Origin of the sequence: Salinisphaera sp. RV14 (assembly GCF_052044135.1) — a bacterium.
Classification (GTDB): Bacteria; Pseudomonadota; Gammaproteobacteria; order Nevskiales; family Salinisphaeraceae; genus Salinisphaera.
The window spans coordinates 1-57,671 of sequence record NZ_JBQDYF010000020.1; the positions used below are offsets into that span (position 1 = coordinate 1).

The 57,671-nt window shown below is 63.8% G+C and carries 38 protein-coding genes and 2 pseudogenes (1 of these 40 running past the window's edge); 24 read left to right on the forward strand and 16 right to left on the reverse strand.

Annotated features, from left to right (window positions below; all coding sequences use genetic code 11):
- On the forward strand, positions 1-1,935 hold a 1,935-nt coding region (locus ACS8Y6_RS15440), incomplete at its 5' end, for a heavy metal translocating P-type ATPase (protein ID WP_440855962.1).
- Between the two features lie 3 nt (positions 1,936-1,938).
- Complete coding sequence (locus ACS8Y6_RS15445) at positions 1,939-2,118, forward strand: DUF1289 domain-containing protein (RefSeq protein WP_440851585.1); 180 nt, start codon at positions 1,939-1,941, stop codon at positions 2,116-2,118.
- 217 nt (positions 2,119-2,335) lie between these two features.
- Here ACS8Y6_RS15445 and ACS8Y6_RS15450 read toward each other — a convergent pair whose 3' ends face one another.
- The 5 genes from ACS8Y6_RS15450 to ACS8Y6_RS15470 all read right to left on the reverse strand — a co-directional run bounded on the left by ACS8Y6_RS15450 (position 2,336) and on the right by ACS8Y6_RS15470 (position 6,376).
- A complete protein-coding gene (locus ACS8Y6_RS15450; RefSeq protein WP_440851584.1) occupies positions 2,336-2,755 on the reverse strand; it encodes a MerR family transcriptional regulator in 420 nt (139 codons plus the stop codon).
- A 222-nt stretch (positions 2,756-2,977) separates the two neighbouring features.
- On the reverse strand, positions 2,978-3,517 hold the full coding sequence (locus ACS8Y6_RS15455) for an iron transporter (protein WP_440851583.1): 540 nt from the start codon (positions 3,515-3,517) through the stop codon (positions 2,978-2,980).
- Positions 3,518-3,586: 69 nt separating this feature from the next.
- Positions 3,587-5,068, reverse strand: coding sequence for a 4Fe-4S binding protein (locus ACS8Y6_RS15460; protein ID WP_440851582.1), 1,482 nt, complete (start codon positions 5,066-5,068; stop codon positions 3,587-3,589).
- Between the two features lie 26 nt (positions 5,069-5,094).
- Positions 5,095-5,925, reverse strand: coding sequence for an FTR1 family iron permease (locus ACS8Y6_RS15465; RefSeq protein WP_440851581.1), 831 nt, complete (start codon positions 5,923-5,925; stop codon positions 5,095-5,097).
- Positions 5,926-5,944: 19 nt separating this feature from the next.
- Positions 5,945-6,376 (reverse strand): cupredoxin domain-containing protein, encoded by a 432-nt coding sequence (locus ACS8Y6_RS15470; protein WP_440855963.1) that lies wholly within the window; start codon positions 6,374-6,376, stop codon positions 5,945-5,947.
- A gap of 138 nt (positions 6,377-6,514) precedes the next feature.
- Here ACS8Y6_RS15470 and ACS8Y6_RS15475 point away from each other — a divergent pair.
- From ACS8Y6_RS15475 to ACS8Y6_RS15500, 6 genes and pseudogenes are all read left to right on the forward strand, one after another.
- Positions 6,515-7,641 (forward strand): IS3 family transposase gene (locus tag ACS8Y6_RS15475; RefSeq protein ID WP_415752846.1). Its coding sequence is split into 2 segments (ribosomal slippage): positions 6,515-6,764 and positions 6,764-7,641, totalling 1,128 coding nucleotides; the frame shifts between segments, so codons are not numbered across the junction.
- Between the two features lie 115 nt (positions 7,642-7,756).
- A protein-coding gene (locus ACS8Y6_RS15480) for an IS3 family transposase (RefSeq protein ID WP_440850662.1) occupies positions 7,757-8,913 on the forward strand; the annotation gives its coding sequence in 2 pieces (ribosomal slippage) (positions 7,757-8,045 and positions 8,045-8,913; 1,158 coding nt in all).
- Between the two features lie 295 nt (positions 8,914-9,208).
- Positions 9,209-10,225 (forward strand): hypothetical protein, encoded by a 1,017-nt coding sequence (locus ACS8Y6_RS15485; protein WP_440850622.1) that lies wholly within the window; start codon positions 9,209-9,211, stop codon positions 10,223-10,225.
- Positions 10,226-10,534: 309 nt separating this feature from the next.
- A pseudogene (locus ACS8Y6_RS15490) lies at positions 10,535-11,397 on the forward strand (IS3 family transposase); the annotation flags it as partial.
- 294 nt (positions 11,398-11,691) lie between these two features.
- A complete protein-coding gene (locus ACS8Y6_RS15495) occupies positions 11,692-12,771 on the forward strand; it encodes an IS110 family transposase (protein WP_440850623.1) in 1,080 nt (359 codons plus the stop codon).
- Between the two features lie 16 nt (positions 12,772-12,787).
- A pseudogene (locus ACS8Y6_RS15500) lies at positions 12,788-13,081 on the forward strand (IS3 family transposase); the annotation flags it as partial.
- Between the two features lie 57 nt (positions 13,082-13,138).
- Here ACS8Y6_RS15500 and ACS8Y6_RS15505 read toward each other — a convergent pair.
- Positions 13,139-13,573 carry a hypothetical protein gene (locus tag ACS8Y6_RS15505; protein WP_440850624.1) on the reverse strand — a complete coding sequence of 145 codons (435 nt, stop codon included), beginning with the start codon at positions 13,571-13,573 and terminating at the stop codon, positions 13,139-13,141.
- An 86-nt stretch (positions 13,574-13,659) separates the two neighbouring features.
- On the opposite strand from ACS8Y6_RS15505, the gene ACS8Y6_RS15510 reads away from it, so the two are divergent.
- The 5 genes from ACS8Y6_RS15510 (at position 13,660) to ACS8Y6_RS15530 (ending at position 27,432) form a co-directional block, all read left to right on the forward strand.
- Positions 13,660-22,476 carry a GH36-type glycosyl hydrolase domain-containing protein gene (locus ACS8Y6_RS15510; RefSeq protein ID WP_440855968.1) on the forward strand — a complete coding sequence of 2,939 codons (8,817 nt, stop codon included), beginning with the start codon at positions 13,660-13,662 and terminating at the stop codon, positions 22,474-22,476.
- Between the two features lie 67 nt (positions 22,477-22,543).
- On the forward strand, positions 22,544-23,779 hold the full coding sequence (locus tag ACS8Y6_RS15515; protein ID WP_440850625.1) for a transaldolase family protein: 1,236 nt from the start codon (positions 22,544-22,546) through the stop codon (positions 23,777-23,779).
- Positions 23,780-24,007: 228 nt separating this feature from the next.
- Positions 24,008-25,129: a histone deacetylase family protein gene (locus ACS8Y6_RS15520; RefSeq protein ID WP_440850626.1), complete on the forward strand. Its 1,122-nt coding sequence runs from the start codon at positions 24,008-24,010 to the stop codon at positions 25,127-25,129.
- Positions 25,130-25,255: 126 nt separating this feature from the next.
- The gene (locus tag ACS8Y6_RS15525) at positions 25,256-26,149 is read left to right on the forward strand and encodes a slipin family protein (RefSeq protein ID WP_440850627.1); all 894 of its coding nucleotides are present in this window, start codon (positions 25,256-25,258) and stop codon (positions 26,147-26,149) included.
- A gap of 86 nt (positions 26,150-26,235) precedes the next feature.
- Positions 26,236-27,432 carry an acetate/propionate family kinase gene (locus ACS8Y6_RS15530; protein ID WP_440850628.1) on the forward strand — a complete coding sequence of 399 codons (1,197 nt, stop codon included), beginning with the start codon at positions 26,236-26,238 and terminating at the stop codon, positions 27,430-27,432.
- Positions 27,433-27,531: 99 nt separating this feature from the next.
- Here ACS8Y6_RS15530 and ACS8Y6_RS15535 read toward each other — a convergent pair whose 3' ends face one another.
- From ACS8Y6_RS15535 to ACS8Y6_RS15580, 10 genes are all read right to left on the reverse strand, one after another.
- On the reverse strand, positions 27,532-28,596 hold the full coding sequence (locus ACS8Y6_RS15535) for a fatty acid desaturase (protein WP_440850629.1): 1,065 nt from the start codon (positions 28,594-28,596) through the stop codon (positions 27,532-27,534).
- A 632-nt stretch (positions 28,597-29,228) separates the two neighbouring features.
- Positions 29,229-30,752: a mercuric reductase gene (locus tag ACS8Y6_RS15540; protein WP_440850630.1), complete on the reverse strand. Its 1,524-nt coding sequence runs from the start codon at positions 30,750-30,752 to the stop codon at positions 29,229-29,231.
- A complete protein-coding gene (locus ACS8Y6_RS15545) occupies positions 30,749-32,032 on the reverse strand; it encodes a glucoamylase family protein (protein ID WP_440850664.1) in 1,284 nt (427 codons plus the stop codon). The genes ACS8Y6_RS15540 and ACS8Y6_RS15545 overlap by 4 nt, the downstream gene beginning before the upstream one ends.
- Before the next feature lie 65 nt (positions 32,033-32,097).
- Positions 32,098-33,750, reverse strand: coding sequence for a phosphoglucomutase (alpha-D-glucose-1,6-bisphosphate-dependent) (pgm, locus tag ACS8Y6_RS15550; protein WP_440850631.1), 1,653 nt, complete (start codon positions 33,748-33,750; stop codon positions 32,098-32,100).
- A gap of 10 nt (positions 33,751-33,760) precedes the next feature.
- Positions 33,761-35,449, reverse strand: a complete 1,689-nt coding sequence (gene pgi, locus ACS8Y6_RS15555; RefSeq protein ID WP_440850632.1) for a glucose-6-phosphate isomerase — start codon at positions 35,447-35,449, stop codon at positions 33,761-33,763.
- On the reverse strand, positions 35,446-36,540 hold the full coding sequence (gene tal, locus ACS8Y6_RS15560; protein WP_440850633.1) for a transaldolase: 1,095 nt from the start codon (positions 36,538-36,540) through the stop codon (positions 35,446-35,448). The genes pgi and tal overlap by 4 nt, the downstream gene beginning before the upstream one ends.
- A 16-nt stretch (positions 36,541-36,556) precedes the next feature.
- Positions 36,557-37,255, reverse strand: coding sequence for an HAD family hydrolase (locus ACS8Y6_RS15565; RefSeq protein WP_440850634.1), 699 nt, complete (start codon positions 37,253-37,255; stop codon positions 36,557-36,559).
- Positions 37,252-38,679, reverse strand: coding sequence for a glucose-6-phosphate dehydrogenase (zwf, locus tag ACS8Y6_RS15570; RefSeq protein WP_440850635.1), 1,428 nt, complete (start codon positions 38,677-38,679; stop codon positions 37,252-37,254). Before zwf ends, ACS8Y6_RS15565 begins: the two co-directional genes overlap by 4 nt.
- Positions 38,676-39,704: a phosphogluconate dehydrogenase (NAD(+)-dependent, decarboxylating) gene (gene gnd / locus ACS8Y6_RS15575; RefSeq protein ID WP_440850636.1), complete on the reverse strand. Its 1,029-nt coding sequence runs from the start codon at positions 39,702-39,704 to the stop codon at positions 38,676-38,678. Before gnd ends, zwf begins: the two co-directional genes overlap by 4 nt.
- The gene (locus ACS8Y6_RS15580; RefSeq protein WP_440855964.1) at positions 39,689-43,834 is read right to left on the reverse strand and encodes a GH36-type glycosyl hydrolase domain-containing protein; all 4,146 of its coding nucleotides are present in this window, start codon (positions 43,832-43,834) and stop codon (positions 39,689-39,691) included. The genes gnd and ACS8Y6_RS15580 overlap by 16 nt, the downstream gene beginning before the upstream one ends.
- A 106-nt stretch (positions 43,835-43,940) precedes the next feature.
- On the opposite strand from ACS8Y6_RS15580, the gene tkt reads away from it, so the two are divergent.
- The 11 genes from tkt to atpD all read left to right on the forward strand — a co-directional run.
- Entirely contained in the window at positions 43,941-46,079 is a 2,139-nt protein-coding gene (gene tkt, locus ACS8Y6_RS15585; RefSeq protein ID WP_440850638.1) for a transketolase, read from the forward strand.
- 250 nt (positions 46,080-46,329) lie between these two features.
- On the forward strand, positions 46,330-46,677 hold the full coding sequence (locus ACS8Y6_RS15590; protein WP_440850639.1) for an SHOCT domain-containing protein: 348 nt from the start codon (positions 46,330-46,332) through the stop codon (positions 46,675-46,677).
- A 4-nt stretch (positions 46,678-46,681) separates the two neighbouring features.
- The gene (locus ACS8Y6_RS15595; RefSeq protein WP_440850667.1) at positions 46,682-46,936 is read left to right on the forward strand and encodes a hypothetical protein; all 255 of its coding nucleotides are present in this window, start codon (positions 46,682-46,684) and stop codon (positions 46,934-46,936) included.
- Between the two features lie 13 nt (positions 46,937-46,949).
- Complete coding sequence (locus ACS8Y6_RS15600; RefSeq protein WP_440850665.1) at positions 46,950-47,087, forward strand: NfeD family protein; 138 nt, start codon at positions 46,950-46,952, stop codon at positions 47,085-47,087.
- A gap of 19 nt (positions 47,088-47,106) precedes the next feature.
- Entirely contained in the window at positions 47,107-49,386 is a 2,280-nt protein-coding gene (locus tag ACS8Y6_RS15605) for a copper-transporting P-type ATPase (RefSeq protein ID WP_440850640.1), read from the forward strand.
- A 296-nt stretch (positions 49,387-49,682) separates the two neighbouring features.
- Positions 49,683-52,058, forward strand: a complete 2,376-nt coding sequence (locus ACS8Y6_RS15610; RefSeq protein WP_440850641.1) for a phosphoketolase family protein — start codon at positions 49,683-49,685, stop codon at positions 52,056-52,058.
- Positions 52,055-55,279 carry a plasma-membrane proton-efflux P-type ATPase gene (locus ACS8Y6_RS15615; protein ID WP_440855965.1) on the forward strand — a complete coding sequence of 1,075 codons (3,225 nt, stop codon included), beginning with the start codon at positions 52,055-52,057 and terminating at the stop codon, positions 55,277-55,279. Before ACS8Y6_RS15610 ends, ACS8Y6_RS15615 begins: the two co-directional genes overlap by 4 nt.
- A gap of 81 nt (positions 55,280-55,360) precedes the next feature.
- Complete coding sequence (locus ACS8Y6_RS15620) at positions 55,361-56,215, forward strand: MIP/aquaporin family protein (RefSeq protein WP_440850643.1); 855 nt, start codon at positions 55,361-55,363, stop codon at positions 56,213-56,215.
- 69 nt (positions 56,216-56,284) lie between these two features.
- Positions 56,285-56,449, forward strand: a complete 165-nt coding sequence (locus tag ACS8Y6_RS15625; RefSeq protein ID WP_440855969.1) for an AcvB/VirJ family lysyl-phosphatidylglycerol hydrolase — start codon at positions 56,285-56,287, stop codon at positions 56,447-56,449.
- Complete coding sequence (locus ACS8Y6_RS15630) at positions 56,427-56,816, forward strand: AcvB/VirJ family lysyl-phosphatidylglycerol hydrolase (RefSeq protein ID WP_440855966.1); 390 nt, start codon at positions 56,427-56,429, stop codon at positions 56,814-56,816. The genes ACS8Y6_RS15625 and ACS8Y6_RS15630 overlap by 23 nt, the downstream gene beginning before the upstream one ends.
- An 86-nt stretch (positions 56,817-56,902) precedes the next feature.
- On the forward strand, positions 56,903-57,671 hold the 5' portion of the coding sequence (gene atpD / locus ACS8Y6_RS15635; protein ID WP_440850646.1) for a F0F1 ATP synthase subunit beta. The gene runs 683 nt beyond the window's last position; only the first 769 of its 1,452 coding nucleotides appear in the window; its start codon is at positions 56,903-56,905; the stop codon falls past the right edge of the window.

The following is a 57,671-nucleotide window of genomic DNA, read 5'->3' on the forward strand; positions in this document are numbered from 1 at the left end:
GGGCATGGGCATGGGCATGGGCATGGGCATGGGCATGGGCATGGGCATGGGCATGGGCATGATCACGACCATCCGTTCGAGTGGCCTGAGGCATTGCGCATCGGCCTGGTGGCGCTGGCGTCGGTACTCGTGTGGTTTCGCGTCTGGGAGCCGGTTTCAGCGATTAGCCTCATCGGCGTCGTCGGCCTGCTGATCGGCGGCTGGCCGATTCTCAAGGAGGCGTTCGAGAACGTCATCGCGCGGCGTATGACCATGGAGCTGTCGATGACGATCGCGATCGCGGCGGCGGCTGCGATTGGCGAATTCTTTACTGCCTTGGTCATCACCTTGTTCGTGCTGGTCGCCGAAGTGCTGGAAGGCTTGACCGTCGGCCGCGGCCGCAAGGCGATCCGCGATCTGCTCGAGTTTCTGCCCGACGAAGTGTCGATTCGCCGGGCCGGTGCGATTCGATCCGTCGCGGCGCAGGAATTGGCGGTGGGTGACGTGGTCCTGGTCGCGCCCGGTGGTCGGCTGCCCGTCGATGGCGTGGTGCTTTCGGGGCATTCGTTCGTCGACGAATCCCGTATCACCGGCGAATCCATGCCGGTGGAAAAGACCGCGGGCGCGCCGGTCTTCGCCGGCTCCATCAACCAGTCCGGCGCGCTGGAGATCGCCGCCGAGCGGATCGGCCGGGATACGAGTTACGGCAAGATCATCGAGGCGGTCGAACGGGCCGAGCAATCCCGGGCGCCGGTCCAGCGCTTGGCAGATCGTCTGGCCGGCTACCTGGTGTATTTCGCGCTCGGTGCGGCTGTCCTGACCTTCCTGATCACGCGCGATATCTATTCCACGATCTCGGTGATCATCGTCGCCGGCGCTTGCGGTATTGCCGCCGGCACGCCGCTGGCCATCCTCGGCGCGATCGGCCGGTCAGCGCGATTAGGCGCGATTGTCAAAGGCGGTGTACATCTGGAAACCCTGGGCCAGGTCGATACGGTCGTGCTCGACAAGACCGGTACGCTGACCTTCGGCCGACCCGAAGTGCAGCACGTCGTACCGGTCCCCGGCATCACCCGCGAAGAGCTTCTCGATGCCGCCGCGGCCGCCGAGTTGCGCTCCGAGCATCCGCTCGGCAAAGCCATCGTCGCGCACGCCCAACGCCAGAACCGCCCGGCGGTCGAACCGACGCGCTTTGATTACACCCCCGGGCGTGGCATCTCGACCCAGGTCGGCGAGGCCACGGTCCTGGTCGGCAACCGCGCCTGGATGGTGGATCATGGGATCGACGTGCCGAGCACGTTTGAACAGGACAGCGAGGCCGGCTCGGAAGCCCTGGTTGCCCGCGACGGCCACTTCTTGGGCGCCATAGAGATCGCGGATACTGTGCGGCCCGAAGCCCAACGTGCGGTCGAAGCCTTGCACCGAATGGGTATCCGGGTGGTGCTGCTGACCGGAGACGCTCGTCGGGTGGCGGATGCCGTGGGCAAGGCGCTCGGCATTCAAGATATCGAGGCGCAATTGCTGCCCGAGGACAAGCTGGCGCGTATTCAGGCACTGGTCGGCGGCAAGCACAAGATCGCCATGGTCGGCGACGGGGTCAATGATGCTCCGGCCCTGGCCCAGGCCGATGTCGGCATCGCCATGGGATCAGGCACCGACGTGGCGCAGGAAAGTGCTGACGTGGTGCTGTTGGGCAACGATCTCGAACGCTTCGTCAAGACGCTCGCTGTGGCCCGGCGCACGCGCGGCATCATCTGGCAGAACTTTGTGGGCACCATCGGGGTGGACGCGCTCGGCATTGCGCTGGCGGCCTTTGGGTTCCTCGACCCGTTGCTCGCGGCGGCGATCCATGTCGTCTCGGAGCTGATCTTCATCCTCAACTCGGCTCGACTCCTGCCAGCACCGGAGAAAACCAAGACGGCAGCCGCGCCCGAATCTAAATCTGCGGCGGTATGAAGCGTGGCCGTCGATTCACCGTGCATCGACATCTGCAAGCTCGACCGCAAGACCGACCTGTGTGTCGGGTGTCTGCGCACGGCAACCGAAATTCGTCAGTGGCGCAAGCTCAGCAACTCCAGGCGCCGGCGCATCCTTGCAGAACGCTGTCGACGTGAGGCGAAGTTGGCTTGGCGCCGCTGACGACCAAGGTTCCAATCATGGGTAGATGGGCACCATCGACTGGTCGTGGACAGATAGATACCCAGATCACCATGCGTACAATATCGCGGGCAGCGCCCGTTCCGTCGTTCTGCTGCTGGCGCGGACACTTAGCGCACGATTTTCGTGCCATGAGTTGCCCCCGATAACAGCTCGGCGGCCGCCGCCAGCACGAATAGCGCGAACGTGATCAGCGGATTCAAACCGCACCTCCGTCGTGACTTTCGGATTCCGACAGCGCGGAGAGAATGCCGCAATCCTGCATCTGCTGATGACCGCCACAGGCTGCTTGCAGGCGTCGCAGCCGGGCTTCGAGCTCACACAGCTGCCGGATACGGTTTGCCACCGATTCAAGCTGATTCGCGAGCAGCGTATCCACAGCTTCACAAGGCTGCTGCGGGTGGTCTGCTAGGCGGAGCAAGTCGACGACCGACGCAATGGAGAACCCCAGTTCGCGCGCACGATTAACGAATGACAGGCGCTCGATATCGGTCGACTGGTAGTAGCGATAGCCGTTGTCGCCACGTTGCGCGGGCGGCAACAATCCCACTCGCTCGTAATACCGGATCGTGGAAGCCGGACATCCGGCTTGCCGCGCTGCGTCCGCTATCGTGAACATTGCTTTTCCTTCGGTTGACCTTCAACTGACTTTAACGTTGATGCTGGCGTGGTCAACTGATATTGAAGAAAGCCATGGCGGGTTGTTGCAGTGAAAATGGAGTTACTGTCAAATCTGGTGTACGCGAAAGAAGCTAGGCGGCTTTCCTGATGAGTCCTGGTTCGGCCACGCCACGGCCGGCGTGGCCACAAGCGACTTGCTCGGGCATTCGTATCCGCAGCGTCAATAGCCGCCTTTCTTGCCGACTCCGGTGTAGGTGAAGCTCCAGGCGTGCTCGAACGGTGACCACCACGGCGGTACGCCGGTGTCTTTCGTGGTGTGACGCAGAAAACCCTGATACGGCGGCGGCTCGATTTTGAAGCGTGCGGTGTATCGGCCGGGCCCGTCGAGTTTGACGTTGGCGCCGTAGTGCGGTCCGTCGCTGGCAGTCATCGTCATCAGTGTGCCGAACGTCGACCAATCGGAGCCTTTCTTGACGATCTCGTAGCTGACCGTCAGCGCCGGAATCCAGGCGCCCGGGGAAAAGCCGTACGGGTTCGATTTGTCGGCGTGAACATCCAGTTCCACATGGACATCGGCATTGTCATTGACACCCGGCATAGCCGGCGCCATCTCGACTGCTTGCAGATAGACCGGGTGAATGATCAGGCCGTTCTGCTGCAACGGTTTGCCCAGCGAATGCTCGGAGCTCGCCCACGCCGGGACAGCGATCGTGGCGGCTGCGAGCCCGGCCATGACCGAGCCCAGGATTGGATGTTTCATCGTTGATCTCTCGTTTTAACCCGGGTGAATACGAATCGCTCATGAGCGGCTGCGAAAAAAAACACGCCCTCAGAAGGTGAGGCCGAACAATGCGGGGCTCCAGGCCAGGCCGATCAGGCCGATCCCGGCCGCCGTCGGCAACCCGGCCGCGAGGCAGCGCAGGCCGGACAGTCCTTGCCGGGCCAGAAGCCGGCGGCCGAGCGCCAGGCTCCAGACCACGCTGAGCGCGAACAGAGTGATCTTGATTGATTCGACGGCAGCGCTCGAAATGCCGGCTTCGGCCAGCGCGGCGAACAGCTTGCCGCCGAGGCCGATGACCAGAGAAATCATGGCCACGGGCATGTAGGCATAAGCGAGTTCGACAAACCGCGCACGCCCGTTCAGATCGCCGCCGAGGCGTCCCGCCAGCCAGCTCGCTATGGCAGTGGTTATCGTCAGGGAGACCGTCAACACGGCGGCGCAAGTGAGCATGAAGCCGCAGATCATGAAGAAATCGAGCCAGACGAAGGTTTCATGCGCCGCCGGATGAACTACCATCAGCCAGCTGGGCCCGGAGTTCCCGATCCAGTACCAGCCGTGGTTGATCGCCCAGGTTCCGATGATGTTGCGCAGTGCCCCGTACTGGGGCAGTACGATCCACAAAAAGCCGCCCAGCGCGAGGCCCGTGGCCAGAAAAAGGAACCAGATCTCGGCGGCGTTGGGATTGTGATCGCGGATCTGCGCGACCTCGCGGCCGGGCTTGCGAAAAGCCAGCCGCAGCCCGCCGCGGGCCTCGGGATGGACACAACGAAAACACTCGATGCAGTGCCGCGACTCGCGCTTGCGGTTGATATCGATATTGGTCGGGCAAATGCCTTTTTCGGTATAAGTGTCGCCGCCGGGCTTGGGTTGTTTGGGTAGGAACTGGACTGCACCGATGCGCGAGAATACGCCGAGCATCAGACCGATCGGGCACATGTGCCGGCACCAGATCCGGGTGCTCCGGCCGGGACCATAGACGAAGCCGAGCACCGCCGCCGCCGCGAACGTCAAACCGAAAACCTCGGCAATGCCGGTGGCATAGTCCCGGGCGCCGACGGTTTGCGCGAGGATGGTGATGATCACGAAACTGACGATCGGGGTACCGCGCCAGCGTATCCAGCGCGGCGTCGGACGTTTCAGCCCAACGCGGTTGGCCCACTCCGAGGCCGCGCCGAGCGGACAGAGCACACCGCACCAGCTGCGCCCGGTGAAGATCACGGACACGAAGACCAGGGGGAACCACAGCCCCCAGATCACGAAGTTCGCGAACGACGAGAAGTTGTTCCAGAAATGCTGACTACGGCTGATCGGCACCGGCAGGAATAGTGGGACCACCGTGAGCACAGCAAACCCGAAGAACATACTCACGTGGATCCAGTCCAGCCAGTGCCGGCGTGGCGCGACCCACTGTTCGATGCGATAGGCCCAGCCGCTGCGCGGCGTCTGTAGGCGGGGCCGGCGCCCCGGTTCCTGCACGCGGACCGCGATCTCGGAAAGTCGCTGGCGGGGCGATTGATCTGTCGTGTTCATCGGCGAAAACCGTTGCGGTCAGACTGTCAGACGGGGGCGCGGTTGCGCTTGGCCGGCGCCGGACGGTTAACCCAGCGCATGCCGCTACCGATGCCCATCAGCGCTGCCAGATAGAACAGGATCTGAATGCCGGAAGGGCGTTCGGTATAGCCGATCAATACATGCAGCAGGTTGCCCATCATGGAATGCTGGTTCAGCAACCACGAGGTGTCCCACAGATTGCTGCCCAGCGTGGGCAACAGGCCGACCTGGCTGAGCAGGCCGGCAGCCTGAGCGGCCAGACCGGCCGCCAGCAGCAGGATCATCCAGCCGGTCACACGGAACAGATGGCCCATCGGAATGCGCAACAATCCGTAGTACAGCAGGCAACCGACGAGTACGCCGAGTGCGAGGCCGCCGGCGCCGCCGATCGCCATCGAGGCCGCCCGCGCGCCGCTGGCCAGAATGCCGTAGCTGAACAGCGCGACCTCCGAGCCTTCGCGCAGCACCGCCATCATCACCACCACGAGCAGCGCGTACAGCGGCTTGCGACCGCTGGCGACATCGTGACCGGCCGCTTTCATGCGCGCCGCCAGTTCCCTGCCATGCTGGCTCATCCAGATGTTGTGCCAGCCCAGCATCGCGACCGCGGTCAGCAGGATCGTCGCGTTAAGCAATTCCTGTCCGCGGCCGGAGAGCGCCGAGGCGATCGTACCGGCGAACGCTGCAACCAGTATCGAACCGAGCACGCCGAGGGCGATGCCTGCCGAGACATAGCGTGAGCGCCCGTCCACGCCTTTGGTGGCAGCCATCACGATAGAGACGACGAGGGCGGCCTCAAGAACTTCACGGAACACGATGATTGCGGTGGCAAGCATGGACAACTCCGGATCGCGGTCATTTGACCGTCAGCGTACCTTTGACCGACGGCGAGAAATCGTTGAAGAAATGATAGGTGCCGGCCTTCAGCGGCCCGATATAGACCGGTAACGTCGTACCGGAGGGGATGACTTTTTCGACCGTGAAATCGCTGCCTTCGAATTCCGCCGGGCGATTGCTCCGATTGGCAACCACCACCTTGACGCGCTTGCCCGCTGCAATCGATAGCGTCGCCGGCTGAAAATGATCCGACTGGATAACGACATCGGGCGGTGTCGGGCTGGCCAACGACGCGGTCGATGTGGCAACCAGAAAGAGTCCGGCCAGTACGGCGGTTAAACAAGGCTTGAGGGGGGGCATGCCCGGTTCCCATGGATATGGCAGAAGCATGTAAACACGAACGAGTCGCAATTGCAATTGATTGCCAGGAGGCAGCCGCCCGCGCTGCACCGGAGACGCTTTGCCGCCGTTATAACGGGCGATGTTCGGTGTCTAATGCGCGCCGGGTGTTTGAACTGGCCCCTGATTTCTGGACAGTGCGATAAGTGGCAAGCTGCTTCGCAAGAGCCATCGGCTCAAGGAGCATTTATGCGACGTAAACGCAGGAATCATTCGGCGGCGTTCAAGGCCAAGGTGGCGCTGGCCGCCGTGCGTGACGAGGGCACGCTGGCCGAGCTGGCGCAGCAGTACGACGTACACCCGAATCAAATCACCCAGTGGAAGCGCCAGCTGATCGAGGGCGCCACCGGCACGTTCGACAAGGGCGCCTCCCAAGCCGATTCGCAGGCCCAGATCACCGAGCTGCACGCCAAGATCGGCGAGCTGAGCATGGAACGCGATTTTTTAGAACGCGGGCTCGCGCGCTTCCCCGGCAAGCGCGGCGGGTCATGATCGCCGCCGATCATGCGCTGCCGATCGTGCGGCAGTGCCAGCTGCTCGATATCGCCCGGTCAACGGTCTACTACCGTGCCGAGGCCGTAAACAATGTCGATGACGAACTGATGAAGCGCATCGATGCCATTCATCTGGAATGGCCGTTCCTCGGCAGCCGCCGCATCGGCGATGCACTGGCGGACGAGGGCCTGATCGTCAATCGCAAGCGCGTCCAGCGTCTGATGCGGATTATGGGGCTGGCGGCCCTGTACCCGAAGCCGCGTACGACCAAGCCGGCGCCCGGGCACCGAATCTACCCGTATCTGCTACGCGATCGGATGATCGACCGGCCGAACCAGGTCTGGTGCGCCGACATCACGTATTTACCGATGGCGCGCGGCTTTTTGTATCTGGTGGCCATTATGGACTGGCATTCCCGCAAGGTCTTGTCGTGGCGTGTGGCCAACACGATGGACGATGACTTCTGTATTGAAGCGCTTGAAGCCGCCATCGCGGCTTATGGCACGCCTGACATATTCAACACGGATCAAGGCAGCCAGTTTACCGGCATCGCGTTCACGGGTGTGCTCAAGCGCGAGGGTATCCAGATCAGCATGGACGGACGCGGGCGCTGGATGGACAACGTGTTCATCGAACGGCTGTGGCGTAGCGTGAAATACGAGGAGGTCTATCTCAAGGCCTACGACAACGCTCGCCAGGCGCGTGCCGGGCTTCGCGTGTACTTCGGTTTCTACAATGCCAAGCGAAAACATCAATCGCTTGAGCGACGGACGCCCGATCAGGTCTACTTCAACGCAGCGCGGCTTCCACAAGCCGCATGAACCAGGCAGCTTGCCACTTAAAAATCGCTGTGGGCTGTCCAGCTCACGGGGTCCACTTCAGTTTGAGCTGGACCCCGGAATTCGGACAGAGCGCTAAGTGATGATCTGCTCCACAATGGCCGGACAGGGCCAAGGAGCATTTATGCGACGCAAACGCCGCAATCACTCATCGGCCTTCAAGGCCAAGGTGGCACTGGCTGCCGTTCAAGGCGATCGGACGCTCGCCGAGCTGGCCCAGCAGTTTGATGTGCATCCGAACCAGATCACGCAGTGGAAGCGCCAGCTGGTCGAAGGCGCGTCCGACACGTTCGATAAGGGCCCGTCGGCCTCGGACAGTCAGGCTCAGATCGACGCCTTGCACGCCAAGATCGGCGAGTTGTCGATGGAGAACGATTTTTTGGAGCGCGGGCTCGCGCGCTTCGACCCGAAGCGCGGCGGGCCATGATCGATCGCGGCCATGATCTCCCCGTCACACGCCAATGCGCGATACTCGGCGTCGCCCGTTCGACCGTCTATGATCGGCGTCGATCGATCTCCGGCGCGGATCACACACTGATGCAGCGCATCGACGCGCTGCATCTTGAGCGGCCTTTTCTGGGCAGCCGACGCATCGCGGATGCACTGGCCGAAGAAGACGGCCTGGCGATCAATCGAAAGCGCATACAGCGCCTGATGCGAACGATGGGCATCACGGCCCTGTATCCGAAGCCGCGCTTGTCACAACCGGCGCCCGGGCACCGCATTTATCCGTATCGCCTGCGCGGACTCGCCATCGACCGGCCGAATCAGGTCTGGACGAGCGACATCACGTACTTGTCGATGGCTCGAGGCTTTTTATATCTCGTCGCCGTCATGGACTGGTACTCGCGCAAGGTCCTGGCCTGGCAGGTCTCGAACACGCTCGACGACAGCTTCTGCGTCGATGCGCTACAGCGCGCCCTGGCGCGCTATGGGCCACCTGAGATTTTCAATACGGATCAAGGCAGCCAGTTCACCGGCACAGCCTTCACCGGCGTCCTCCAAGACCATGAGATCGCCATCAGCATGGATGGTCGCGGGCGCTGGATGGACAACGTCTTTATCGAGCGGCTCTGGCGTAGCGTGAAGTATGAAGAGGTCTATCTGAAGGCCTATGACAGCGGGCGCGACGCGCGGGCCGGTCTGGCCGACTACTTCGCCTTCTACAATGCCGAGCGCCATCACCAGAGTCTTGATCGGGCCACGCCCGATCAGGTGTACTTCAACAGACAGCCGCTACCGCAGGCGGACTAACCCGGCAGGTCATCACTTAGAAATTCCTGCGGGCTGTCCAACGGATGGGGTCCAGTTCAGTAATAACTCGAAGATAGACCCATTTATTCGCTATCGAGCTATCGAGCTATCGAGGACAAGTTCCATTGCCTCGCTTGAGACACGAAGCATAGCAATCCGCAAGGTTAAGAGCCGAGAAGTTTGAGCAGTATAGTTTTACAGAGAAATCTTTCCTATCTTCTCTGTCTGTCCATTTGCCTGATACATTTCTAGCTGGTTTGGCCCGAGTATAGTTACTAAGACTAGGGTGTAATCCATGAATGCAATCGAAAAAAATAAAAAATTTCATTGGGTTAAAAGACTGATTGCATGGCGAAGCTATGTATATACGTTAGCCATATTCGCCGGCTTACTCGTTCTATTTTTTGTAGCTACGTATTCGGCATGCGATTGCGAAAGATCGTCGCCAGGAGGAAACGGGGAGCGGCTACAAGCGATCCTGCTAGGAGGTATCGTCTTGTGGCTCCTTCAAAATATTTTTACATATAGCCTATCTCGATATCATTGCGTCAGGTTATTAAAGGCGGACATTGATGGGCGCTGGCTCGGTGCCCAATTAGCAGCGGAGCACTTGGATCAATGGGTCGAGAAAAATAAAAATAAGACGCGGAACTACGAAACGCTTTTAATTGCGCGCGAAAATCATTTGGTATATCCCAGTCTCCAAGGACCGCTGCGCTTAGCTCTATGGGGAGGTGAAATTCCAGCGGTTCGGTATTTTTACCAATGCATGGAAGAAGTGGAATTACGCGCCGGCATTATAGCGGACCATTACAAGGATCTGGATTTAACTGGTGCCGGATATGAAAATAAAAATAAAAATAGAATATTTAAAGAAATCAAAAGCAATAAGGAGCGTATTACTGGTATCATTGGCGCGTGGTCAAAGGTCTATGACGAATCTGAGAAAAGTGTCGGCTATATCAGGAAGGTTGTTGCGAGATGGGTAACTGATGAGGACTCTGCAAAAAAAGACGGGGTTACACAAAAAAATCTCGCCAGAAAATTAGTCGCTAATCGCTTCCCGGCATACTTTGTTCTGCTCTTTATTCCAGTTTGGTTCACAGTGACTGTCGCTTGGGTCTACTGGCATAATTTGCAATGTTCGAAAACTAGCGGGTTTTTTGTTTGCATTTCGGCGTTTTTTATAATCGTATCCGGTATCGTTATGATTCTATTTATTTATGAATTGAATAAGAAACAAAAGTTTCAGTCGGATGTTCGCAAAGAAATCATCAGTAAAAAAGTGAAGACGCCGGCGGCCCAGCAGTAGATTAGGTTCGTTCGTTGCTGTGTGTTCAGTTTCAAAGGACGGCCCGCAACTCATCGGCGTACTGACTCGCCTGGCTGGCGGGTACGCGCCACTTAAACCGTAGGCACTGAGCCGCCTCCCATGGTGTATTCCACTCGCGGTATCGAAGCGGCGCGCCGTGAAACTAAAAAATGCGATGCACATAACCCTTGCGGGTCCCTATCAGTCAACGTAGTTGTCGCCTCAACGCAAACAGAAGGTGACGGGTTCTCCCCCGTTAATGCGGGCACTTCAAAGAAGGCTCATCATGGGGCCGAACAAGGAGTGTTTATGCCACGCAAGAAGTACAGCGCCGAATTCAAGGCCGAAGCCGTCGAACTGGTGCGATCGTCATCAAGCAGCGCGAGCACGGTCGCCCGCGATCTCGGACTGAGCCCGACGATGCTCAACCGTTGGTGCCGCGAGACCCGGCGCTCGCCGAAGCCGAGCTTTCAGGGCACCGGCACGCCGCGTGATCAGGAGCTGGCCCGCCTTAAACGCGAACTCGCACAGGTCAAGAAGGAACGCGATTTTTTGCGCGACGCGGCAACGTACTTCGCCAAGGAATCGTCGTGAGGTACGCGACGATCCAACGTTGTCGCTCTGATTATCCCGTCCAGCTGATGTGCCGTTGCCTGAAAGTCTCGACCAGTGGCTTTTATGCCTGGGCGAGCCGATCGCCCAGTGCTCGGGCTCGTGCCAACGCCCGGCTGACCGAGAAGATTCACACGCTGCATCGCGACAGCGACGGTGTGTACGGCGCCCCGCGGATCACCGAAACGCTGCAGTTCGAAGGCGAGACTGTCAGTCGCAATCGGGTGGCCCGGCTCATGGCGATCCAGGGACTGCAAGGCATCCCGCAACGGCGGCGTTGTCGGGCCAAGCCTTCCGGCGTTCGTCCGGCTCATGTCCGCAACCACCTCGAGCGCGACTTCGTCGCGCTGGAACCCAACACGAAATGGGTAACCGACATCACCTATATTCGTACCGCCGAAGCCTGGTTATACCTGTGCGTCGTCGTCGACCTCTATAACAAGGCCGTGGTCGGCTGGTCGATGAGCACCCGCCAGACCCGGGATCTCGTACTCAAGGCCGTGTTGATGGCGCTCTGGCAGCGTGAGGCGTACGACGAGCCGGTCGTGTTGCACTCGGATAGTAAGAATACAGCTATCCGATTTCTCCAGATGGCTTGACTCGCACAGCGATCGACCGATTCTGGACAATCGGATGCCGTAAGGGTCCCCGGATGACCTGACCCGCACTCTGATCGACCTGTCGTGTCTTTCCACGGACCTGTCGGTCATCCGGGGATGCTTTGCGGTGAGGCTTCGCCTCGCCGACGCATGTGACCCGAGAAGGGCCTGAGCACTGTCCCGTTACTGTCTTGTCCAGGCGACCGGTTGAAGTGAAGCCATGTCCTTGCGTTTCGCGTTCAACCGGAGCACGCCATGAACAAGTCTGTCACGGACGACCAGCCTATTGTAGGCGGCGTCGATACACATAAGGAACAGCATGTGGCCGCCGTGGTCGATGCCCATGATCGCGTGCTGGACAGCGGCTTCTTTGCCGCCACACGGCACGGTTACAAGCAGATGGTGCGCTGGATGCGCACGTTCGGATCAGTCGAGCGTATTGGCGTGGAATCGACCGGTTCCTATGGCGCCGGTCTGCTCCGTTATCTCAACCAGGCCGGGCTCGACGTGCTCGAGGTCACGACGCCCGACAAGACCGATCGGCGCAAGCGCGGCAAGAACGATACGATTGATGCCGAGAGTGCTGCTCATGCGGCATTTGCCGGCATACGCACCGTCACGCCGAAGACACGCGATGGCATGATCGAGTCTATACGGGTCCTCAGAACGGGCCGCAAGACAGCCATCTCAGCGCGCCGTGTGGCGCTTCAAATGATCCAGATGAACATCGTCAGTGCGCCGGACGAACTGCGAGAGTTGATACGGCACATGACGCGGATGCGGCTGATCCGGACGCTGGCCGCCTGGCGCCCCGATCTGACGGGCTACCGAGACGTCACCACAGCCTACCGGATCACGCTGAAATCACTGGCCCGCCGGTATATCGAGCTGGATGACGAGATCGCCGACTACGATGCCATGATCAAGATGCTCGTCGATGAACTGGCGCCCGATCTGATCGCCCGCCGGGCGATCGGCTACAACTCCGCGTCTCAGCTGCTGATCACGGCCGGCGACAATCCGGAACGACTCCGCTCTGAGGCGAGCTTCGCAGCCCTATGCGGCGTGAGTCCTATCCCCGCATCATCGGGCAAAACGCATCGGCATCGGCTCAATCGCGGCGGCGACCGGGCGGCCAACAGCGCCTTGCATATCATCGCCATCGGACGACTAAGAACCGAGGAGCGCACACGCGTCTATGTCGACAAACGCATCGCCGAAGGCCACTCCAAGCTCGAAGCCATCCGATGCTTGAAGCGCTATATCGCCCGCGAGGTCTATCGGTTGCTGCGGGATCGCAATCAGGCAATCAATCAGGCACAAATTACCGCTTGACTCTTAGAAGGGCGTCCGCGGTACGCAATTTACGAGCGACGACTACCAACGCTTTCTACGCGGCCACCACCTGATCTGCAGCATGAGCGCGGTCGGCCACTGCGGTGACAATGCCGCGGCCGAAGGCTTCTTCGGCATGCTCAAGCGAGAGCGCGTGAACCGGCGCCGTTACCAGACGTTGGCCGAAGCTCGAACTGATGTCTTCGATTACATCGAGCGCTTCCATAATCCGCGTATCCGAAAACGGATGGCGGCTGAGGACCAGAAGTATCCGTTAACCTTTTCTCAACCGTCCGCGGAAACGGCGTAGAACCCATCCCAGGGCTACTCAGAAGGATAGGGTCGCTGAAACCTGAGGTCGAGACGGTCAGCTGTAACGGCGAGGGACAAGCCCGATCGCGAGGATGTCCAGGCGCGACTCCATCCGCTGACGCATCACATAACCTCTCCGTTCCATGGCCGCCGAGCCAAGACTCTCGATCGTATGTGCGTTGGCAGACAGATTGAGTTTGTGCCGGCGTGTATTCATGGCCTCACAGGCGGTCCCGGTCGGCGATTGGCTGCTGCTGCTGACGAACTCGCAAGCGGGCTGCTGCAAGGCGCCATCGTGATGAGGTGACAACAGGCCCGACACGCGTCGAGCAGTGGTAGATAACTTGTCCAGCGCCGATGGTCCGTACCTAATTCGGTGCGGGGCGGGAGTCGCCTCGGGTTTGGCAACACAACACGGATGATGGCTATGGATGACCGCAAAGCGTGCCAGCGAAGCAAGCAGGGTAACGGGTGTTGTGCTGTTATTCATAAGCACTATGCGCTTGTTGTCAGGCGGATAGAATGATTCGCGGCCGCCCATTCAAGCTCAAGACCTTGTCCAGAGTGGCCGGTGTTATGCGCGGCCGCGGTGTGGCTAGCGAAGATGCGGATGTAGATGCCACGCCATTGCACGCGGAGTTGTTCAGTGTTGAGCAGATGGCCCGGCACGGCCAAGCGCTGGCCGGGTTGCATGTATTGGGCAATGGGCGGCTGATCGACCCTTTGCTGAGGCGGTTGGACGACAACGAGCGGGTGCTGATCGCGACCTGCCGCGTGCTCACTACAGCGACGGCTTCACGGCTGCGGATCGCGCCGGCCGGTGAATGGATGCTCGACAATCTGTACCTGATCGAGGAACAGATCCGTATCGCTCGTCGGCATCTGCCGCGTGATTACAGCCGCGAACTGCCGCGCCTGGCGAACGGTCCTTCCAAGGGGCTGCCGCGGGTTTACGATCTCGCGCTCGAGGTCATCGCTCATGGGGATGGCCGGGTAGATTCTGAACTGCTCAGCGGCTTCCTGGCGGCCTACCAGACGGTTACGGCGCTCACGCTCGGTGAGCTGTGGGCGATTCCGATCATGTTGCGCCTTGCGTTGATCGAGAATCTGCGTCGCGTCGCGGCCCGCACCAGCGCTGCGCGCCTGCAACTGAACCAGGCCCAGGCCTGGGCCGACCAGATGATGGCGATTGCCGAGAAAGATCCGAAGAGCCTGGTTCTGGTGATCGCCGACATGGCGCGCTCGAACCCGCCCATGACCAGCCCGTTCGTGGCTGAACTCGTGCGTTGTCTGCAGGGCCACGGGCCGGCACTCGCGCTGCCGCTGACCTGGGTTGCACAGCGCCTGGCTGAATCGAGCGAGACCATCGACCGGCTCGTGAGCACAGAGAACCAGCAGCGGGCCGGCGACCAGGTCTCGATCAGCAATACCATTACCAGCCTGCGTTTTCTGGGGGCCGAGGACTGGCGCACCTTCGTCGAGACCCACAGCGTGGTCGAGCGGATCCTGCTCACGGACCCGGCCGACTGCTACGCGGCTATGGATTTCGCGACCCGGGATCTTTATCGACAGGTGGTTGATCGGCTGGCCAAGCGCAGCGACCTTTCCGAGAGCGAGGTTGCGCGCTCGGCGATCCGACTGGCCGAGAATGCCGGCAATGGCGCGAATCACGATGCGCCGATCCGCCATATCGGTTTTTATCTGGTCGACGCCGGCATCGATCAATTGGAAGATGCAATTGAGGCTCGACAGACGCTGCTGGCGCGCGTGGGCCGCCATGTCGGCCGCGCCCGCGTACCGCTGTATCTCGGCTCGATCGCCTTGATGACGCTCATCTTCAGCGCTGGCCTGCTGGCGCTGGCTGACAACGGTCGGCCGATGGGGTGGCTGCTGGTGTTGCTCGGCTTGATCGCGCTGCTGGCTACAAGCCAGCTCGCCTCGGCCGTGTCCAACTGGTCGGCGACGGCGATGATCATGCCCAAGCGGTTGCCGCGGATGGATTTCTCGGCCGGGTTGCCGCAATCGCTGCGCACTCTGGTGGTGGTGCCGAGCATGCTCGGCAACAGCGAAGGGGTGGAGTCGCTGCTTGAGGCGTTGGAGGTTCGTTTTCTCGGCAACCGCGACGCCGTGGTGCATTTCGCACTGCTCACCGATTCGAAAGATGCTGATGTCGAGACCGCGCCGGAGGACTCTGCTCTGCTGGAACAGGCGCGGGTCGGCATCGAGACGCTCAACGCCAAATACCCGGGCATGGGTTGCGACCGTTTTTTCCTGTTTCACCGGCCGCGTGTCTGGAACGACGCAGAGCAGTGCTGGATGGGGCGCGAACGCAAGCGCGGCAAGCTGGCCGATCTGAATGCGGCGCTTAGAGGGCAGGGCTGGCAGGCGTTTTCCTGCGTGACGGGCGACGTCGACACGCTGACCGCGGTGCAGTACGTGATTACGCTGGATACCGATACCCAGCTGCCGCGCGATGCGGCGCGCGAACTGGTCGGCACTATGGCGCATCCGCTCAACCGCCCGCGCTATGACGAGGGCCGGCAACGTGTCCGTGCTGGCTACGGAATCCTGCAACCGCGCATGGCAGCAAGCCTGTCGGCCACGAGTCGTTCCCACTATGGCGCTCTGTTCGGCAGCGAACCGGGCATCGATCCGTATACGCGCTCGGCCTCGGATGTGTATCAGGATCTGTTCGGCGAGGGCTCGTTCATCGGCAAGGGCATCTACGATGTCGATGCCTTCGAGACCACGCTCAAGGGCCGTTTTCCGGATAACCGCATTCTCAGCCATGATCTGCTGGAAGGGTGTCACGCCCGCTCCGGATTGATCAGCGACGTGCACTTGTACGAAGCCTATCCGACGCGCTATGCCGCGGATGTCGGCCGGCGGGCGCGCTGGATTCGCGGGGACTGGCAGATCCTGCAGTGGCTGATGCCCTGGGTGCCGCGCGCCGATCACGGCTTCCAGCGCAACCTGTTGCCGTCCTTGTCGCGCTGGAAGATCGCCGACAACCTGCGTCGCAGTGTGGTGCCGGCAGCCCTGGTGGCGTTGCTGGTGTTCGGCTGGTGGTGGGTGCCGCAGACGGCGGCCTGGACGTTGGCGGTGCTGGGGATCCTGCTATTGCCGACGGCGTTGATCAGTGTTGTCGCGGCGGTGCGCCGTCCCGAGGACATCCCGTGGCGCCAGCATCTGGCTGCTGTGCTGATGGTGGCACGACATAGTTTTGCCCAGGCCGGTTTCACGATTGCCTGTCTGCCGTATGAGGCGTTTTTCAGTCTCGACGCCATTGCGCGCAGCCTCTGGCGGATGCTGATCAGCGGCCGTGGTCTATTGGAATGGCGGGTCTCGGGTGGGCCGGATGACGACCACTTGCCCGATGTCCGGACGACCTATCGCGTGATGTGGGCTGGCCCGGCCGTGAGCGTGATTGCAGCATCCGGCATCGTGCTGTTCCAGCCGTGGGCCGGGTTCGCGGCGGCGCCGGTACTGCTGCTGTGGTTGTTGGGTCCGGCGCTGGCCTGGTGGGTCAGTCAGCCGCTTCGACGGGCCGATCCGCACCTGAGTGATGAGCAAACGCTGTTCCTGCGCCGCACGGCCCGCAACAGCTGGATGTTCTTCGAGCACTTCGTGACTGCCGAAGACCATTGGCTACCGCCCGACAATTTTCAGGAGGAGCCGGGGCCCGTGATCGCCCACCGTACCTCGCCGACCAACATCGGGCTGGCGCTGCTGGCTAATCTGGCGGCCCGCGATTTTGGTTATATCACCGCGGGCACGCTGCTCGATCGCACTGCCGATACCTTCGCCACGATGAACCAACTGGAGCGTTACCAGGGCCATTTCTACAACTGGTACGACACCCAGTCGCTACAGCCGTTGCCGCCGCGTTATGTGTCATCGGTCGACAGCGGCAATCTCGCCGGCCATCTGCTCACGTTGCGCGCGGCTCTGGAAGCGCTGCCCGATGAGCCGGTTGTCGAGCCGCGCCTGTTGGAGGGACTGGCAGATACGCTCGCGATGCTGGTACAGGCCGCGCCGGAATCACTGCAGGACGACGTCGCCTGGCTGGATGCCCTGCTGGCACCCACCGGACGCGCCTGGCCGACCACGCTGTCCGGCATCTGGGACCGGCTGAACCCGCTGAGCAAGGCGGCCATCGATCTGGAAGATCGCCTGGACGGCGCGGTGCCCGAGGCGACGCGGGCGACGCTGGCGGCGCTGCTGCGACAAACCCGTGCTGCGCTCGCGGAGCTCGATCGCTTTGCGCCGTGGCTGGGCCTGCCCGAGCCCCCGGGGCCTCTGCAAGGCTTCCTCGATCTGGATGCGATCTACACGCTCCGGGCGCTCACCGCGAGCAGTGTCGAGCTGGTCGCCCGGGTCGATGCGCGTATCAACCTCTGTTCGCCGGCGGACTACGATGCGTGGGTGTGGCTGCACGATCTGCGGGGGGCCATCGTCACCGCGGGACAGCGCGCGAACGCGCGTATCGATCGCTGCGGGCTGCTGGCCGGGCAAGCGGGCGCCTTCGCCAGCATGAACTATGCGTTTCTTTACGATCACACACGTCACCTGCTGGCGATCGGCTATAACGTCGACGATTTCCGCTGTGATGCCAGCGTCTACGATCTATTGGCCTCCGAGTCCCGATTGTGTTGTTTCGTAGCGATTGCGCAGGGGCAGCTACCGCAGGAGGCCTGGTTCGCGCTGGGCCGTCTGTTGACGACTGCCGCCGGGTCACGCGTGCTGCTGTCCTGGACCGGCTCGATGTTCGAGTATCTGATGCCGCTGCTCGTCATGCCCTCCTATGACGGCACGCTGCTCGACCAGACCTATCGCGCCGCCGTGTCGCGACAGATCGCCTACGGCAAGCAGCGCGCGATGCCCTGGGGGGTCTCGGAGTCCGGCTATGGCAGCCTCGATGCCAGCCAGAACTATCGTTATCAGGCCTTTGGCGTGCCGGGTCTCGGCCTCAAGCCCGGCCTCGCCGAGGACGCGGTGGTAGCACCTTATGCCTCGGCGCTGGCGTTGCTGATCGCGCCCGAGGCGGCCTGTGCCAACCTGCAACGACTGGCGGACGACGGTCTGGAAGGCCGCTACGGTTTCTACGAGGCTATTGATTACACGCCCACCCGATTGCTCGCTAGCCAATCGAGCGTGGTGGTGCGCTCGTTCATGGCGCATCACCAGGGCATGAGTCTGCTGGCGCTGGGTTCGCTGCTGCTGGGCCCTCGCATGCAGCAACGTTTCGCATCCGATCCGCTGTGCCAGGCGACTCTGCTGCTGCTGCAGGAGCGTAGTCCCAAGACGCCGATCGTGCATACCCACGTCGGGCAACTGGCGCGCCAGAGCGTGCTTGATGAAGTAGCGGCTGTGCCACTGTGTCTGCCGATCGGCGCACATACACCGACCCCGGAGGTGCAGTTGCTGTCCAATGGTCGGTATCAGGTGATGATGACCAATGCCGGCGGCGGCTACAGCCGCTGGAAGGATCTGGCCATCAGCCGCTGGCGCGAGGACGTCACGCGCGATGACTGGGGCACCTTTGTCTATCTTCGGGATGTCGACAGCGGCGCGGTCTGGTCGGCCACCCATCAGCCGACCCGGGCGCCGGCGACGGCCTATGAGGCGATGTTCTCCGAAGGGCGCGCTGAATACCGGCGTCGGGATCACGACATCGAGACTTATACCGAGATCGTGGTCTCGCCGGAGGATGATATCGAGCTGCGCCGGATCCGCCTGACCAACGGGTCGCGCATGCCGCGCACGATCGAGATCACCAGCTACGCTGAAGTGGTGCTGGCGTCACAGGCGTCCGACATGACCCAGCCGGGCTTCGGCAATCTGTTCGTACAGACCGAGCTCGTCGAATCCCAACGCGCGATCCTGTGTACCCGACGCCCACGCGCGCCCGAGGAAGCCACGCCGTGGATGTTCCACCTGATGGCGGCCAACAGCACGATACTGGACACGGTCTCCTGCGAAACCGATCGCATGCGTTTCATTGGCCGAGGTCGAGATCTGGTCGCGCCGGCGGCCATGGACGCGGCCGGGCCCTTGTCGGGGACCGTGGGCTCCGTGCTCGACCCGATCGTGTCGATTCGGGCTCGGATCGTGCTCGCGCCGGAGCAGTCGGCCACAGTCGATCTCGTCAGTGGCGCGGCCGACGACCGGGCTGCCTGCATGGCGCTCGTCGGTAAATATCAGGATCGACATTTCGCCGACCGAGTGCGCGATATCGCCGCGACCCATAGCGGCGTGACGCTGCGCCAGATCAATGCCAGCGAGGTCGATGCCCAGCTCTACCGGCGTCTGGCCGGCTCGGTGATCTATGCCAACGCCCGCCTGCGCGCCGATGCGGGCTTGCTGGCGCAGAACCGGCGCGGCCAGTCGGGCCTTTGGGGCTATGCCATCTCGGGCGATCTGCCGATCGTGCTGCTCAAGATATCCAGCAGCGAGCACATCGAGCTGGCCCGCCAGCTGATCCAGTGCCATGCGTATTGGCGGCTGAAGGGCCTGATGGTCGATCTGGTGGTCTGGAACGAGGAACACGTCGGCTATCGCCAGAGCCTGCAGGACGCCATCATGGGTCTGATTGCGACCGGCACAGAAGCCAGCGCGGTCGACCGGCCCGGTGGCATCTTCGTACGCCAGGCCGAGCAGATCTCGCACGAGGACCGCATTCTGCTGCAGGCAGTCGCTCGAGTGATCGTCATCGACGGGCATGGCAGCCTGGCGGACCAGATCGAACGGCGGCCGTTCGTGGCCAAGCGCGGCGACCGTCTGGTACCGGCCCGCTGGAGTCGCGCCACGACGCCGATGCGGCGGCGCGTCGTCGCCGATGCGGCGCGCGACCGACTCATCCTAGGCAACGATCTCGGGGGGTTTTCGGCGAGCGGGCGGGAATACGTCATCACCAGCCGCGCCGAGCACCGGACGCCGGCGCCCTGGGTCAATGTGCTGGCGAATCCGGTATTCGGCACGGTGATGAGCGAGAGCGGGCCAGCCTATACGTGGCATGAAAACGCCCACGAGTACCGGCTCACGCCCTGGAGCAACGACGCTGTCGGCGCGTCCGCCGGCGAGGCGTTCTATCTGCGCGACGAGGACAGCGGCGCGTACTGGTCGCCGACCGCGCTGCCCAGCCCCGACGGTCTGGGCTATCGTTGTCGTCACGGTTTCGGCTATACGGTGTACGAGCACGACGCTCAGGGCCTGCGCTCGCAGCTCTGGGTGTACGTCGATCGCCATGCGGCGGTGAAGTTCTCGGTGCTCAAGGTACGCAATACCTCGGGTCGTCGACGGCGGCTGTCGGCGACCGCCTACGTGGAATGGGTGCTGGGTGATCTGAGATCCAAGTCCGCGATGCATCTGGTGACCGAAATCGATCCGGCCAGCGGTGCGCTGTTCGCACGCAATGCCTACAACACCGATTTCGCCGGTCGGATCGCATTCATCGACGCCGACGCGCCCGGTCGTACGCTCACCGGCGATCGAACCGCCTTCATCGGGCGTAACCGCGGGCTCGCCCAGCCCGATGCGATGAGCCGCAGGCGGCTGTCGGGACGGCTCGGCGCCGGTATGGATCCCTGCGGCGCGATCCAGATCCCCTTTGAGCTGGCGGACGGCGCCAGCCATGAGGTGGTTTTCCGTCTCGGGGCGGCCACCGATATTGATCAGGCCCGCGCACTCGCGCTGAGATTGCGCCAGCCCGGCTCGGCTCGTACCGCGCTGGACGCCGTGCGCCAGTATTGGCGCGCTACGCTCGGTACGGTCCAGGTGCATACGCCGGATCCGGCGATCAACGTCATGGCCAACGGCTGGCTGCTGTATCAGACGCTGGCCTGCCGGGTCTGGGCACGCAGTGGCTATTACCAGTCGGGCGGAGCCTACGGTTTCCGTGACCAGTTGCAGGACGGCATGGCGTTGGTGCATGCCGCGCCCGACGTCGTTCGTGCGCATCTGCTGCGGGCCGCCGAGCACCAGTATCCCGAAGGCGACGTGCAGCACTGGTGGCATCCGCCGGTCGGTCGCGGCGTGCGCACGCGGTGCTCGGACGATTATTTGTGGCTGCCGGCGTCCGTTTGCCGCTACGTCCGCAGCACCGGCGATCGCGCCGTGCTCGACGAGGACCTGCATTTTCTGGAAGGTCGGCCTTTGGAGGCGGAGGAGGAGTCTTACTACGAACTGCCGGGCCGCTCGGAGGCGAGTGCGACGTTGTATGCGCACTGTGTTCGGGCCATCGAACACGGCCTCCGCCTGGGCGAGCATGGCTTGCCGCTGATGGGGTCGGGCGACTGGAACGACGGCATGAACCTGGTCGGCATCAAAGGCCAGGGTGAAAGCGTATGGCTGGCGTTTTTCCTCTACGACGTCCTTCGGAACTTTGCGGCGCTGGCCGCCGACTACGGCGATGCGGCATTTTCCGAACGCTGCATCACCCAGGCTCGGCAGTTGCGCGTGCAGATCCATCACCACGCCTGGGATGGCGAGTGGTACCAGCGCGCCTGGTTCGACGACGGTACGCCGCTGGGATCGAAGACAAATGTCGAATGCACGATCGACTCGATTGCCCAGAGCTGGTCGGTGCTCTCCGGAGCCGGCGAGTCTGAACGTTCGCGCCGCGCGATGGACGCGGTCGATGTGCGACTCGTGCGCCGCGGCTCGGAAAGCGGTGATGGCCTGATCCAACTGCTTGATCCGCCGTTCGATACCACCCCCATGAACCCCGGTTATATCAAGGGCTATGTGCCCGGGGTGCGCGAAAACGGCGGTCAGTACACGCATGCGGCGGTGTGGGCCGCCATGGCCTTCGCCCGACTGGGCGACAGCCGTCGCGCCTGGGAGCTGATGGCGATCATCAACCCCGTGAACCACGCGGTGTCTGCCGCCGGCGTGGCGATCTACAAGACCGAGCCCTATGCACTGGCCGCCGATGTCTATGCACTCGCGCCGCACACCGGGCGCGGCGGTTGGACCTGGTATACCGGTTCGGCTGGCTGGGCCTATCGGCTGATCGTGGAGTCGCTGCTGGGGCTGCGGCGCACGGCCGATCATCTGCAGATCGTGCCCTGTATTCCCGACGAATGGCGCAGCTATGCGCTCGACTATAGCTACGGCGCCACGGTTTATCACATCGAAGTCACCCAGACCCTGATCGCGGCGGGCGCATCCACGCAGCGACTGTTGCTGGACGGCGTCGAGCAGGGCGCGGCGGGCGTTGCGCTGGTCGACGACAGCCAAGCCCATACGGTCGAAGTGAGTCTGCGTACAGTCGGGGCAGACGGGATCGACATCAGCGGGGGGCGATCGCCCCAGTTGCTGCTTTGCCACGACCGGCCCACGGCGACGCAGGCCGAGGCCGACGACCACTATCTCGACGAGCCTGCCGCATGAACCGTGATACCCGACCCTCGCGCCGGTCGTATCGCGGCGCTGCTCGACCCCGTCACCGGAGATGACTATGACTGCTATCAATCGTTTACGAAGCCTCGGCCAGAGTCTCTGGCTGGATGGCGTCGGCCGGGGAATGCTCGACGACGGTCGCCTGCAGACCCTGATCGACGACTTCTCGATCACCGGCCTGGCGTCGATGCCCACCCGGGTCGACGGTTTCAGCGGTGCGATCGACGTCGACGATATCGAGCATCGAATACCGTCGACGGCCGGGTTGCACGGCGAGGCGCTGCTCAGGACGCTGGTGCTGGATGACGCGCGGGCCGCAGCCGACCTGTTCCGGCCGCTGTTCGAGGCAAGTGCCGGCGCCGAAGGTTGGGCGTCGCTGGCGGTCTCGCCGAAGGTGGTCGCGGATACGCCGCGTCTGGTCGCAGCGGTCACCGAATGCCATGCCCGCGCCGAGCGGCCGAATCTATTGATCGAGATCCCCGGAACGGCGGCCGGTATGCCAGCGATCGAAGCAGCGATCTTCGCCGGCGTGCCGGTCCGCATCACGCTGCTGTGCTCGCGCGCGCAATATCTCGCGGCCGCCCAAGCCTACATGAATGGTATCGAGCGCCGACTGGCCGCGGGTCTCGATGCCAACGTGGCATCCATTGCGTCGTTGGTCGTCAGCCCCTGGGACAGCGCCCTGCGTCTCGGCCTCCCGGCCGATGTACGCCAGAAGGTCGCTGCGCCCACGACGCGTAGCACCTACTATCGGCGCTATCGGGAAGCGGGGGTGGATTCACAGGTCGCGGCGGTTACCGCGATGCACTTTGACTGGGATCAGCCCAACGAGCGCACGGAAATTCCGCAGGACCTACATGATCGGGTCGGGACGGCAGTGGCTCAGCGCAGTTACCGAGCGTATCGCAAGTTGCGTGATTCCCGCCGATGGCGGCGGCTTGCGGCGGCCGGAGCGCCCCCGCAGCGGCTGCTCTGGTCGGATACCGCCAGCCTGGATCCATTCGCCTCCGATACGTTGTATGTCGACGCGCTGGCGGCCCCTGGGACCATCAATGGCGTGACCGAGAAAACGGTGCGCGCCTTTGCCGACCATGGGCAGTTGCGCGGCGCCATCGCACACCACAGCGAGGACGGCGAAATCGTGCTCGCGCGTTGTACCCGCGCCGGAATCAATCTCGACGCAATGGCCGGCATGCTGCAGCGCGATCGCCTTCAGAGCGCCGCGACTTCGTGGGACGCACTCCTGCAGGCGCTCACGCAGCGGCACGTTACCATCGCGCAGGCAACCGCATGAGCGCATCAATCGATCCGCAGGGCAGGCAACCGATCGGCGCGGCAGCGCCGGTCGACGCGATGGCCCTTTTCGGGCTCTATCTGCATTTGCGGCCGGATCCGGCGGTTGCCGCCCGGCGGGCGACCTTCGGCGCATCGGGGCAACCGGTCGTGTGGCTGCAATCCGGGCCGAGGCCCGGCAGATCGTTGATGGCGCGCCGGCGGGCCGCGCGCTAGCTGGATGACTGCGATGGCGACGACGGTATGGGTCTATTACGACCTGGGCATGCTCGGCCATAACCCACACGGCTGGGATCCGGAGCATCCCGAATGGACCGACGCGGTCAAGGCGATGATCGCGCTGCAATATCCGGACGCAAGCCTGGAGACCTACAGCCACCCGGAACGACCCGAGCGCCTGACCGCGATCGTCGATCGGCTGCTGCTGGAGCCCATCGACGGCGTGCGCTGGGTGCTGCCGGCCGCCGCCACTGCCCGCCAGCTCGAACAGGCCCATGACGCGGCGTATGTGGCCCATATCCAGTCGCTGGACGGTCAATCGGGCTGGCTGGCGCAGGATACGACTGCAGTATCGCCGGGTAGCGTGGTGGCGGCCGGCCTGGCGGCGGGTTCGGGCATCAGCGCGCTCGAGGCCGTGGCGGCCGGTGACGCCCGGCGGGCGTTTTGTATCGTGCGCCCGCCCGGCCATCATGCGCCGGCCGATCGTGCGATGGGCTTCTGTCTGTACAACAACATCGCGGTCGCGGCTGCACATGCTCGCACCACGCTCGGCTATGAACGGGTGCTGATCTGGGACTGGGACATGCATCACGGCAACGGCACCCAGGCCATTTTCTATGACGATCCCAACGTGCTGGTGATCGACAGCCACTGCGCGGCGCCGTTCTACCCGGGCACCGGTCTGCTGGCGGAGACCGGTGCCGGACCCGGCATGGGCACCAACCTCAACGTGCCGCTGCCCGTGGGTATTGGCAACGCCGCACTGCTGGACGTGTTCGCGAAGGTGGTGAGCCCGGCGGCGCGCGCGTTCGGTCCCGATGTTCTGCTGGTATCCGCCGGCTTCGATTGTCACTACCTCGATATGACCTGCGCCATGGACGAGACTGGCTATGCCGCCATCACACAGGGCATGTGCGCCTTGGCCGACGAGCTCTGCGACGGCCGTCTGGTGATGCTGCTCGAAGGCGGCTACAACGCCAAGGCGCTGGCCGACAGCGCATATGCGGCGATCGAAGTGCTGGCGGGGCATCCGGTGGCTGCGATCAATGTTCTGCCCGATGACCCGGGCTGCGCGGCCGTGGCCGAGGCCGCGGCGTTCCATGCCGAGTCCATCGTCGCGCTGGCGCGCTAGCAGGCAGGCGTTTACCGACCCGAGCGCGGCGATCACCGTAAGCCAGCGTGGGTTAGCGCACGGACGCCGACTGCTGGCCGGCGCATCGTCGAGTACGTCCTCCACTGCGCGATGGAAGCCCTCGTCATGAACCCGATCACTCTATTCTGCGTTGCACTCTGTATTGCCGCCGCCGCCGCGGCGGGCTTCTGGGTCAGCCCGTATCTGGCCGGCGTCTTCGTCCTGGCCGCGGTGGTCGTCGCGCTGTCGCTGAAGATGGCCAACGTCTGGCAGAAGTTCGTCATCCTGCGCATGGGTAAGCTGCAGAGCGTCCGTGGGGAAGGGCTATTCGCCATCATTCCGGTGATGGACACGGTTGTGGCCGTCATCGATCAGCGCATTCAGACCACCGGCTTCAACGCCGAACAGGCGCTGACCCGAGACACGGTGCCGGTCAATGTCGATGCCATCATCTTCTGGCACGTGCATGACGCCGAAAAGGCCGCGCTGGCGATCACCAACTACCGCCAGGCCATCGACCAGGTCGCCCAGACCTCGCTGCGCGAGATGATCGGTTCGTCGATGCTCGCCGCGCTACTGTCCGACCGCAAGGACGCCGATGAACAGCTCAAGCTCGAGATCGGCGCCAAGACCGCGCCGTGGGGTATTACCGTGAGCTCGGTTGAGATTCGCGATGTCGCGATTCCCGAAGCCCTGCAGGACGCCATGTCCCGCCAGGCCCAGGCCGAGCGCGAGAAACAGGCGCGCGTGATTCTGGGCTCGGCCGAGGCTGCGATCGCCGGCAAGTTCGTCGAGGCTGCCCAGACCTATGCGGGGCATCCGCAGGCGCTGCAGCTGCGCGCCATGAACATCATCTACGAGACCACCAAGGAACGTGGTGCGACGATTCTTATCCCTAGCGCCATGGTCGACAGCCTCAATCCGTCGTCGGCCACGCTGGCCTTCGCGCTCGCTGGTCAGGCCGTGCCCAATCCGGATGCTGAGGCGCAGCCCCCGCTCCAGCCGGCTGCCGCGGCCTGATATCCGTCGGCCCGCGAGGTCTCTCGGGAGGGGCCGGGCGCCGGAGTGAAGTCGGTCGGGCTTTTAGCCGCCAGCGGTGAATTTTGATGGGTAGATCTGCCGTCGAGGGCGCGATTCTCACCGTTAATGGTGGTTCGTCTAGCATTCGTTTCGCGCTTTTTGCACGGGGCGAACCGCCATTGCTGACGCTACGCGGCAAGATCGAGCGTATCGGTAAGGCCGGGGCCACGCTGTCGTTCACGGACACGGCGACCAACGAATCGGGCGAGACGGCGCTCGACGGCGCCGGGCATGGCGCCGCGGTGGCAGCACTCGTCGACTGGCTTGAACAACGCGGCGCCCTCGATGGCATCGCGGGGGTTGGCCATCGCGTGGTGCAGGGGCTCCAGCACGCCGAACCGGCCTGCATCACGCCCGCATTGCACGCCGAGCTCGAACGCTTGCGCCCGCGTGACCCCGAGCACATGTCGCGCGAGCTCGAACTGATCGAGGCATTCGGCAAACGACTGTCGGACTGTCCTCAGATCGCCTGTTTCGATACCGCGTTTCATCGCCACATGCCACGAGTGGCCACCCAGATCGCGCTGCCGCGCCGCTTTGAGGCGCTCGGCGTACAGCGCTACGGATTTCACGGTCTGTCCTATGCCTACCTGATCCAGGAGCTGGCGCGACTGGGCGACCCGGCGGCCACCCGTGGGCGCGTGATTCTGGCCCATATGGGCAGCGGCGCGAGCATAGCCGCGGTGCGTGCTGGCATCGGCGTCGATACCAGCATGGGATTCACACCGGCCGCCGGCCTACCCATGGGGACGCGGTCCGGTGATCTCGACCCCGGTCTGGTGCGTTTTCTCGCGGACGAAGCGGCGATAACGCCCGCGCAGTTCGACCACATCGTCAACCACGAATCCGGTCTGCTCGGGCTGTCCGAGACCAGCGGCGATATCCGCGATCTGCTGGCCAGCGAGGCGGATGACCCGCGAGCCGCGGAGGCAATCGCCCTGTTCTGCTATCAGGCAAAGAAGACGATCGGTGCCTACGCCGCGGCGCTCGGCGGGCTGGATACGCTGGTCTTCGCTGGGGGTATCGGTGAGAACGCACCCGTCATCCGCGATCGCATCTGTGACGGGCTGGATTTTCTAGGCATCACGATCGACCCGATGCAGAACGCGGCCGGTGCCGCACTGATTTCTCGCCAATCGGCCCGCGTCACTATACGCGTCATCGCCACCGACGAAGAACAGATGATCGCGGCCCTGGTGTCTCGTGTACTGGGCCCGGTCTGATCCGTGGCGACGGCTTCTGTGACCGGGCATTGAAGCGGTGATTGGCTCGGGCAATATCAGCCCTCTCGACTGGTTCGCCGACCATGTTCTAAACAGTCCCTACGCGACGCGTTTGCAGGGGACGCGTTTGCAAGGTATGCCGTGCAGGGCCCGCGCCGTTCTGAAAGACACCAGTCGACGTTCCTGCTCGTCCCATAGCACCAGCGGCACACAGCGCAGGCTTTGCCAGAGCGTAATGCGGCCAACCGCGCGTAGTTCGGGATGGTCGCGCAGCACTTCCGCCAGCCGATAGGAGGGCACCCGGCTGCATAGGTGATGGACATGGTGCACGCCAATATTGGCCGTGAACCAGCGCAGGACAGGCGGCAGGTCGTAGTGCGAGCTGCCGTGCAGCGCGGCGTCGTGAAAACGCCAGTCCGATTCCCGCTCCCAATAAGTGGTCTCGAACTGGTGCTGGACATAGAACAGCCAGACGCCATAGGTCGCGGCGACAAGCGTGATCGGCACTTGCACCAGCAGGAACGGCACGAGTCCGATGCACCAGATCAAAAGGCCAGCCAACGCGATGATCGCCACGTTGGTGCCCTGGGTACTCAACCACGGCATCCAGCCCGCGCGCATGAAACCCACCGGCAAACGGTTGTGGACGATGAACAGATAGGCCGGGCCGAGGCCGAACAGCACCAGCGGATGCCGGTACAGTCGATAACGGAGTTGCTGCCCGCGCGACAGGGCCCTGAATTCGCGCACGCTGAGCGTGTCGATGCCGCCAAAATCCTCGCGATCGAGATTACCTGCGGCGGCATGATGCATGGCGTGGGTATGCCGCCAGAAATCGTAGGGCGTGAGCGTCAATACGCCGATGGCGCGGCCGAGCCAGTGATTGGCGCCCCTAGAAGCAAAGAACGAGCCGTGGCCACAGTCATGCTGGATCATGAACAGCCGCACCAGAAAGCCCGCGGCGGGCACGGCCAACAACAAACCGAGCCAGTAGCCGTGGTCCACCGCCGCCCACATCAAGCACCAGATGCCGGCGAACGGGATTAGCGTGATCATCACTTCCAGTACGCTGCGCCTGGCGCTGGGCTCGCGGTATCCGGCCAGTATGCGGACCCATGATTGCGGTTTAACCGTGCTCTGATCGTGGGTGAATTCTGGTTCCATTACAGACTCATGCCCGGACCGGCGGTCCATGGCGTATATCGGAAGCTTTTAACAACAGGCTTCTGGGGCTATCGCGGGGATATCATCCAGGCTGCGATCTTTCGCTCGGTGTGTTTTTCCCGGAGATGTGTCCGGGACGTTCCGGCTGCCTGCTGAACAGCACCGCCCTCATTTTCCCAGCACGAAATCGCACCGTCGTCAGATCCTGCAGGCAAACGGGTGCGTCGCCGGGTCGCCTCGGTCTCGTTGACCAACGGGATGGTCATTATTATGTGCCTTGAATAGCGGTGGTGTTGTCTATCAGTGTCTGCCGCCGTGTCCGGCGTGTCTGTGCGCCAGGCAACACGGTTGAGCGTCGCGGGGATCGCACCGGCCGTCGCGCGCGGAGTCTGGTGCAGTTCATCGGCTGTGTCAGCCTTTGTGATCGAATGCCCGGTCTGCGGCGCCGAGAACATACGCAGCTCGGCGAGTGTTTCTGTGCGTGTTCATGCGGGTCGTGCCTGAGTTTGATCGATTTCGGCGCCCATCGGCTGCAAGGCCAGCGGCCCGGATGAACGACCTGCTGCAGAGATCACGGCGAGCGGACACTGGATCGGGCCACCCGATAGCGGTGGCACGGAGTTGTCCGGTCGTTATCGCCTGAGCCACCCGCGCTGCAGCCATGTGGGCCAGCGCGGCCGAGGGGTTCGGCGACAAGCCTGTGCGGCTTTTCTGATCGCTTCGGCCTGAGTGGGGTAGGCATGAATCACGCCTGCCATGGTGTCCAGACCGATGCCGGCCACGATCGCAAGCGACAGGTCGTTGATCATTTCGCCTGCGTGTCGCGCCACGATGGTGGCGCCCAGGATGGTGTCGGTGCCTTCGCGGACATGGATTTTAACAAACCCTTCCTCCCCGCCGTCGACGATTGCGCGATCGACCTCGTGCATCGGTACCGTGAAGGTCTTTATCGGGATACCACGCTCGCGTGCCTCGCGGACATACAGACCGACATGGGCAATTTCCGGGTCGGTATAGGTACACCAGGGAGTCGTCAGGGCACTCACGCGCCGGCGCTGCCGACACAGCGCATTGTGGACGGCGATTTGCGCCGAGGCATGGGCGGTATCGACAAACTGGTGTTGCATGCAGACGTCGCCAGCCGCGAAGATTCGTCGATTGCTGGTGCGCAGGAAGTCATCCACCCGGATGCCGGCCGTTGTGTCGAAAACGACCCCGGCTGCTTCGAGGTCCAGTCCAGCCACGGCGGGCACGCGACCGATGCCGGTCAATACCGTGTCGGCGGTGAGGGTTGTCACGTCGCCGTCGTTGACTGTTTCGATGACCTTCCGGCCGTTGTCCATGCGGACATTGATGGCGGTGGTATTCAGATGAATCTCGACGCCGTCCTGAGCCAGCGCGGCGCTGAGCAGCTGGGCGGCATCGCGTTCTTCCCGGGGCAGGAACAGCGGTTCGTCGTGGACGATGATGGTGTGCGAGCCGAAGCGGCAGAAAGCCTGGGCGAGCTCGCATCCCACCGGGCCGCCGCCGATTACCAGCAGGCTGGCGGGTAGTTCGGTTAGATCGAACACGGTTTCGTTGGTCAGGTAGCCGGCTTCGGTCAGCCCCGGAAGGGTCGGCAGCAACGACCGCGAGCCGGTGGCGATGAGCGCTTTCTTGAACGTCAGCCGGGTGCCATCGAGATCGATGGCATCGTCGCTGACGAAACGCGCCGCACCGAAAAACAGGTCGATGCCCAGGGCGGCAACGCTCGCTGCGGAATTGAGATGGCCCAGACGCGCGCGGATGCGACGCATACGTTCCATCGCGAGTGGGAAATCGACGTCGACGTGTGCCGGGGCGCGTGCGCCGTAGTGAGCGGCATCGCGCATCTCTGCGTATAGACGCGAGGTTCTGATCAGCGCCTGTGCCGACACCGAGCCGTAGTTCAGCGAAACGCCGCCCAGCAGATGACTTTCGACCAGCGCGACGCGAGCGCCGAGGGCTGCCGCGCTGCGTGCCGCAGTCAGCCCGGCAGGCCCGGCGCCGATGACCAGCCAGTCGTAGGGCAGGCGGGGCCGCGGGTTGCGCCAGTCGGCCGGCCGAGCGTGGGCGCAGAGTTCCTGATCTGAGGTGCTCGCGCAGGGATAGTCGAGCGCAGGGCCGACTGACTTCATGGCTTGGCCGGTTCGGAGTGCTTCAACCAACCGCCACGAAAGCCGGCGCGGCGCAGGCCGGCTCGAATGCAGGGCAGATTTCGTGTCAGGCGCCAGGGCAGCCCGGACCGGTAGTTTTCGATCATCAACACGATCATGCCCTGGTCTAGACCAAACAGATCGGTCGTGGTCCAGGCTTTCGCGGGGGTGTCTCCGAGCGTGGCATTGAAGCCGCTGGCACGGATCAGATCGACGCCGTGTGCAACACCGTCCGCCTGAAGCGCACGCAACGCCGGCAGAACGATCTCGGGCGCGAAGACCAGCGACGAGGCGGTCGCCGAACCGGCAATCGTGCCGTCGTCGAGGCCGAAGGGCACACCACGCGCGGCATAGCCATAGAAGAACTGCTCGCGCCCGGCCACCTGTCGGGCATCGCCGCTAGGGCCGTCGCCGGCCGACAAGCCCCAATGCTCGGCGTCGTAGCCGGCGAAGCTCTTTGGATTGTGGATCGCATACTCGCGCTGGATATAGGTCGCGCGCCGGCTGTTCTCGAAATAATCGCAGTTCTTCTCGCGCATGAAGTCATCGCGGATGCCGCGGAAATCGATCCAGGCTTGCGAGAACTGGTGAATGAACAGCGGCCCGGCGTACAGGAAATCGTAGCCGTACAGATGTTCCCATTGGTAGGTCATCGTCCAGGCGCGAAAACTCTGTTCGGTCAGCGCATGGGTGGGTGAGCCCAGCCCCAGCGCGTAGAGCAGCAGCGCCTCGCTGTAACCTTCCCAGCCGTAGTGGAGGAAACCGCATTCCGGCTTCCAGCCCTGCATGACGGTGTCGCCGTCGTCCTGCATCCAGCGCCAGTCGACCCGCTCGTAGAGGGCGTTGGCCAGCTGGCGGAGTTCGGTTTCGTCGCGCGTGTCGGCGTCGAAGTAGGCCGCAGCGCTCAGCATGCCGGCGATCAGGAGGGTTGTATCGATCGGCGAGAGTTCGCAATGCCAGACGCGGGTGCCGAGCTGCATATCCAGAAAGTGGAAGTAGAAACCATGAAAACCGCTGGCAGTGGCGCTGCCCGACTGATCGCAGGCCATGAAGAAACGAAGGCTAGCGAGCGTGCGCTGTACCGCCTCGGCGCGCTCGATCCAGCCGTGTTCGACCCCGATGGGTAATGCCGACAGGGCAAAACCAACCACCGCGATACTGCACGGCGCGTCGTCGCGCGTGGTGTCGGCGACCAGGCCGTTGTCGCGGTTGACGCATTGCAGGAAATAATCGAATGCCGTGCGTTGCAGGCGGTCGAGCATCGCGCCGTCGGAGGTGGCGCCGGCAGCGATGGCGGCCGGGTCGGGCGCCGTGGCAGAGTGCGTGGTCACGGTGTGGCGATCGCCTGGTCGACGATGGCCTGCGCTTCTTTCAGAATGCGTTGCAGATGGGCCTCGTCGTCGAAGCTCTCGGCGTAGATTTTGTAGATGTCTTCGGTGCCCGACGGGCGAGCGGCGAACCAGCCGTTGGCGGTCATCACCTTGATGCCGCCGATCGGCGCGCCGTTGCCGGGCGCGGTATCGATGATCCCGGTAATCGGCTCGCCGGCGAGTTCGTGGGCGCTGATGCGGTGTGGCGTGAGCGCGGCCAGCGCTTGTTTCTGCGCCGGGGTGGCCTTGGCTTCGACGCGGTCGGCCAGCGGGCACCCGAGTTCGTCGGTGAGCTTGTTGTACAAGGCGCCGGGATCATGGCCGCAGCGCGCGGTGATTTCGGCTGCCAGTAGGGCGGGCACAATGCCATCCTTGTCGGTGGTCCACACCGACCCGTCGCGGCGCAGGAACGATGCCCCAGCGCTTTCCTCGCCGCCGAAACCGAGCGAGCCGTCGAACAGCCCCGCAGAAAACCACTTGAAGCCGACCGGCACTTCGACCAGCGGCCGGCCCAGCCGCGCGCTCACACGGTCGATCAGGCCGGTGCTGACCACGGTCTTGCCCACTGCGGCCTGCGCGCTCCATTGCGGGCGGTGGCTAAACAGATAATCGATGGCGACTGCTAGATAGTGGTTGGGTGCCAGCAAACCGGCCTGGCCGGTGACGATCCCGTGCCGGTCGTGGTCGGTGTCGCAGCCGAAGGCGATGTCGTAACGATCCTTGAGATCGAGCAAGCGCTGCATTGCATAGGGCGACGAGGGATCCATGCGAATCCGGCCGTCCCAGTCGACGGTCATGAAGGCAAACGTCGGATCGACTACGTCGCTGACCACGGTGAGGTCCAGCCGGTAGTGCTCGGCGATGCGTGCCCAGTAGTGCACGCCGGCGCCGCCCAGCGGGTCGACGCCCATATGCACCTCGGCTGCGCGGATCGCATCCATGTCGACGACCTGGCCGAGATCGGCGACATAGGCGGTGACGAAATCGTGGCGATGCGTGGTTGCTGCCTGCAGCGCGCGGTTGCAGGGGATTCGCTTAATTCCGGCCAGGTCCTTTTCGAGCAGGGCGTTGGCCGCGTTCTCGATGGCGTCGGTGATGTGCTCGTCGGCCGGCCCGCCGTTCGGCGGGTTGTACTTGAAGCCGCCGTTGTCCGGCGGGTTGTGGGACGGGGTCACCACGATACCGTCCGCCAGCCCGGATGTACGCCCGCGGTTGTAGGTCAGAATCGCGTGCGAGATCGCCGGTGTCGGCGTGTATTCGTCGTCGGTGGCCAGCATGGTTTCGACCCCGTTGCCGGCAAGCACCTCGATGGCGCTGGCCCGGGCGGGTTCCGACAGCGCGTGGGTATCGATGCCGAGAAACAGCGGCCCGTCGATGTCCTGGCTTTTGCGGTAGTCGCAGATCGCCTGCGTGATCGCCAGCACATGACGTTCGTTGAACGACAATGCGAACGACGAGCCCCGATGCCCGGAGGTGCCGAAGGCGACGCGTTGCGCCGGCACGCCCGGATCCGGCAGCCCGGTGTAATAGGCGCTCACCAGCCGGGGTACATTGACCAGCAGATCTAGCGGGGCGGGTTTGCCGGCGAGCGGGCTGATGCGTGTGGCCATGGGATGCGCCTCAGATGGCAGCGGTGGGCAAACGGGCCGCATCGTCGGCCCGCTTGCGGCGATAGCGCTCGATCAACGCGTTGGTCGAGCTGTCATGGGTGCGCGGCACGGCGCCGTCGGGCTTGAGCTCCGGCAACAGTCGCTGGGCCAATGCCTTGCCCAGTTCCACGCCCCACTGGTCGAACGAATCGATATCCCAGATCACGCCCTGGACGAACACGCTGTGCTCGTAGAGGGCGACCAGCGAGCCCAGGGTCGCCGGCGTCAGCCGGTCGGCCAGCAGGGTGTTGCTTGGGCGGTTGCCCTCGAAGACACGATGGGGTGCCAGCGCCGCCCCTATGCCTTCGGCCGCGACTTCGCTGGCGGTCTTGCCGAACGCCAGCGCCTGGCTCTGCGCGAACAGGTTGGCCATCAGCAGGTCATGCTGGCCGCCGAGCGGATTCAAGCTCTGGCAGAAGCCGATGAAATCGCAGGGCACCAGCCGCGTGCCCTGATGGATCAGCTGGTAGAACGAATGCTGGCCATTGGTGCCGGGCTCGCCCCAGAGGATCGGCGCGGTCTGAGTTGCTACCGGGGCGCCGGCGCGGGTGATGTGCTTGCCGTTGCTCTCCATGGTCAACTGCTGCAGATAAGCCGGAAAACGCGTCAGGTATTGCGCGTAGGGCAGCACCGCGACGGTGGTCGCACCCAGGAAATTGTTGTTCCAGATCGCCAGCAGCGCCATCAGCACCGGCAGGTTCTGCGCCAGCGGCGCGTGCTGGAAATGCTCGTCCATGGCGTGGAAGCCGGCGAGCATGGCGTGGAAGTGCTCGGGGCCGATCGCAATCATGTTGGCCAGCCCGATCGCCGAATCCATCGAGTAGCGGCCGCCGACCCAGTCCCAGAAACCGAACATCTGGTCGGCCGCGATGCCGAACGCGGTGACGCCTTCGATGTTGGTGGAGACCGCAACGAAGTGTCGTGCCACGGCTGCGTCATCGCCGAGCTGGGCGATACACCAGTCGCGTGCGGCATGCGCGTTGGTCAGTGTTTCCTGGGTCGTGAAGGTCTTGGAACAGACGATGAACAGGGTTTCGGCGGCGTCGAAGCCACGCAGCGTCTCGACCAGATCGGTCGCATCAACATTCGAGACGAAACGCACGGTGAGGTCGCGCCGGCTGTAGTGGCGCAGGGCCTCGAAGGCCATCACCGGGCCGAGGTCCGAACCGCCGATACCGATATTCACGACGTTGCGGATCCGTTTGCCGGTATGGCCCAGCCAGCGCCCGCCGCGTACATCCTCGGCGAACCGCGTCATGCGGGCGAGCACCGTGTGCACTTCAGCGACGACATCCTGGCCGTCGACCACGATCTTCTGGCTCGCCGGTGCTCGCAACGCCACGTGCAGCACCGCGCGCTGTTCGGTGGTGTTGATTGCCTCGCCGCGGAACATGGCGTCCCTGCGCTCGCACAGGCCGCGGTCTTGCGCCAGCGCAATCAGTAGTTCGAGCGTGTGCGCGGTCACGCGGTTCTTCGAGTAGTCAAGGAACCAGCCGGCCGCTTCGGCCGTGAAAGTCGTACCGCGCTCGGCATCGCCCGGGAACAGATCCCGCAGATGCGTGTGACCCATATCGTCATGATGTGCGACCAAGGCCTGCCATGCCGGACGCGCGGTCAGCGCGTCCGAAGAGGTGTGGGGTCGATGGGTCGCGCTGCTCATGGGGTGGCCTCGGCGACCGGCGGGCACTTGGCTTGGATCTGCTTCAGCAGGGTTTGCCACGAGGCCGAGAAGGACTCGGCCCCTTCGCGCTGCAGCCGCGCGGCGAGGGCGTCGGTATCGATACCGGCCTGCGTAAACGTCTGCAGCGCGGTGTCGGCGGCGCCGCCGTCGACGGCTAACGGCTCGCTCGCCCGGCCGTGATCTGCGTATGCATGCAGTGTTTTCTCCGGCATCGTGTTGATGGTGTCGGGGGCAGCGAGCGCCTCGACATAGAGCGTGTCGGGTTCGGCCGGGTCCTTGGTGCCGGTGCTGGCCCAAAGCAGCCGTTGCGGCTGTGCGCCGGCGTCGGCCAGGGCCTGCCAGCGGTCCGAGGCCAGCAGGTCGCGATAGGCACGATAGGTCACACCGGCGATGGCGATGCCCAGACGGTTGTGAAGCACCTTGGGAACTTCCTTGTTCGCGGCGACATCCCAGCGGCTGATGAACAGCGATGCCACCGACCCCACTTTCGGATCCAGGCCGGCCTCGATACGGCGTTCGATGCCGCGCAGGTAGGCATCGGCCGCCGCCAGATACTGTTCGCGTGAGAACAGCAGGGTGACGTTGACCGGGATGCCGGCGAAAATCGATGCCTCGATGGCCGCCAGGCCGGCTGCCGTACCGGGAATCTTGATGAATAGATTCTCGCGTGCGGCCGTTGCATGCAGGTCGGCCGCCGCTTCGATGGTCTTGGGCGCATCGTCTGCCAGCAGCGGCGAGACTTCCAGCGAGACCCAGCCATCCACACCGTCGCTGGCATCAAAGGCCGGTCGCAGCAGATCAGCGGCGCGTTGCAGGTCGTCTATCGCGAGCGCAAAGAAGATCTGCTCGATCGTCGAGTGACGGTCGCGGGCGAGTTCGGTGATCGCCGTATCGTAATCGTTGCCGTGGCCGATCGCGTGCTCGAAGATCGTCGGGTTCGAGGTCAGACCGGTCACCGACAGGTCGGCGATGTAGGACGCCAGTGTGCCGTCGTCGAGCAGGCGGCGGGTGATGTTGTCGAGCCAGAGGCTCTGGCCGAGTTGGTGGAGTGCTTTTGTATTGGGATTCATGGGTGTGCGTCCGGCGTCATGGGTGGGCCGCGTCGGCGACGTTGAGCCAGCGCGATATGTCGAGATTATTCAGGTCACCGATGTGCTCGACCGTGTGGTCGGGCGGCGGATAGCGGTCGGTGGACGTGGCGTCGAGCGCATAGTGGCCCTGGCGCGGGAAGATTGTGATCACCCGTTCGCCCCAGACCCGCTTGATGGCCGTGAGCAACCGCAACTTGTCGTCGACGACGACATAGCGCGCCGCCGGATACCGGGCCTCGATCGCGGCAAGCCGCTGTTCCTTGTGAACATAGATCAGCACGCGGCCATCGACCGCATCCCACAGGCCCGAGCGCTGGATCTTGCGCGGCTGCAACACGACATCGCCGTCGCTCAGGATCACGGTCGGTCCGAACCCGGCCAGGCGCTGGAGGAGGTCGAGCGCGCCCGGGAACAGGCACTCGGCGAAGGGGTAGTCGATCAGGAAGCTCGACAGCTGCAGCAGGCGCTGCTCCTGGAGACCCACGGTTTCGATGTCGGCCCGGTAGCGCTGTAGGGCGCCGAGATAATCGGCATAGCCCAGTTCGGCCCGCAATGCTTCGAAGGCGCTCCAGTAGCACGCCGCGCTGTCAGCGCCGAACGCCTGCTCGAGGCGGTGGTGCAGGTCGGCGACGAAGCGATCGGTGTCGAGCAGGGTGTTGTCGACATCGAGGAGGAACACCCAATCCGGTGTCATGACGGCGGCTCCTCCGGCTGCGGATCGTGCCAGGTGCCATCGCCAGCGATCAGCGTGTCGGCGCCTGCCGGTCCCCAGCTGCCCGGCGCGTAGGCTACTACCGGGGCATGCTCGCCGAGCACCGGCTCGACCACGGCCCAGGCCGCCTCGACGGCGTCCTGACTCGTGAACAGCGCGCCGTCGCCCGCCATCGCATCGCCGAGCAGCCGCTCGTAGGGTGTTTCCGCCTGGTGGTTGTCCTCGTGCAGATAGAGTTCACGCTGGTTACCCACGAATGCCTTGCCCGGCTGCTTGATCCGGGCGGCCAGGGCAATCGACGAGGCCGGCTGCAGCTTGAACCGCAGGTAGTTCGCAGGTCCTGCGCCGGGGTCGGCGTCATCGAATAGATGTTGCGGCGGGGCATGCAGTTGTACCCGGACTTCGACGGCAGTCGTGGGCAGCCGCTTGCCGGCCCGCAGATACCAGGGCACCCCGCCCCAGCGCCAGGAATCGATGAACAGGCGCGCCGCACAGAAGGTCTCGACATCCGAGTCGGGCGCCACATTCGCCTCCTGCCGGTAGCCGTTGTACTGCCCGCGTACCAGGGCGTCGGCCGTCAGCGGTTGCATGGCCCGAAGCACGCTGGCCTTGGCGCTGTGGACGACCGCGAAACTCTGGAAGGCAGGCGGTTCCATCGCCAGCAGGGCGACGATCTGGAACAGATGATTCTCGACTACGTCACGCAGGCAACCGGCGCTTTCATAGAAGCCGCCGCGCTCGCCGACCCCGAATGCTTCGGCCAGCGTCACCTGCACGCTCGCTACGTAGTTGCGGTTCCAGATCGGCTCGAGGAACGAATTGGCGAAGCGGAAGTAGAGGATGTTCATGATCGCATCCTTGCCGAGGTAATGATCGATGCGAAAAATCGCGTCTTCCGGGAAGACCGAGCGGGCGATGGCGTTGAGCTCGCGTGCGGATGCCACATCGCGTCCGAAGGGCTTTTCTACGATGACGCGGGCGTTCTCGGCCAGGCCGGCGGCACCGAGACTGCGGATCACCGTGGGAAACAGGGCCGGCGGAATCGCCAGGTAATGGGCTGGCCGTTCGGCGGCGCCGAGCGCCTTCTTCAGCGCTGCGAAGGTGCCCTCATCGGCGTAGTCGCCGGCGACATAGTCGAGCAGCGATATCAGCTGGTCAAAGGCGGCCTCGTCGTCGATGGCGGCGTCCTGTTCCACGCTGGCGCGTACATGGCGATGCCATTCGTCGGTGTCCCAGGGCGAGCAAGCCACGCCGATCACCGGCACGGTGAGCGTGCCTTTCCTGACCATCGCGTAGAGCGCCGGAAAGATCTTCTTGCTGGCTAGATCGCCGCTGAAGCCGAAAATTACCAACGCGTCCGAATGCGCGGCTTCGTCGGTTGACTGAGATAGCGTGGCCGGACTCATTCGGACGACTCCTCGTGCGGTTTCTCAACATGGCCACCGAACTCGTGGCGCATGGCAGAGAGCAAGCGATTGGCAAAGTCGGCTTCGCCGCGTGAGGCAAAACGTTCGTACAATGCAGTGGTGAGCACCGGCGCGGGCACCGCCTCGTCGATCGCCGCCTGAATGGTCCAGCGGCCTTCGCCGGAATCCGAGACTCGGCCGTCGTAGCCGGACAGCTGGGAATCGTCCAACAGTGCATCGGCGGTCAGGTCGAGCAGCCAGGAGCCGATGACGCTGCCGCGGCGCCAGACTTCGGCGATCTTGGGCAGGTCCAGCTGGTATTGGTAGAACTCGGGCTCGCGCAGCGGCGCCGTTTCGGCGTCGCTTGTGGGCGGGTGCCTGCCGATATCGGCGTGATGCAGAATAGCCAGCCCTTCGGCGTAGGCCGCCATCACGCCGTATTCAATGCCGTTGTGCACCATCTTCACGAAATGACCGGCGCCGCTCGGGCCGCAGTGCAGAAACCCCTGCTCGGCCGGCCCGGGCGTACCGCTGCGTCCGCGGGTGCGGGCGACTGAGCCGACCCCGGGGGCGAGTGCGGAGAAGATCGGTTCCAGGTGGGCGACGATCTCGTTCTCGCCGCCGATCATCAGACAGTAGCCGCGCGTCTCGCCGGCGACGCCGCCGCTGGTGCCGACGTCGACATAATGCGTGCCGGCGACCGCCATCTTCTGCGCGCGGCCGATATCGTCGCGGTAGTAGGAATTGCCCCCGTCGATCACGATGTCGCCGGGTTCCAGATGGATGGTCAGAGCATCCAGCGCCGAGTCGACGACCGCCGCCGGGACCATCAACCAGATCGCGCGCGGCGGGTCCATGGTCTGCACCAGTTCGGCCATCGAAGTCGCGCCGACCGCACCGAGCTTGCACAACGGCGCCATCGCCTCGGGTTGCGTGTCGTGAACGATGCACGCATGCCCCTGGTTCATCAGGCGTCGAACCATGCTCGCGCCCATCCGGCCCAGACCGATCATTCCGAGTTGCATGGCGCTCTCCGATTTATTTGTTGCTGATCGTGGTTGCTGCCTACGATCACGACGATCGAATGCGATTCGCCATCGTCGGTCAGCGTGAGCGTGCCGTGCGGGGCTTCGATACCATCGAGCGTAGTGCTCGAAAGTGCCGAGTCGCCCGCCTGGCATGCGATGTCGTATGACGTTGCGCCGAGGCGATACTGCAGACCGAACGAGGCCCAGTCTTTCGGTAGCAGCGGTCGGACGGTGAGTTCATTTCGACGCCGTCTAAGGCCGAGGAGCGACTCGGTAATCAGTTGATACAACCAGCCTGCCGAGCCGGTGTACCAGGTCCAGCCGCCGCGGCCGGCGTGCGGCGCGAAGGCATAGACATCGCCGGCCACGACGTAGGGTTCGACCTGATAAGTGGCCACAGCCTCGGCGCTTTCGGCGTGGCTCAGTGGATTGAGCAAGGTCAACAGTTCCCAGGCGCGCTCGGCATCGCCCAGCGCGGCGAAAGCCATGGCCGCCCAGACTGCCGCATGGGTATATTGACCGCCGTTTTCGCGCACGCCGGGCACATAGCCCTGGATATAACCCGGCGATGGCTTCGAGGTATCGAAGGGCGGCTCAAGCAACTGAATGAGCCGTGTATCGCGATGCACCAGGTGCCGGTCGAGAGCGTCCATCGCGGCCTGCGCTCTTTCGGTTGGTGCGGCACCGGACAAGACCGCCCAACTCTGGGCGATCGAGTCGATCCGGCATTCGCTGTTCTCGGCCGATCCGAGCACCGTGCCGTGGTCAAACCACGCGCGTCGATACCACCCGCCGTCCCAGCCGCAGGCGTTGACCCGTTCGCCCAGTTGTTGCGCTTCGTGTTCGCACAGATCGGCGAAGACGGAATCGGCGTGCTCACGGGCCAGCGGCGCGAAGCGTGTGAGCACCGTGATCAGGAAGAAGGCCATCCAGACGCTTTCACCCTTGCCCTCGGCGCCTACGAGATTCATGCCGTCGTTCCAGTCGCACGACCCCATGAGCGGCAGGCCGTGGCGGCCGTAGGACAGGCCGTGGCGGATCGCGCGTACAGCGTGTTCATACAGGCTCGCAGTGTCCGCAGACGAGCGGGGGTTTTCGTAGTTCGATGCTTCGCCTGCATGCAAGGGGCGGCTTTCAAGAAATGGGCAGGATTCGTCCAGCACGCCGTCGTCGCCGGTGGTCTCGACGTAGCGGCAGATCGCCAGCGGCAGCCACAGAAAATCGTCCGCACAATGCGTACGCACGCCCTTGCCGTTGGGCGGGTGCCACCAATGCTGGGCGTCGCCTTCCACGAACTGACGTGAGGCGGCGCGCAGCAGGTGCTCGCGTACCAGGCCCGGCGCGGCGTGGACCAGCGCCATCACATCCTGCAATTGATCGCGAAAACCGAACGCGCCGCTGGATTGGTAGAACCCGGTGCGACCCCAGAGGCGCGAGGCGATGACCTGGTACAGCAGCCAGCCATTGGCCAGGGCATTCAGTTCCCGGTCCGGCGTCTGTACCTGGACCGCGCCCAGCGTGCGCTGCCAATAGGCCTGCACCGCCTCGAGCGTCTCCTGTGCCGCCGCATCGCCGCGGGATGCATGGACCCGTTCGTGTGCCTCGGTTGGTGTCTTGCCGGCACCGAGCCGGAAGACGACCACCCGTTCCTGCCCGGGGGCCAGGTCGAATACGACGCGTAGCGCGGCGCAGGGATCGAGTGCTGCGCCGACGCGGCCGGATAACCGCGCCCGGGCGATCGCGGCAGGTGCGGCCAGGGAACCGCCGGCGCCAAGGAAGTCACCGCGGTCGGCGCAGGCTTCTACAGTGCCGTCGGCGTCAGGCGCGTCGACGGTGAAGAAAGCCGTGCGCTCGGCGAAGTCCGTGTTGTAGGCATTGCGGGCGAACAGAGCGCCGGCTGCCTGGTCGAATTCAGTGACCATGTGCATCAGCGTCTTCGCGCGTTCGTCGCCGAGCACCCAGTCGAGATAGCCCGTCACCGAGAGTCGGCGAGCTTGGTCCGAGTGGTTGCGCAGGGTCAGTACCGAGAACTTGATCGGCGCATCGATGACTACGTGGATCGACAGTTCGGATTCGATCCCGTCCTCGGTGTGTTCGAACACGCTGTAGCCGAAGCCGTGGCGCGTGACGTATGGACTGGCGCCCGGGGTGGGCAGCAGGCTGGGGGACCAGAAGTGGCCGCTGCCCTCGTCGCGGATGTAAAAAGCTTCGGTATTGGCGTCGCCGACCGGGTCGTTCGACCAGGGCGTCAGGCGAAACTCGTGCGCGTTTTCGCTCCAGGTGGTTGCGCTGCCACTTTCCGACACCAGGGTGCCGAAGTCCGGATTCGCGATCACGTTGACCCAGGGCGCAGGCGTCATCTGCGCCGTCGATGCCATGATGACGTACTCATGCGCATCGGGCGTGAAACCGCTTTTAAATGGTTTGTCGCTGTTTATGGCACGGTCAGCAACGGCAGTCGGCGTTGAGCGCCCGGGCGGTTCCGGGCTCGCGGCATCCGTTGGAGCCGCCCGCCGCATGACCTGTTCAGTCAGCGACCCGGCGGTGTCATGAACCACGACGCGGGCGACGCTTTGCAACAGGATCCGATCGTCGGCGTCGAACTGCGCGTCGTCGAGCACGAAAATCCCGTCGGGCTTGTCGAGTAATGCCGCACCGGAGCTCGAACCGACTAACGCGCGCACCTGGCCGATGAGGGTCGGATCGCGGTGGTCGGTACCTGCCGCGCAGAGAATGGCCAGTTCACTTGCAAGACCATGCGCTTGCCAGTACGCGTGGGCTTGAATCAGTTGCCGCGTGAGGTCGAGTCGGTCCCGGTCGGTCAGGCGCAGCAACACGATGGCGACATCGCCGGAGATGCCGAATTTCCAGAGATCCGATTGGCCGCGGCGGTTCTGCGCGATGACGTTCGCATCGGCACGCAACGAGCCGTCCATATAAAGGATGGCCGCCGCCATTCGCGCATAGACCAGCGCATCGGCGTTGCTTGCCTGCAATGCCTGCAGCGTGGTTGCTTGATAGGTGTTGGTCTGTTCGAGAATGCCGGCGCTGACGCGTCCGTCGCAGACCGTGCGCGCCAGCTTTACACAGGCCTCATGCGTCGCCGCGATGCCCGTGATCCAGTCGATTGTGACCGATGCCCCCGGATCGAGAACGAATGGGACCCGGATGGCCGCGATGGCGTCGAGCACCGGGCCTGCGCTGCCCGAGAGCGGCGCGCTTGTATCCAGCGCCAGCGGATCGGCGCTGCTGCGCCCGCGACCGATAAAGCGTTTGCGGTCGGTCTCATAGGAAACTGGACTGGCGTCGCCAGTGCGGACCCTAGCCAGATGAAACAGCCATGGCGTGGGATCGTCAGGCGTGCTCGGGCGCCGGGTCGCCAGAATGGCTTGGAGGTCCGGCTCGATCTGGGTCTGGATAAATAATTTGCTGAAGGCCGGGTGTGCCGAGTCGGTGGCCGCAGGGGCCAGAACGATCTCGGCATAGCTGGTCGCGCTGAGGGTTCTTTTTTGGTCGGAATGATTGGTGACGACGAGACGGCGAAGCTCGACGTCGGCATCCACTGCCACGGCGATCTCCGTGCGCGCCTCGATGTCGTGGTCGAAACGTCGAAATGTCGCGCGACCGGCCGCAAAGTCATATGAGTAGACTTCGGGGGGCTGCCGCGACGGCTGTAATGTAGTCGACCAGCTCGCCTCGCGCGTTTCGTCGCGCAGATAACAGAAGGTTCCCCAGGAATCGAGCGTTGCGTCTTCACGCCAGCGGACGAGCGCGAGCCCCTGCCAACGGCTGTAGCCACCGCCGGCCGCCGAGATCATCACGTGGTAGGCACCGTTCGACAGCAACTGAATGTCGGGCATGACTGAAACGATTCGCGGAGTATCCGGACATAAAGATGCCTTCGCGGCGGCCGTGCGTCTGTGCGCTGGCAGACGGACGCAGTGGCGGACCGGGCCCAGAGTTCGGCCATGGATACGGTTGTTTTCGGATCTGCGGTTAGCGTGCCGTCGCGAAAGGGGAGAGCCTCTGGAACGGTCGACAATCGGTGGGGTAATGCGCAGGTGGCGCCGTTCCGTGGACCGCCATGCTTTCGCCTGTAGCACGCAGCGAGTGGCCAGCGCAGGCATGGTTTGTATGTTTCCGTGACGCGAGTGAAGGCCGACGTTCGACCGATGCTCTACGTCGATGTGCGTCAACGACGCGCCCTGATCGAGTCATGCCAGAGGTGGCTTCATGTCCCATTCGCTTGAATTGGAATGCATCAATACACTGCGCTTCCTCGCGGTCGACATGGTGCAGAAGGCCAACAGCGGCCACCCCGGCTTGCCGCTGGGGGCCGCGGCCATGGCTTATACGCTGTGGACGCAGCAACTGAAGCACCACCCGGACAACCCGAACTGGGCCGACCGTGACCGCTTCGTGTTGTCGGCCGGGCACGGTTCGGCGTTGCTTTACAGCCTGTTGTATGTGACCGGCTATGGCCTGTCGTTGGATGATCTCAAGCACTTCCGCAAATGGGGCAGCCAGACCCCGGGTCACCCGGAGCGCGGGCATACGCCGGGCGTCGAAATCACCACGGGCCCATTGGGCCAGGGCCTGGCGAACGCGGTTGGCATGGCCATCGGCGAAGCGCATCTTGCCGCGCGCTACAACCGCGATGGCCATGTGCCGATCGATCATCGCACCTGGGCCATCGTCAGCGATGGCGATCTCATGGAAGGCATTGCCTCGGAGGCGGCCTCGCTGGCGGGGCACCTGCGGCTCGGCAAGCTGGTCTGTCTCTACGACGACAACCGGGTCACGCTGTCGGCCGGCATCGATATCACCTTCTCGGAAGACCGCGCGCAACGTTTTGCGGCCTATGGTTGGCAGACGCTGACCGTGGCCGACGGTAACGATGTAGCCGCTATCGGTGCCGCGTTGGAGGCGGCCCGCGCCGATACCGACCGGCCGACGCTGATTCTCGTGCGGACGCATATCGGCTTCGGTTCGCCCGAGCAGGACAGCTACAAGGCACATGGCTCGCCATTGGGCGTGGCGGACGTGAAACAGACCAAGGAGACGCTGGGCTGGCCGGTCGATCCGCCGTTTCTCGTGCCCGCCTCGGCGCTGGCGTTCTTTCGACAGGCGTGTGAACGTGGAGCGCAGGCCGAGGCGGATTGGACCGCGCGCATGAGCGCCTATGAGCGCGCTTTTCCGGAACTGGCCGCGGAACTCGAAGGGCGGCTGTGCGGCGATCTGCCGCCGGGCTGGGATACAGATATGCCGGTCTTCCCGGCCGATGCCAGGGGCATGGCGACGCGCGTAGCCGGCGGCACTGTGATGAACGCCATCGCGCCGCGCTTGCCGACATTGATAGGCGGCTCGGCCGATCTCGACCCGTCCACCCATACCGAGCTCAAGGCGTTGGGCGACTTTGAACCGGCCGAGATGGCCGCCGTCGACACCCAGGGCAGCGACGGCGGCGGCTGGAGCCGTGCCGGGCGAAACCTGCATTTCGGCGTGCGCGAACATGCCATGGGCGCGATCGTGAACGGCTTAGCGGCCCATGGCGGTTTCCTGCCCTATGGCTCGACCTTTCTGATCTTTTCCGACTACATGCGCCCGGCGATCCGGCTGGCGGCGCTGATGGGGCTGCACGTGATTCACGTGTTCACGCACGACAGCATCGCGGTGGGCGAAGACGGGCCAACGCACCAACCCGTGGAGCAGCTGGCGAGCCTGCGGGCCATTCCCCATCTCAGCGTGATCCGGCCCGCCGATGCCAACGAGACCGCCGTTGCGTGGCGAGTCGCCGTGCAAACTCGTGATCGACCGGTGCTGCTCGTGCTGACACGGCAGAACCTGCCGACGCTCGATCGCACTCGATACGCCAGCGCCGAGGGCCTGCGCCGTGGCGCCTACAGCCTGTTACCGCCAACGCCCGACGCCGCCGCGGACAACGAGCTGCCGGCGCTGATTCTAATGGCTAGTGGTTCTGAAGTCGGGCTGATTCTGGCGGCAGCCGAGGTCCTCCAGAGCCAAGGTGTCGCTGTGCGCTGCGTATCGATGCCGAGTTGGGATTTGTTCGATGCCCAGTCGCTGACGTATCGCGAGGAGATATTGCCGCCTGCGGTATCGGCCCGCCTGGCGGTGGAACTCGGCGCGACGCAGGGCTGGCACCGTTATGTGGGCGATCGCGGCGATGTGCTGGGTATCGACAGCTTCGGCGCATCGGCGCCTGCCGACATTCTGCTGCCCGAGTACGGCTTCACGATCGAGGCGGTGGTGGCGCGTGCCCTCCGGTTGGTCGCCGTTAATCGCGGTTCATACGGTACGCATTCTGTGCCGACGACGTGGAGCCCAGCGACTGATCCAACAGAGAGGGGATGATCCCGGCTAACGTGCGATGCGTGCAGTCCGGGAATCATTCTCGACACGCCTGACGAATGCCGTATTGACCGCTGCCAACGCACCAGCCGTTGTCTTCGACGATTATTGGCGACTGGCTGGGGGATCGGAACAACCAGGCGTGTCGAAATACCGCGCACGCCGCTCATTTATTGACGCAGATCACGGTCTAGGCTCGGCAGCCATGGTCTGATCACCCCATGTCATCCAGGAACCTTGTTGGAGTGCTGCCATGGGTGGAATCAGGAAACTGCCGTCGACCCTGTTGGTCGCTGCTACGGCTGTGGCCACACCGGCCTGGGCCCAAACCGGGAATGGCTATTACGGCCCGGGCATGATGTGGAATGGAGGCTGGATCGGGATGTTCTTTGCCCCTCTGATGATGATTATCTTCTTCGGCGCCGTCATCGTACTGGTGGTGGTAGCGGTCCGCTGGCTGACCGGGATGGGCGCGCACCAGACTCACCTGGACGCGGGTCCGCAGAAGAATAAGGCGCTCGAGATTCTGAAGGAGCGCTTTGCGCGGGGGGAGATCGACAAGGAGGAGTTTCAGGATAAGAAGAAGCACTTATCCGATTGATAACTTGAAAGATCGCAACGGCTTGCATACCGCGCCCGAGCCACCGGTGATGACCCATTTTTCACATCATCCTGTTTCTGCCTTTGCTGACACTGTCGGTGTTCTGGCTGCTCCCGCTCGTCTGGGCAATACCTCTTTATCTGATCGCATTGGCCGTATCGCTCTGGCTTTATTGGAGCGTGCTGCGTCCCATGCGGCGGCACGGGAGGTCCGGTCCGAAGTTGATCGTAAGCCGTCATGGCTCGGTCAAACACGGTGAGGGTGGCTCTCTGATGGTGCGAATCCATGATGAACTCTGGAAAGCCACCTCGGACGAAATATTACATAGCGGAGACAACATCATAGTGATTGGACGTCACGGTCTGGTTGTGCAGGTTCGTCGTGATATCCCGGAAAAATCCAATCCATAACACGCCGAAGGCACATGCGATGACTCAGCTGCAAGTCCGGAATCAAACCGATTCGCTGCCCCACCCGGGCACGTCACGCGCAAGCGCCGTCTACACCTGTCCCATGCATCCGGAGGTCGAGCAGGACCAACCTGGCGATTGCCCGAAATGCGGGATGGCGCTGGCGGCGAGTGCGCCGCCGCGACGGCAGACACAATACACGTGTCCCATGCATCCCGAGATCGTCCAGGACGCGCCCGGCGATTGCCCCAAGTGCGGCATGACACTGGAACCGATCACCGTGTCCAGCGGCTCGGAAGACGACGCCGAACTCAAGGCCATGCGCCGACGCTTCTGGGTAAGCGTGCCGCTCTCCGCGGCGGTGCTGCTGCTGGCCATGGGCGAGATGGTGCCGGGCCTGGGTATTCGCGACCTGTTGGGTGCCGCCTTCGGCTGGATTCAGTTCGCGCTGGCCACGCCGGTAGTGCTCTGGTGCGGTGGCTTCGCTTTCAAGCGCGGCTGGAAATCCGTCGTCAATGTCAGTCCGAATATGTGGACGCTCATCATGCTCGGGGTCGGTGCGGCCTACGGCTTTTCGGTCTTCGCCCTGGTGGCCCCCGAGCTGCTGCCGGCCGCTTTCAAGAGCCACGGTAACGCGCCGATCTATTTCGAGGCGGCGGCGGTGATCATTACGCTGATCCTGCTGGGCCAGGTCATGGAGGCCCGCGCCCGCGGTGAGACCTCGCAGGCACTGAAATCCCTGCTGGACCTGGTGCCGCCCAGCGCGCACCGGATCGACGCCGACGGCAACGACGAAGAGGTCGCCCTGGATACGCTGGAAGCAGGCGATCATCTGCGGGTACGCCCGGGCGAAAAAGTGCCGGTGGACGGCGAGATCCTCGAGGGGCACTCGACCCTGGACGAATCCATGATCACCGGGGAGCCCATCCCGCAGGAAAAAAGCGTGGGCGATGCGGTCACTGGTGGCACCGTCAATCAGACCGGCAGCTTCGTGATGAACGTGGCCCGCGTCGGCGAGGATACCGTGCTGTCCCGTATCGTGGACATGGTTGCCCAGGCGCAACGCTCGCGCGCGCCGATCCAGGGGCTTGCGGACAAGGTCGCTGGCCTCTTCGTGCCCGCCGTCGTGGGCAGCGCTGTTGTCGCGTTCGTCGTCTGGGCGCTGGTGGGGCCGGCGCCAAGCCTGGCTTACGCTCTGGTGGCGGCCATTTCGGTGCTGATCGTTGCCTGCCCCTGCGCGCTGGGTCTGGCCACGCCCATGTCGGTGATGGTCGGCGTCGGCCGCGGGGCGCGCGAGGGCATCCTCATTCGGGATGCCGAAGCACTCGAGCTCATGGAGCAGGTGGATGTGCTGCTGGTCGACAAGACCGGCACCCTGACCGAGGGCCGGCCGGTACTTGTCGCCGTCGAAACCGCGGGCGGATTCGATGAGTCCGAGCTGGTCCGCCTGGTGGCTTCGCTGGAAAACGCCAGCGAACATCCGTTGGCGCGCTCGATCGTGGAGGGAGCAGCCGACAGAGGCGTGAAGCCGGTTGCGGTCAGCGACTTCGAGTCGATCACCGGTCAGGGCGTGCGCGGCAAGATCGACGGCCGCCTTGTGCTCGTTGGCAACAGCCGACTGATGACCGACAACAATGTCGACCCCAGTGCGCTGGAGGCCGCCGCAGACAAGCGGCGCGACGAGGGCGAGACGGTCATGCTGAGCGCTGTGGACGGCCGGATCGCGGGCCTGATCGCGGTCGCGGACCCGGTCAAGAAGACCACGCCGGAAGCCGTCCGCATCCTGCACGAGGCTGGCCTGCGGATAATCATGCTCACCGGGGATAACGAAAACACGGCGCGGTCCGTGGCCCGACAGCTGGCTATCGACGAGGTCCACGCCGGAGCGCTGCCCGAAGACAAGCATGCGCTGGTCGAGAAGCTGCAGCGCGAGGGCCACAAGGTGGCCATGGCCGGCGATGGGATCAACGATGCGCCGGCGCTCGCGAAAGCCAATGTTGGTATCGCCATGGGCACCGGGACCGACGTGGCCATGGAGTCCGCCCGTATCGCCCTGGTCAAGGGTGACCTGCGCGGTATCGCCAAGGCGCGCCGATTATCCGAACAGAGCATGCGCAATATTCGGCAGAACCTGTTTTTCGCCTTCATCTACAACGGCGCCGGCGTACCGGTCGCCGCCGGTGTGTTGTATCCGCTGTTCGGCGTCCTGTTATCGCCCATGGTGGCGGCGGCAGCCATGAGTTTTTCTTCGGTGTCCGTGATCACGAATGCGCTGCGCTTGCGGCGCTCGCGACTTTAGCGGTCACCCATCGCCCCGATCGCCAGTTGGAGTGTTTTCAGAAATGGCGGCATTAGCGTGGGTTAACCCGAACGGATATCCGTTTGTAGCGGAGGGCATGGGGTTGGGTCCTGTATGCGTGTTCCAGCGCACAGACGGGCCGCGGCCGAGCCCAGCAAAGATATGACGATGTGGCCAGGCAGAACCGGGCTATCGCTTCTCCTTCGCGCCCGAATCAGGCGCCACTGGAGCCGCGTCTGTGTGAGCGCTGTCGCTCGGCACAGCGCAAACGCTGTTCACGCGAGAGATCATGAGTCATGAAGGCCAAGCCAACCACACTGATACCGGAAATGCTTCGGCGAATGGACGCCTATTGGCGTGCTGCCAACTATTTATCGGTGGGCCAGATCTATCTCTACGACAACCCGTTGCTCAAGGCGCCGTTGTCACTGGACCACGTCAAGCCGCTGGTGGTCGGCCATTGGGGCACCACGCCGGGCCAGAACTTCATCTACGTGCATCTGAACCGGATCATCAAGCAATACGACCTGGACATGATTTACGTCGCCGGGCCCGGTCATGGCGGGCCGGCGATTGTCGGGAACGTCTATCTCGAAGGTACCTGGAGCGAGGTCTATCCGGATGTCACCCGGGACGAAGCCGGCTTGAAGCGCTTGTTTACCGAGTTCTCCTGGCCCGGCGGGATCTCTAGCCACGTGGCGCCGACCACGCCCGGTTCGATCCACGAAGGCGGGGAGCTGGGCTACTCGCTCAGCCATGCCTTCGGCGCGGTGTTCGACAATCCCGCCCTGATCGTGGCCTGCGTGGTCGGCGACGGCGAGGCCGAAACCGGCCCGCTGGCGACCGCCTGGCAGTCCAACAAGATGCTCAACCCGATCAGCGATGGCGTGGTGCTGCCGATTCTGCATCTCAATGGCTACAAGATCAGCAACCCGACGCTGCTGGCGCGCATCGACCACGACGAGCTGGAACAGTTCTTCCGTGGTTGTGGCTGGACGCCATATTTCGTCGAGGGCGACGACCCGGCGACCATGCACCAGCAGATGGCGGCTGCGATGGATCAGGTCGTCGCCGATCTCCAGGTCATCCGCGAGCAGGCGCGCGAGTCGGGCGCGGGCCGCCGACCACGCTGGCCTATGATCGTGCTGCGGTCGCCGAAGGGCTGGACCGGGCCGAAAGAGGTCGACGGACTGCCGAACGAGGGGACGTTCCGGTCACATCAAGTGCCGATTCTGGTAGACGCGGCCCATCCGGATCACGTTGCCCAACTCGAAGCCTGGATGAAAAGCTATCGGCCGGAAGAGCTGTTCGACGATAACGGCCGCTTGATGCCCGAACTGGCCGAACTGGCGCCCACCGGCGAGCGCCGCATGGGCGCCAATCCGCATGCCAACGGCGGACTGCTGTTGCGCGACCTGCGCATGCCTGACTTCCACGACCATGCCGTGGACGTGCCCGCGCCGGGGGCTGTCGAAGCCAAGGACACATTCATATTGGGCGGTTTCCTGCGCGATGTGGTCCGGCTGAACGACGATCGCCGCCATTTTCGGGTCTTCGGCCCGGACGAGACCCTATCCAACAAGCTGGATGCCGTATTCGAGTCTACTAATCGGCAGTGGGATACCACCCGCGAGGCGAACGATGAATTCCTCGCCCCTAACGGCGGCGTGCTCGATTCCATGCTTAGCGAGCATCAGTGCCAGGGCTGGCTGGAGGGCTATCTGCTGACCGGTCGCCATGGCATGTTCAACAGCTACGAAGCGTTCATCCGCATCGTGGACTCGATGTTCAGCCAGCACGCCAAATGGCTGAAGGTCACGCGAGAGCTGCCGTGGCGCCGGCCGATCGCCTCGCTCAACTATCTGCTGGCCTCGCACGTCTGGCAGCAGGATCATAACGGTTTCACCCATCAGGATCCGGGCTTTCTCGATCATGTGATCAACAAGAAGGCCGATATCGTCCGCGCGTATCTCCCGCCCGATGCCAACTGCCTGCTGTCGGTGTTCGACCACTGCCTGCGTAGCCGCCATTACGTCAACGTCGTGGTGGCCGGCAAGCACGCCATGCCGCAGTGGCTGACCATGGAACAGGCGGTTGTGCACTGCACCCAGGGCATCGGCATCTGGCCTTGGGCCAGCAACGACCAGGACAGCGAGCCCGACGTGGTCATGGCCTGCTGTGGTGATACGCCGACGCTGGAAGTCTTGGCAGCGGTCTCCATTCTACGTGCGCATCTCCCGGAGCTGAAGATCCGCGTGGTCAACGTGGTCGATTTGATGAAACTGCAGTCGGCCTCAGAACATCCGCACGGCCTGAGCGATGCCGACTACGATTCGCTGTTCACCACCGACAAACACATCATCTTCGCTTTCCACGGCTATCCGTGGCTGATCCACCGGCTGACCTATCGACGGCGCAACCGTAATCTGCATGTCCGCGGTTACAAGGAAGAGGGCACCATCACCACCGCCTTCGACATTCGGGTACAGAACGAACTGGATCGTTTCAATCTGGTGCAGGACGTGGTCGATCGCCTGCCGCATCTGGGCTCCAGGGGCGCCTATCTGAAACAGCAGATGCGCGACACGCTGATCGAGCACAAGCACTACATCCACAAGCACGGTCAGGATATGCCCCAGGTCCGCGACTGGCAGTGGGGGAGCCCGGCATGACTGCCAAAACTGAGGCCGTCGCAACTGATGCGGAAAAAACGGACGCGGCACCCGATGCCGGGGACGATCTGAAAACGCTGCCGCTGCCCGATCTTCAGAAGAAGCTGGACGCCTCGCCGGACGGCCTCACCCAGGCCGAAGCGGAAAAGCGGCTGGGCCAGTATGGCCCCAACGAGATCACCGAGAAAAAGACCAGTGCCTGGCTCAAGTTCCTGAGCTATTTCTGGGGCCCGATCCCGTGGATGATCGAAGTCGCGGTGATCCTGTCAGGTGTGGTCCAGCACTGGCCGGATTTTTTCATCATCCTGCTGTTGCTGGTCGCCAATGCGGTGGTTGGATTCTGGGAAGAGCGCCAGGCCGGCAACGCCATCGATGCACTCAAGGCAAATTTGGCGATCAAAGCAAGGGTTTTGCGTGATGGCCAATGGGTCACACCGCCCGCGCGTGAGCTGGTGCCGGGAGACATGATCCGGCTGCGTCTGGGCGATATCGTGCCGGCCGATGCCCGTCTGCTCGACGGCGACCCGGTGGAAGTCGACCAGTCGGCGCTGACCGGCGAGTCCTTGCCGGCCACATGCAAGGTGGGCGATGCGGTGTTTTCCGGCTCGATCATTCGCCAGGGTGAGGCGGGCGCGATGGTGTACGCCACGGGGGCCAAGACCTATTTCGGTAAAACGGCGCAACTGGTGGGGGGCGAGCAGACCGTCAGCCACTTCCAGAAAGCCGTGCTGAAGATCGGCAACTACCTGATCATTCTCGCCATGGTTCTGGTGGCAGTGATCATCGGTGCGGGGATCTATCGCGGCGATCCGATCCTCACCACCTTGCAATTCGCCCTGGTGCTGACAGTGGCGGCGATTCCGGTGGCGATGCCGACAGTGCTGTCGGTGACCATGGCGGTAGGCGCGCGCCTGTTGTCGAAGAAACAGGCCATCGTCAGCAAGCTGGTGGCAATCGAGGAACTGGCCGGGGTCGATGTGTTGTGTGCCGACAAGACCGGCACGCTGACCCAGAACAAGCTGACGCTGGGCGAGCCCTTCGGGGTCGAGGGCGTCGATCCGTCGCAGGTGATCCTCAGCGCCGCGCTGTGCTCGCGCGCCGACAACAAGGACACCATCGACCTCGCGGTGCTGGGCGGCGTGACCGACGATACCGAGCTCAAGACCTACGATGTCCAGCACTTCCAACCGTTCGACCCGGTCCACAAACGGACCGAGGCGACGGTCAAGGATAAGGGCGGCAAGACGTTCAAGGTGACCAAGGGCGCGCCACAGGTGATCCTCGCGCTGGCCGCCGACGCTGCCGAGGTGAAATCCGCAGTCGACCAGGCGGTTAACGCGTTTGCCGCGCGTGGCTTTCGGTCTCTGGGCGTGGCCCGGGCCGACGGCGACGGAGACTGGCAATTTCTGGGTGTGCTGCCGCTGTTCGATCCGCCGCGCGAAGACGCCAAGACCACCATCGATGCAGCGCGCGCTATGGGCGTGACGATCAAGATGGTCACCGGCGATGCGCTCGCCATCGCCGTGGAGACCGCGAAGAAGCTCGGACTAGGCGCGAACATTCTCGACGCCAGCAGCCTCGGCGACGTCGAGAAGGAAGAAAGTGATGCGGTCGTTGCGGACATAGAGAACGCCGACGGCTTTGCCCAGGTGTTCCCCGAGCACAAGTTTCATATCGTCGACGTACTCCAGCAGCACGGCCACATGGTCGGCATGACCGGCGACGGCGTCAATGACGCGCCGGCGCTCAAGAAGGCCGACTGCGGCATCGCCGTGGCCGGGGCCACCGACGCCGCCAATGCAGCCGCGGCCATCGTGCTCACCACGCCCGGCCTGTCGGTCATCATCGACGCCATCAAGGAGAGCCGCAAGATCTTCCAGCGCATGAACAGCTATGCGATCTATCGCATCGCCGAAACGCTGCGCGTATTGCTGTTCATGACCCTGGCGATTCTGGTCTTCAACTTCTATCCGCTGACCGCGGTGATGATCGTGATGCTGGCGCTTCTCAACGACGGCGCGATTCTGTCGATTGCCTACGACAATGTGCGTTACAAAAACCAGCCCGAAGCCTGGAACATGCGCCTGGTGCTGGGTATTGCCACGGTGCTGGGTCTGGTCGGACCCATCGCTGCCTTCGGTTTGTTCTTTCTCGGCGACCGCGTGTTTCATCTCGATCATTCGCATCTGCAGCCGATGATGTACCTGATGCTGTCGGTGGCCGGCCATCTGACCATCTTCCAGACCCGCACACGCGGCCCGTTCTGGTCGATCCGACCGGCCCGGATATTGTGGATGGCCGTGCTGGGCACCCAGATCGTGGCGACCCTGATCGCCGTTTACGGCCTCCTGATGACCCCGCTGGGGTGGGGGTGGGCAGCCTTCGTCTGGGGCTATGCTTTGCTGTGGTTCTTCATCACGGACCCGGTAAAGCTGCTGGCCTATCGCTTGCTAGATCCAGACAAGGCTGCAGCAAAGCTCATACCCAAGCCCGCTGCGACGGCGGCAAAAGGCAAGCCTGATCCCGAACCTGCAGCCCAACCCCCGGCGAAGGCCGCTGGCGCCCCGGAGGCCGATGCCAAGCCGGCGGCAGAGCCGCAGCCCAAGGCGCCGCCCGCAGCCAACGCCCAGGCCGGAGCCACGTCTGATCCCGGCAAGGCAAACGCCGCACCGACCGCCGCGGACGTCGTACGCCCAGCGGCCGATGCCAAGCCCGCGGCGGAGCCGCAGGCCAAGGCGGCCCCCGCAGCGCCCGCCGACCCCGCGGCCACTCCCGATGCCGGCAAGGCAGATCCCGCGCCGACCGCCGGGGACGGCGCACCCGCAGCGGCCGATGCCAAGCCCGCAGCGGAGTTGCCGCCCAAGGCGGCGCCCGAAGCGCCCGCCGATCCCGCGGCCGCGCCCGATGCCGACAAGGCAGATCCCGCGCCGACTGCCGAAGCCGCCGCGCCGCCAGAGCCCGAAACAAAGGTCGCTCCGCGGCCCCAGCCCGAAGCGGCCGACCCAAGCGATAGCCCCGACACCCATGTCCCAGCAGAACCGGCTGCTGCGGCGACGATGCCGGCGGCGGAAGCACCGCCCGAGCCGACGCCACAGCAGATCAAGCGCGTCCATCAACTCTACGAGCAGCTCGGGCGCGAGGAGGTTGAGGCCGTGCAAGACCTGGAGCGGACCGAGCGGGATTCTAAGCAGCACAAGCCCGAGGCCGACTCGCGGGATTGACCCGAAAACTCGACCAACACCGACCGCATCGCTGGCATGAGCACGAACGAAGATCAAGCACGACGCCGCGTACATCGACGCATGCTCGATCCGCAGCTATCGCCCAACTTCCTCAACTCGAAGCTGGAGTGGCGACGGCTGTTCGCTGAACTGTGGGGTACGTTTCTGCTGGTTATGGTAGCGGCTGGCGGCGGCGTCGTGCGCGCGGTCAGCGACGGGCAGCTGAGTCTGGCGATGATCGTGGTGGCGCCGGGGATGATGGTGATGGCCATCATCTACTTCATGGGGGCGGTTAGCGGCGCACACCTCAACCCGGCGGTAACGCTGGCCTTTGCCGTACGCCGAAATTTTCCGTGGCGCCGCGTGCCGGGCTACTGCCTGGCACAACTGGCCGGTGGGGTCGCTGCCGCCGTCTTTCTGCGCAGCCTTTTCGGCACGGCCGGCCTGCTCGGGGCCACGGTGCCCGGCCCCGGCATCAGCAGCTGCACGGCCCTGGTGATCGAAGTGGTGCTGACGGCAGGATTGGTGAACACGATCCTTGGCACCGCATCCGGGGCGCGCAATATCGGTACCAATGGCGCGCTGGCGGTGGGCGCCTATATTGCGCTTGCCGGTCTGTGGGCCGCTCCGATCAGCGGTGCGTCGATGAACCCGGTGCGGTCGCTGGGGCCGGACCTGATCCGCTGGAATTTCCAGACCTCCTGGGTCTACGTCGTCGGCCCGGTGCTGGGCGCGCTGGTGGGTGTCGTTTTCGAATGGCTGCTCCGGGGCAAGGCCACCTCCGCCGGTGCAATCGCGGCCCAGGGGTCGTTGGAATTCGAGGATTCGATGCGGACGGACGAGCCGCGACCGTACGCCGGTCCGAGCCGGACGCGTCACGCGATCGACCCTGCGAACGCAAAGGCTCGAATCCACTCGTCACGCGACCCGGATTGAACCCCGGCTGGTCTGCCGCGGGGTGCCGTCACAGCTGCGCTCGACTGCGGGTCGCAGATGATGGTGATCATGTTGTCGGCGAAGGGCGGCTGGGCCGGCATCGACCAGGGCGTCCGCCATACATTGGCTGCCCACAGTAGACCGGTGGTCGGCTACGACTGGCTGCGCTATTACGGCAGCTCATGTCGGCCAAAGAGGCAGCGCGCGGTCCGTGTGCCGGGTCATGCGGTCTGACCGCAGTCATTGGCACAAACCGCATGTGCTGTTGATCGGCTATTCACGGGGCGGCGATGTGATGGCGTTTCGGGCCAACGGGTTGCCGGCCGACGGTCTGAACGCTGTTGTGTGCGCCGGGATGTCCGGTTTCGGGGCCGAAGCTCAGTTCGAGTTCCATTTTTTCATTCCGGCCGGCCGCTCGCCTGTGTGGGGCGGCGTACAGACGGCGGGGTGCGGTCGCCGCAGGCTGATAGTAGGCGCAGCTGCGAGTCGAAGAATTGAAGTTCACTTCACCGTCCTCACGGCAGCGCCGCGACAAGCTGACCAAATCGGAGGGGAATCGCGGGGCATACCGCATCCGAACAGGAGGGCCGACGATGAGTAATGGGCTCCGTGGTACGTCGCCGATGTTTCCGGGCGCCGGTCTGACTGCACGTTCGCGCCAGTGCGCGCCGAAACGGGGATCGCGCCGTGACGGCTGATCCGCAAGCTACCCCGGACGGTGTCATCGTGGCCGTGCGCGGCAGCGTGGTGGATGTGGGCTTCGCGGCGCATCTGCCACCCATCTATACGATTTTATACGCTGGCGACGACGGCGAGATCGTGATGGAAGTGTTGTCCCAGCTTGATGCGCGCCGGGTGCGCGCGATCGCGCTGACGTCGACGCAGGGCCTGGCGCGTGATATGCCGGTGACCGACAGCGGCGGGCCGCTGCGCGCGCCGGTGGGTAAAGCCTTGTTGTCGCGCATGTTCGATGTGTTCGGCCAGGCTATCGACGGTTTACCGCCGCCGCAGAACATGGCCTGGCGCAGCGTGCATCAGGCGCCGCCGCCGTTGGTCGAACGCTCGACCCGGTCCGAGATCTTCGCCACCGGCATCAAGGCCATCGATGTGCTGGTGCCGCTGGAGCGGGGCGGCAAGGCAGGTCTGTTCGGTGGCGCCGGTGTTGGCAAGACGGTGCTCCTGACCGAGATCATTCACAACATGATCGGACGGGCGCACGGCGTGAGCCTGTTCTGCGGCATCGGCGAGCGTTGCCGTGAAGGCGCCGATCTCTACCATGCCATGGAAGCAGCGGGCGTGTTGCCGAACATGGTGATGGTGTTCGGGCAGATGAACGAGCCGCCGGGTGCCCGTTTCCGGGTCGGCCATGCCGCCCTGACCATGGCCGAGTATTTTCGCGACGTCGAACATCGTGACGTGCTGCTGCTGATCGACAACATCTTTCGTTTCATTCAGG

Bases quoted from the DNA above. Each gene is read 5' to 3' on its own strand.
- ACS8Y6_RS15600 (WP_440850665.1), top strand. From the start codon at position 46,950: ATGGTGCGAATCCATGATGAACTCTGGAAAGCCACCTCGGACGAAATA.
- ACS8Y6_RS15450 (WP_440851584.1), bottom strand. From the start codon at position 2,755: ATGTTCACGATAGCGGACGCAGCGCGGCAAGCCGGATGTCCGGCTTCC.
- ACS8Y6_RS15515 (WP_440850625.1), top strand. From the start codon at position 22,544: ATGACTGCTATCAATCGTTTACGAAGCCTCGGCCAGAGTCTCTGGCTG.
- ACS8Y6_RS15610 (WP_440850641.1), top strand. From the start codon at position 49,683: ATGAAGGCCAAGCCAACCACACTGATACCGGAAATGCTTCGGCGAATG.
- ACS8Y6_RS15465 (WP_440851581.1), bottom strand. From the start codon at position 5,925: ATGCTTGCCACCGCAATCATCGTGTTCCGTGAAGTTCTTGAGGCCGCC.
- tal (WP_440850633.1), bottom strand. From the start codon at position 36,540: ATGAATCCCAATACAAAAGCACTCCACCAACTCGGCCAGAGCCTCTGG.
- ACS8Y6_RS15505 (WP_440850624.1), bottom strand. From the start codon at position 13,573: ATGAATAACAGCACAACACCCGTTACCCTGCTTGCTTCGCTGGCACGC.
- ACS8Y6_RS15535 (WP_440850629.1), bottom strand. From the start codon at position 28,596: ATGGAACCAGAATTCACCCACGATCAGAGCACGGTTAAACCGCAATCA.
- ACS8Y6_RS15510 (WP_440855968.1), top strand. From the start codon at position 13,660: ATGCGCGGCCGCGGTGTGGCTAGCGAAGATGCGGATGTAGATGCCACG.
- ACS8Y6_RS15520 (WP_440850626.1), top strand. From the start codon at position 24,008: ATGGCGACGACGGTATGGGTCTATTACGACCTGGGCATGCTCGGCCAT.
- ACS8Y6_RS15590 (WP_440850639.1), top strand. From the start codon at position 46,330: ATGGGTGGAATCAGGAAACTGCCGTCGACCCTGTTGGTCGCTGCTACG.
- pgi (WP_440850632.1), bottom strand. From the start codon at position 35,449: ATGAGCAGCGCGACCCATCGACCCCACACCTCTTCGGACGCGCTGACC.
- ACS8Y6_RS15530 (WP_440850628.1), top strand. From the start codon at position 26,236: ATGGGTAGATCTGCCGTCGAGGGCGCGATTCTCACCGTTAATGGTGGT.
- gnd (WP_440850636.1), bottom strand. From the start codon at position 39,704: ATGCAACTCGGAATGATCGGTCTGGGCCGGATGGGCGCGAGCATGGTT.
- ACS8Y6_RS15485 (WP_440850622.1), top strand. From the start codon at position 9,209: ATGAATGCAATCGAAAAAAATAAAAAATTTCATTGGGTTAAAAGACTG.
- ACS8Y6_RS15605 (WP_440850640.1), top strand. From the start codon at position 47,107: ATGACTCAGCTGCAAGTCCGGAATCAAACCGATTCGCTGCCCCACCCG.
- ACS8Y6_RS15455 (WP_440851583.1), bottom strand. From the start codon at position 3,517: ATGAAACATCCAATCCTGGGCTCGGTCATGGCCGGGCTCGCAGCCGCC.
- tkt (WP_440850638.1), top strand. From the start codon at position 43,941: ATGTCCCATTCGCTTGAATTGGAATGCATCAATACACTGCGCTTCCTC.
- ACS8Y6_RS15620 (WP_440850643.1), top strand. From the start codon at position 55,361: ATGCTCGATCCGCAGCTATCGCCCAACTTCCTCAACTCGAAGCTGGAG.
- ACS8Y6_RS15460 (WP_440851582.1), bottom strand. From the start codon at position 5,068: ATGAACACGACAGATCAATCGCCCCGCCAGCGACTTTCCGAGATCGCG.
- ACS8Y6_RS15615 (WP_440855965.1), top strand. From the start codon at position 52,055: ATGACTGCCAAAACTGAGGCCGTCGCAACTGATGCGGAAAAAACGGAC.
- ACS8Y6_RS15565 (WP_440850634.1), bottom strand. From the start codon at position 37,255: ATGACACCGGATTGGGTGTTCCTCCTCGATGTCGACAACACCCTGCTC.
- zwf (WP_440850635.1), bottom strand. From the start codon at position 38,679: ATGAGTCCGGCCACGCTATCTCAGTCAACCGACGAAGCCGCGCATTCG.
- ACS8Y6_RS15525 (WP_440850627.1), top strand. From the start codon at position 25,256: ATGAACCCGATCACTCTATTCTGCGTTGCACTCTGTATTGCCGCCGCC.
- pgm (WP_440850631.1), bottom strand. From the start codon at position 33,750: ATGGCCACACGCATCAGCCCGCTCGCCGGCAAACCCGCCCCGCTAGAT.
- ACS8Y6_RS15580 (WP_440855964.1), bottom strand. From the start codon at position 43,834: ATGCCTGCGCTGGCCACTCGCTGCGTGCTACAGGCGAAAGCATGGCGG.
- ACS8Y6_RS15540 (WP_440850630.1), bottom strand. From the start codon at position 30,752: ATGAAGTCAGTCGGCCCTGCGCTCGACTATCCCTGCGCGAGCACCTCA.
- ACS8Y6_RS15545 (WP_440850664.1), bottom strand. From the start codon at position 32,032: ATGCTCGACCGCCTGCAACGCACGGCATTCGATTATTTCCTGCAATGC.
- ACS8Y6_RS15495 (WP_440850623.1), top strand. From the start codon at position 11,692: ATGAACAAGTCTGTCACGGACGACCAGCCTATTGTAGGCGGCGTCGAT.
- ACS8Y6_RS15625 (WP_440855969.1), top strand. From the start codon at position 56,285: ATGTTGTCGGCGAAGGGCGGCTGGGCCGGCATCGACCAGGGCGTCCGC.